Consider the following 54,860-nt stretch of genomic DNA (forward strand, 5'->3'; position numbering starts at 1 on the left):
GACGATCAGGATGTTGGGTCGCTTGGATGTCACTGCTTCTGCCGTCCGCTGAGCTTCGTTTCGAGATAGTCCTCGACCAGTGCAATCGCGGTCGCGGCATCGGGAACACCGTCCTTCAGCGCGCGCCTGATATAGAGCCCGTCGATCAGCGCCGCGGTCGCTTCGCCGACCCGGTCGGCCTCGCTTCTCGGCAGGATGCCGGCCAGCCCGCTGAGCAGATTGGAATGCAGCCGGCGCGCATAGACCTTGAGCAGCCGGCGGAGTGCTGCCGATTTCTGCGCCTCGACATAGAAGGCGAGCCAGGCGGCGATCGTTTCGGGCTGGAACTGGATGTCGGAGAAGTTGACCGCGACCACCGCCGAGACGCGCTGGCGCGCCGTGCCGGCCGCGCGAAGTGCACGGCGCGTATCGGCGGTGAGCTCGCTCAGGATGTGCCGCATCGTCGCCAACAGCAATTCGTCCTTGGCGCCGAAATAATGGTGGGCAAGCGCCGAGGACACGCCGGCGCGGCCGGCGATTTCCGACATCGTCACATCAAGCGAACCGCGCTCGCCGATCGCCGAGATCGTTGCGTCGATGAGCGCCCTGCGGCGCAACGGCTCCATTCCGAGTTTCGGCATTCCTGCTCCGGCCTGTTGCGACAAGATTATTTTTTATTGACGCATCAATCAACAAAAATCCGGCCTGATTTGCTGGCAAAAGCCAGGCACTATGACCAGATGATCAAGATCAAGCGATTGTGCGGTTCTGGCCCCTTCACGAGGCCGGCGAAACGGTTCATGCTTGAACAATGCGGATGCGCGCGCAGTATCGCGTAGCCCGGGTCCACAGGATGGAGATCGCCATGACAGCATGCATCGTCGGTTGGGCGCATTCGCGCTTCGGCAAGCTCGAAGGCGAGACGCTGGAGGGCCTGATCACCAAGGTGGCAGTCGAGGCGCTCGATCATGCCGGCATCGGTCCGGATGACGTCGACGAGATCGTGCTCGGCCACTTCAACGCCGGGTTTTCCGGCCAGGATTTCACCGCGAGCCTGGTCCTCCAGGCCGACGACCGGCTGCGCTTCAAGCCGGCGACCCGCGTCGAGAACGCCTGCGCCACCGGCTCGGCGGCGGTCAGGCAAGGCATCCGCGCCATCGACGCCAATGCCGCCCGTATCGTGCTGGTGGTCGGCGCCGAGCAGATGACGACGACGCCCGGTCCCGAGATCGGCAAGAACCTGCTCAAGGCCTCGTATCTGCCGGAGGACGGTGACACGCCGGCAGGCTTCGCTGGCGTCTTCGGCAAGATCGCCCAAGCCTATTTCCAGCGCTACGGCGACCAGTCGGATGCGCTGGCGATGATTGCCGCCAAGAACCACAAGAACGGCGTCGACAATCCCTACGCGCAGATGCGCAAGGATTTCGGCTACGAGTTCTGCAGGCAGGAAAGCGAAAAAAACCCCTTCGTCGCCGGTCCGCTGAAGCGCACAGACTGCTCGCTGGTGTCGGACGGTGCCGCCGCGCTTGTCCTTGCCGACACGGCCACGGCGCTGAAGATGCGTCGCGCCGTCGCCTTCCGCGCCAATGAGCATGTGCAGGATTTCCTGCCGATGTCGAAGCGCGACATTCTCGCCTTCGAAGGCTGCGAGCGGGCCTGGAACCAGGCGCTGAAGCAGGCGGGCGTGACGCTCGGCGACCTGTCCTTCGTCGAGACGCATGACTGTTTCACCATCGCCGAACTGATCGAGTATGAGGCGATGGGCTTGGCCAAGCCGGGCGAGGGCGCCAAGCTGGCCCTGGATGGCGAGACGGCGAAAGATGGAAGGCTGCCGGTCAATCCGTCTGGCGGGCTGAAGGCCAAGGGCCACCCGATCGGTGCCACCGGCGTATCCATGCATGTGCTGAGCGCGATGCAACTCATCGGCGAGGCGGGCGGCATCCAGGTGCCGGGAGCAAAGCTCGGCGGCATCTTCAATATGGGTGGTGCCGCGGTCGCCAACTACGTTTCCATTCTCGACCGGATCAGATAAACCCGCCCGCATTTGCGGGAGGTGACATGACAAATCCGGTTCTGGTCGAAGTTTTGCGCGGCGCTCTCGTCGAGAGCGCGCATCGCGGCGCTGTTGCCGTCTTCGACGCCGACGGCAAGCCCGTCTGGGAGATCGGCGACACGGCACAGCCGGTGTTCCCGCGTTCGGCGGTCAAGGCGATCCAGGCGTTGCCGCTGGTCGAGAGCGGCGCTGCCGATGCCTACGGCTTCGGTGACCGGGAGCTGGCGCTGGCCTGCGCCTCCCATTCCGGCGAGCCGCCGCATGTCGAGTTGGCGCGCGCCATGCTGGCGAAAGCCGGCCTCGACGAGACGGCACTCGAATGCGGCGCGCATTGGCCGTCGAGCCACGGGGCGACGCTGGCGCTCGCCCGCGCCGGCCGTGCGCCGAACACCTTGCACAATAATTGTTCCGGCAAGCACTCAGGCTTCCTATGCACCTGCGTTCACAGCGGCATCGCCCATCGTGGTTACGTCAAGGCTGGCCATGCTTCGCAGGAGATGGTCCGCGAAGCGATGCAGGCGGTGACCGGTGCTGCCCATGACGCCGATCACCGCGGCACCGACGGCTGCTCGATTCCGACCTATGCCGTGCCGCTGCGCAGCTTTGCCCTTGGCTTTGCCCGCATGGCGACAGGTGCCGGCTTCGAACCGGTGCGCGCCCGGGCGGCGAAGCGGCTGCTTTCCGCCTGCATGGCCGAGCCGTTTTTCGTCGCCGGCACGGGCAGGTCCGATGTAGCGATGATGGAGGCCGCGCCGGGCCGGATTTTCGTCAAGGGAGGCGCCGAAGGTGTTTTTTGCGCCGCCCTTCCGGAGCTCGGCCTTGGCATTGCGCTGAAATGCGACGATGGCGCCGGCCGCGCCGCTGAAGTGATGGTCGCGGCCGTGCTGGCAAAGCTGCTGCACGCCGACCAGGCGCTCGCTGCGAAATTGATCGAACAGGCAAATCCGCCCATCGAAAGCCGGATCGGTGCCAAAGTCGGCGCGCTCCGGCCGACGGCCACCTTCAACTGACGTGGTTGCGCTCGACGGTCAAATGCGCGTAGCCGGCATTGCCTGATGCGGCGAGGTCGCCGGTCACCGGCTCGGCCCAGCGTTGGCCGACGATCGCGCCGTTCTGGACTCCGTCGATGACATTGTCGGAGATGATTGCCGTCCCGGCACCTTCGACCACGGTCACGACGATGCCGGTCCCCGCCTTGCGGATGACGTTTCCCGTGGCGACCACATTGCGCATGAACGGTCCCCAGCCGATCTGCATGCCGTAGAGCGGTGCATTCTCGACGACATTGCCGGAAACTGTGGTGTCTGCCTCGACGCTGATGCCGACGCCGAAGCCGGGCGCGTCCGCAGGGTAGGGGCCGCTGGTCGCCAGATTGCGGACGATGTTGCCGGAGCACACGCCCATGCGGCCGCCTTCGTTGAAGTTGACGATCGAAATACCATTGGCGGCGCCATCGACGATGTTGTTGCCGATGATCGCCCCTTCGAAGGAGAATTCGGAATACACGGCCGTCTCGCCCGAACGCGAGCAGGTGTTGCCGGTGATCTGCAAATTGCTGGAACTGTTGGCGCGGATCGCCGAAAACGCGCAGTCCGAAACAATATTACCGGAGATGATGACATTGCCGCGGAACGCATTGATGCCATTGCCGTTCTGGCCGGTTCCGCCGCTGCGCGCCTGGATGCGCTCGATCCGGTTGCCGCTGACGATGGTGCCGTCTTCCGCCGCCTGCCAGCGGTGCACGAGAATGCCGCCATTGGCGCAGTCGGAGACGCTATTGCCTGATATTTCCAGGCCATCGGCCTCGACCGAATAGATGCCGGCATCGGCCGCACCGGATATCTCCGAGCGCTCAATGCGGCCCGAGGCGTGTTCGAGCGCTAGGCCGTGCTTGCCGCTGCCGGTAAGCTGGCAATTGTCGACGACCAGATGGGCGATGCGGCGCAGATCGAGCAGGCCTTGCGCGTAGTCGCCCATCCAGCGGTTGCTGCCGTCGAACACCAGCCCGCTGAGTTCGATATGCTCGGCCTGTTCGGCCATGATGAGATGGCCATTGCCGCCATAGACGATCCGCGATGCGCCCGGTACGCCGGACAGGCGCACCCGGCCGGGCAGCGACAGGTTGGAAACGATATAGATCCCCGGCGACAGGAACACCGGCATGTCGCGGTCGTGCGCGTCGCGCAGCAGCTTGGTGAAAGCCTTGCTCTGGTCGTCTAGCGCGCCGGGCCGGACGCCGAGCTCGGTCGCGTTGATCGCGCCACGCATCGCGGCTTTCTCGATGCCGGGAAGGTTTTTCGCCGCTGCCTTGCCGAGCGAAAGCCCCATGACGGCAAAGCCGGCGGTCTGCGCAAGCAGCGTTCGTCTGTTCAACATCGGCACAGATCCCTTGCGTTCAACGGCCACGCCGCAGGATTCGTGCCAGACTAGCCCGGTCGAACTCGTGGTGAAAATCTGAAGCTTGCCAGCCAGGACGGAATATTGCTTTCGGCCTTTCTGTGGGCGATCAAACGAAGCCCCTTTTGATCTCTATTCGATCCTCGTTGGCTCGGCGAACACCGCATTTACCCCGTTGAAGGCAAGTTGCACGAATGTCTGGTCGATCTCCGCGGGGGACAGCTTCGTATCCCTCTCAAGCCACCAGTGCATCACTTCAAAGAACGCGCCAACGATGAAGCGTGTGGCGATCTCAAGTCTGACTCCGCCTTCATCACCTTGGATATTCGCCAACTCATGGCGAACCTGCCTGCTTATCCAGCCGCGGATCTCTTCTGGCATTTCGCGCTTTTTCCCGCCCATCAGCGCACGGTGCATCTCCCGCGTGGCAAGAGCATGCTCGAACACCGGACCGCTGAAGGAAAAGCCCTTGGCATTTCTCTGCGAATGGCGTTCGGCACCACGTGCCTGCAAGCCCTTCATATGCTCGTCGATCGTTGCTTTCCTCAAGTAGTCCTTATCGGGATAGTGCGTGTAGAAAGTCGAGCGGCCGACATCGGCTTCCCTGCAGATGTCCTCGACCGTGATCGCCGTATATCCCTTCTCGGCGGTCAATCTGAAAAGCGCCTGCTGCAGTCGGCTGCGGGTCCTGGCGACCCGACGGTCGATCGGTCCGGCTGGCATCGGCAACATCCTTTTCCGGCCAAAGGACACCAAATCGTCCAGTATTGGGCGCGTCGGTGCGATGTGGCCAGTAAAACTGATACTGGACACACTGTCCAGTATCATATGCTCTTGCGGAAGGCCCGGCGCGATGCCCGGCTGGCCGGAGATAAAGCAATGCACCAACGTCTTTTCGGAACAATAGTTGGAGGGCATGCGCTAGTCGCGCTCGTCAAAGTGGCCGTGGTGCTCGCGGCATTTTTCTCGTTGGGACAGGCAAATGCGGTCTTTTCCTTGGGAGTTCCCGTCCTCCTGCTTCATGCTGGTGCACTCGTCGTAGTCGCGAGCTTATTGATATGGCAAAGCGCTCACGGGCGGCTGTCCGCCAAGGACCGCAGACCGGCCGCCGGCGAGGAGAAGGCGCCGCATGTCGGCATCACGCTTCATTCCGCCGCCCTGTACGATATGCTGGCGTGGCTTCTGACCTTCGGTCGCGAACGTGCTTTTCGCGAAAGGATATTAAGCTTTGCGGAGCTGAAACCGGGAGAAGTGGTCCTGGATGTCGGGTGCGGCACCGGCACCACCGCGCTCCTCGTCAGACAGAAGGTGGGGCCGGAGGGGCGTGTGGACGGCGTCGACGCCTCCGCCGAAATGGTTGCGCGCGCAACGGCAAAGGCCCGGCGGGCAGGGTTACAAGTCGGGTTCTCGACCGCCACCGCTCAGGAACTGCCTTTCAAGGATGGGGAATTTGATGTCGTCCTCAGCACGCTGATGTTCCACCATCTTCCAAAGAAGGGCCGCGAGGATTTTGGCAGAGAAGCCTTCCGCGTCCTGAAGCCGGGCGGTCGCGTGCTTATCGTCGATTTTGCAAAACCGCCGCGCCGGAAGAGCACGTTTCGGCTCCACCGGCATGGTTACGTCGATTTGGACAAAATCGCAGCGGATCTCGGCCGGCTCGGCTTCAATATCGCTGAGCGAGGCGACGTCGGAACCAAGGGGCTCCGCTATCTAATTGCGCAGCCGGACCTTAGCCTTACGGCGCTCTAAGCGCGATAGCGCGTTGAGGCATTCGCATGGTCAGCTTTACACCCCAAGCAGCTGTTACTGAGCTTCATCAGCAATGGCTTGTGGAGTCGCCATTGCAAGCCTAAGTTCGTCGGATGAGCAGGGCCTTCACCCGCGAGGAAGACAGCGAAAACGCCATCGCCGGCATCGGCGAGCGGCCGATCAGCCATCACCGCAATCTGGTCACGGAACGCGGCATGGCGCTGATCGATGCCGAGGTGGCCGCTCTGCGCGACGAACTGGGCAGAGCCGAGAAGAGGGCCGACCGCGAGCGCATTGCGCTGGTCTCGCGCGATCTCCGCTATTGGACGGCGCGGCGTGAAAGCGCCGAGCTTTCGGTGCCCGAACCGGGCAGCGACCTGGTTCGTTTCGGCATGGGTGTCACCCTGGAAAGCGACGACGGCAAGAAGGTGCACTGGAAAATCGTCGGCGAGGACGAAGCCAATCCGGGCAAAGGGACAATTTCCCATATGTCGCCGATGGCGATGGCGCTGTTCGGCAAGAAGGTCGGCGAAGTTGCCGTGGTCAACGGCAAGGAATGGGAGATCGTCAAGCTCTCCGACAGTTAGTCTTCGAGCTTGACGACATGATCGCGGAAGAACGCCGCGGCACCAGCCTCGTCGATTTCGCCGGCGGCGACGCCCATGACGAATTCGTAAAGCATGCCGTCATTGGCCGACAGGGCATAACCGTTCACAATCAGAAATGCGCCGGCCACGACAATGGCCGTGCGTTTGTTGCCGTCCACAAAGGCATGATTTCTGGCAATGCCGAAGACATAGGTGGCTGCGAGTTCCTCAACCGACGGGTCTCCGCAGTTGGCCTTGTTTTCGGCGCGAGCGAGCGCCGATTCGAGGGCATTTTCATCCCTCAAGCCTTGTGCTCCGCCGTGTCGGCGCAACTGCTCCGCGTGCATGGCTTCGACTGCACGCCGCGTCAGAAACTCCCAGCTCATTCGGCGAGCTTCTGAAGCGCGACCTTGTATTTGTCCATCACCTCGCGGGCAGCTTTCATTTGCCGCTCGAAGCTGTCGTCCACCGGCTTCAGCGCAAGACCGTCACCTGTTTCAACGATTTGAAGCTGGTCGCCGGCCTTCAGGTTCAGACGATCGAGAAGCTCCCTCGGCAGGATCACGCCTTCGGAATTGCCGATCTTGCGAATGGTCGTGTTCATGGTGAGGCATCCTGTTGCAACGCTGATTATAACTCAGCGTGTTTCTTGTTACAACAGACATTATAACAAAGCGTCAGCCGGCCTGCAGCAGCCGGTCCATCAGCCGCTCCGCCGCTTCCGGGATAACCGTGCCGGGCGGGAAGATTTCAGTGGCGCCTGCCTGCCGGACTGCGTTGTAATCCTGCGGCGGGATGACGCCGCCGGCGACGATCAGCATGTCGTCGCGGCCCAACTTCTTCAGTGCAAGCTTGAGTTCGGGAATGAGCGTCAAATGGCCTGCTGCCAGCGACGAGGCGCCGACGATGTGCACGTCATGCTCGACGGCCAGCCTGGCGATCTCGTCCGGCGTCTGGAACATCGGCCCGACGGTGACGTCGAAGCCTAGGTCGGCAAAGGCGGTGGCGATCACTTTCTGGCCGCGATCATGGCCGTCTTGCCCCATCTTGGCGACCAGAATGCGCGGCTTGCCGCCGGACTTTTCCTCGAACGCGACGATCTTGTCCTGCAGCCGGTCGACCACCGGATTGTCGCCGAGCGCGTTGCGATAGACGCCGGAGATCGTCTGCACCGAGGCGACATGGCGGCCGAAAACCTTTTCCAGCGCCAGCGAAATCTCGCCGACCGTGGCGTTGGCGCGTGCGGCCCGGATGGCGAATTCCAGCAGGTTTGCGTTACTCCCGGCAGCACGGGTAAGCGCATCGAGCGCGCTCTCGACGGCGGCGACGTCACGCGTGCCTTTCAGCCGCTGCAGCTTCGACAATTGCCGTGCCCTGACTTCGGCATTGTCGATCTTCAGCACGTCGACTTCGATGTCCGTGCCGGGACGGTGAGCATTGACACCGACCACGATCTGTTCGCCTGAGTCGATGCGCGCCTGGGTGCGCGCGGCAGCCTCTTCGATGCGCAGCTTGGGTAGGCCCTTTTCGATCGCCGCGGCCATGCCGCCGAGGCTCTCGACCTCCTCGATATGCGCAAGCGCACGCGCCGCCAGATCATGTGTCAGCCGTTCGACATAGGCGGAGCCGCCCCACGGGTCGATGATGCGCGTCGTGCCGGACTCCTTCTGCAGGATGAGCTGTGTGTTGCGGGCGATGCGGGCCGAATGGTCGGTCGGCAGCGCCATTGCCTCGTCGAAGGAATTGGTGTGCAGCGACTGCGTATGCCCTTGAGTGGCGGCCATCGCCTCGATCATGGTGCGGATGATGTTGTTGTAGGGATCCTGCGCCGTCAGCGACCAGCCCGAAGTCTGGCAATGGGTGCGCAGCGACAGCGAGCGCTCGTCCTTCGGCGAAAAGTTCTTCAGCATCAGGCTGGCCCATAAAAGGCGCGCTGCTCTCAGCTTCGCGACTTCCATGAAGAAATTCATGCCGATCGCCCAGAAGAAGGAAAGGCGCGGCGCGAAACGGTCGATGTCGAGGCCGGCCGCGATGCCGGCGCGCGCATATTCGATGCCGTCTGCAATCGTGTAGGCGAGCTCGAGATCCGCCGTCGCACCTGCCTCTTGCATGTGGTAGCCGGAGATCGAGATCGAATTGAACTTCGGCATGTGCTTCGACGTGTAGGAAAAAATGTCCGACACGATCCGCATCGAAGGTTTTGGCGGATAGATATAGGTGTTGCGCACCATGAACTCTTTCAGGATGTCGTTCTGAATGGTCCCGGTGAGATCCTTCTGCGCAACGCCCTGTTCCTCCGCCGCGACGATATAGAGCGCCATGATCGGCAGCACCGCGCCGTTCATCGTCATCGATACCGTCATCTCGTTAAGCGGGATGCCGTCGAACAGCTGGCGCATGTCGAAAATGGAATCGATTGCGACGCCGGCCATGCCGACATCACCGGCGACGCGCGGATGGTCGCTGTCGTAGCCGCGATGCGTGGCGAGATCGAAGGCGACCGACAGGCCCTTCTGGCCGGCGGCAAGGTTGCGACGGTAGAAGGCGTTGGACTCTTCGGCAGTCGAGAAGCCGGCATATTGCCGGATCGTCCAGGGTTGCTGGACATACATCGTCGGATAGGGGCCGCGCACGAAAGGCGGCAGGCCTGGATAGGTATCGAGATGTGGCAAGCCCTTGAGATCGCCCTGGTTGTAGAGATGCTTGACGGCAATGCCTTCCGGCGTCATCCGCTGGCCTTTGACCTCGACCGGCACCCGCCGTGGCGGCGACCAGGCGATCTGGCTGAAATCCGGGATCATGGTACGGCTCCGATCGACTGATCTATGCGGATCGGAAATAGCGGCTCGCACACCGCAACGCCTTCGGTGAAGGCAGGCCGCCGCTCCGCCGCCAGCGTCTCGACCGGACGCTCGGTCTTCGACGGGTGCAGCGTCGTGCCGACGATCGCCCGTTCGCCCGCCTGGTAGACTGTGTTGCGGCGGGCGGAAGCTGCCTGGACGCGCCTCTGGATGTGGCCTTGCTCAAGGCTGGTCAGCACGCCGCCTTCCGCCTCGATCTGCTGGAACTCCTGCCAGGCCGCCGCGCAGAGCTCCGCAGTCAGCGCTTCGACGGCGCCCGAACCGCAAACCGGATCGGCGACGTGGTCGATGTGGCTTTCATTGGCCATGATTAGTTGCGCGTTGCGGGCAACGCGGCGGGCAAAACCCGCGGGTAGGCCGTGCGCGATGGTGTGCGGCAGGATGGCGATCGAATCCGCGCCGCCGGCGGCAGCCGCAAAAGCGGCGATGGTGGTGCGCAGGACGTTGGTTTCCGGTTCGGCCGTCGTCATCATCCGGAAGGAGGTTTCGGCATGGATGCTGGCGGTGGAGGGCGGTATCGAGCAGGCCTCCTGGACACGCGCCCACAGTCTGCGCAACGCCCTGACCTTGGCCGTCGACACGAACTGGTCCTGGTCGACGCTCAGCGCAAAACCGATATGCGGCGCCGCGTAGACGAGCGGCTGGCGCGCCTTCTCGAACAGCCTCAAATAGGAGACGGCCGAGGCGAGCATGGTGCCAAGCTCCTGCGCCTCGGTGGCGCCGGCATTGTGGAATACCCGCCCGTCGGCCTCCAGCAGCACGCCGGGCACACCCATCGAAAAGAAATGCGCCAGCGATTGCGGCATCGAAGCCTGTAAAGCCTCGATCGACATGCGCAGCCTGCCGGTCCCGGCAAAGATCGCCGCCGGATCGATGCCGAAGGAGAGGTTGAGCTTTGCCGGGTCGGAGCGGCGCTTGGTCAAAAACGCCACCAGCCAGTCGGCCACGGCACGGCTCCAGGGATGGGCGTCGATGCGGATCTGGATGCGGTTGAGCGGTACGCCGTCGAGCACGCCCTCCAGCGCCTCCGCCGTCCTCGGCAAGCCATAGCCGAAGGCGTTCGGCGCACCCTCGAAGACAAGGGACAGTCCGGTGGCACCCTGCGCGACGTCTTCCAGCGCCTGCGCATTGGCGCGGCCTATGTCCGGATCGTCGATGCGCTGGCTGACGATCCACGGTGATCCCGGCTTGGCGCGCACGACAGGCTCCGCCGTGACCGAACGCTCGTAGAGCGGCTCGATGCGGATGGCGTCGTCCGTATGCGAGACGAGCTTTTCCTCGAAGGACCCGCCGGCCAGCGCCTTCTCCGCCAGCGCCAGCCATCGTTGCCGGTCGACGTTCGGAAGTTCGGCATCCTGGGTCAAGGCACCGGCGCCCATCGGTTCTCCTCGTTCTAGCGGCCGCAGCGGCCGACTATGTCAGTCTACGGTCCCCGGCCCGATATCACAATGCAGCACACATGCCGTGCAACGCGCCTTCCGTGATTGTGACCGTCAACCGATTGCCAAACATGGGCAGGTTCCGCAAGCTCCAAAAGCCATTTTCGACAACGCCCATTGTCGCTGCGCAATGGCCTCACTATACCTGCGGCGGGGCTCCTTTTTCTTCAAGGGATCAGGGCATTCAACCCTATAGGTTTGCGGAGACCGGACACATGGCCGACGATACCAGTATCTTCATAGGGGCCAGCCGCAAGCCGGACGACAGCTATCAGCGGCCCGAACAGCTTTTGCTGCAATATGGCAATCGTCATGGCCTTGTCACCGGCGCGACCGGCACCGGCAAGACGGTGACCCTGCAGATATTGGCCGAGGGTTTCTCCAATGCCGGCGTGCCGGTATTCTGCGCCGACATCAAGGGCGACCTGTCGGGTATCGCCATGATGGGCACAGCGCAGGATTTCCTGGTCAAGCGAGCCGAGCAGGTCAAGCTCGATCCCTATGAATTCCAGGAATTCCCGGTCATCTTCTGGGATCTGTTCGGCGAGCAGGGCCACCCGATCCGCGCCACCATCTCGGAGATGGGCCCACTGCTTCTGTCGCGGTTGATGAACCTTTCCGAGGCGCAGGAAGGCATCATGAACATCGCCTTCCGCATCGCCGACGAGGAAGGCCTTCTGCTGCTCGATTTGAAGGACCTGCAGTCACTGCTTGCCAATATCGCCGACCGCGCCGAAGAGATCGGCGCCCGCTACGGCAATGTGACGAAACCTTCGGTCGGCGCGATCCAGCGCACGCTGCTGGTCCTGGAGCAGCAGGGCGCTGCCAATTTCTTCGGCGAGCCGGCATTGCGGATATCCGACATCATGCGCACCACGCGCGATGGACGCGGCGCCATCAGCGTGCTCGCCGCCGACAAGCTGATGATGAATCCGCGGCTCTATGCGACGTTCCTTCTGTGGCTGATGTCGGAACTGTTCGAGGAACTGCCGGAAGTCGGCGACCCGGACAAGCCGAAGCTTGTCTTTTTCTTCGACGAGGCACACCTTCTGTTCGACGACGCGCCGAAGGTGCTGATCGACCGCGTCGAACAGGTGGTCCGGCTGATCCGTTCGAAGGGCGTCGGCGTCTATTTCGTCACGCAAAATCCGCTGGATATCCCTGAAACGGTGCTGGCCCAGCTCGGCAACCGGGTGCAGCACGCACTTCGTGCCTATACGCCGCGCGAACAGAAGGCCGTCAAGACGGCGGCCGAGACGTTCAGGCCCAATCCCGATTTCGACTGCGCAATCGTGATCACGCAGCTCGGCACCGGCGAGGCGCTTGTCTCGACGCTGGAAGCCAAGGGCGTGCCGTCCATGGTGCAGCGGACGCTGATCCGCCCGCCATCGTCGCGCCTTGGCCCGATCACGCCCGACGAGCGCCGCAAGCTGATCCCTGAGAGCCCGGTTGCCGGACAGTACGACCAGACCGTCGATCGCGAATCGGCTTTCGAGATCCTGCAGAAAAAGGCCAAGGACGCCCAGGAGGCACAGGCGCAGCAACAGGACGCAGGCCGCTCACGCTGGACCATTCCAGGCTTCGGCAATGACGATCTCCAGCCGACCGGCGGCCACCGCGCGCCGCGGCCCTCCAACCGTCAGACGGTGGCGGAGGCGGCGATCAAATCCATCGTGCGCTCGGTCGGTTCGTCAGTCGGACGGGCGATCGTCCGCGGGATTTTGGGGAGCCTGTCCAGGGGCAGGTGAGGGGCATCGGACCCGAAGGCGGGCATCGGTGTTGGCAATTCTGTCCTGGCATCAAGCGCCAGTAGCCAGATCTGGAGGACAGCGCACGGCGGCTATGCGCCAATAGCTGCCGTCGGACCGTCTGCAAAAGTGTAAACGCGTACCGGCAGTAGCTTAGCTCAGCGTCACCAACAGGCGCGCGGCAGCCTTCAAATCTTCCGTACTCGCGCCTTCTACGAAATGCTCCGCAACCGATTGCAAGAGCTCGCGAGCACCGTCGATCTCCCCTCGTTCAGCCATCAACGCTGCCATATCAATTGCGGTTCGCAGCTCCCATGCCCGCGCGCCCTGACTCCGGCTCAACTCCAGTGCCTGCATTAGGGATGCGCCGACCTCGTCGCGATTGCGTTCCGACAGTTGTTGGAGAAGAAGGCCTCCCTTCATCCGCAGCAACTCCGGAAGGTACAATTGGTCACCGTTCTTTTCGACTTGACCGACTGAATCACCGATCAGCGCGACTGCTTCGTCGACCTGACCGATCGCGGATAGTCCTCTAACCAGCGAGAGGTTGAGCTCGGTCGTGAGCAATTCGTAAGGTGCTGCGTGGAGCTTTTGGAGAGAACTCTGGAGGCCCCCGACCCCACCTGTCGCATCCCCGTGCCGGATTGCGACTTCGCTTTTGAATCCCCGACCGACCAGCAGGTAAGGGGCCATGGAATGGGACTCGGCGCGGGAAATCAGCATGTCGATGTGTGCCTCCGCGCTCTCCAGTTCCCCGGCCCACAGGAACACCGATATTCCCCAGATCAGGGCGATCGCCAGAGTCAGCGAGTGGTCCATGGCGGCGGCCTCTTCGACGGCCTGTCGAGCACGTTCCATGGCTTGGTCCGGATGGCCTTGCAGCCAAAGGGTCCTCGCCAGGATAGCCTTGGCCAGGATTTTGCCCTCGAAACCGAGATAGACCGTTGTGGTTCGCTGAGAGCTTGGCCCACGATCCAGCGCTGCCTCAAGCTCCGCGCGGGCTTCGGCCAGGTCACCACGAAGGTGAAGCGATATCCCCAGAATGGTATGCGCCAACGCAATCGCGACCGGATCCTCCAGGGTCGCGGCTATGGCTGAACAGCGTTTTGCAAACTGGAGGGCGGTCACGAAATTGCCTGTCCGCAGGTGGAACATGTTGAGCGGACCCAGCAGGCGCACTTGATCCAACGTATCACCGCGTTCTTCGGCAATCGCCAGGCTTTTCTCCAGGGCGACGCGCGCAGCATCACGCCCTCCCCGCATGAACATCAGGGACACACCCAAGGCTGCCTGGAGATGCATCTCGTCAAGTCCGCCAAGAGCGGCATCGTCGAGAGCGAATATCGCGCGTTCTGACCAGCGATGACACTCCGGCAACAAGGACATCGCCAGGAAAACAGGCGCGGCAGCAGTGGCAAGTCCGATGCCGATATCAGCGTTTCCGCCCTGGCCGAAGCACCATTCCAGAGCGGCCCGCACATTGTTGATGGCGGCGAAGTGAGGAGCCCGCTCCTCGCCGGTCGCCAGACCTGGCCACTCGATACCTGTTTGCTCAAGCCATCTTCGATAGTAGGCGGCGTGGCGCACCGCCAGATCGGCGGCCTCGGCGTCATCTATGCTGATATCGAGGACGTAGGCGCGCGTGGTATCCAGGAGCCGATAGCGCATCATCGCTCCGAGCGGGCGCGTCGCTATGATCGACTTGGCAACAAGACTATCCATGGCATTAAGAACGGTCGATCTGTCGAGGGCAGCGCTTGTGACGACTTCCAAGACCGCATCGAGCGTGAAATGACCAAGGAATACAGCGAGCCTGCGAAGCACTGCGCGCTCCAGGTCGGTAAGTAGCCCAAAGCTCCAATCCAGCGTGGCCTGCAGGGTCTTTTGACGCGGTGGCGCGGTCCGCGATCCCAGCCACAGCAAAGTCAGACGTTGATCGAGAAGCGCGGCGGTTTGTTGCAATCCATAAGACTCGACCCGCCGGGCCGCCAACTCGATTGCGAGCGCCACACCGTCAAGCTTTCGACAGATGCTTGCGACGATCAGGGCTTCCGCATCGCTGACATCCAAGCGCGCGCCACTTGCCACCGCGCGCTCCACGAACAGTTGAATGGCCGGGAACGTCTGGACAACCGCCGTCGTAAGCCTTGGGTCGTCCGGCGGACAGGCAAGGGCATCCAATCGGTAGATATGCTCGCCTTCGACCCGAAGCGCTTCGCGACTTGTTGCCAGAATGTGGACCTGCGACGCCGCGTCGATGATACTTGCGGCCAGAGGCGCCACCGCATCGACGAGATGCTCGCAGGTGTCGAGGATCAAAAGCATCCGCTTGTTGCGCAGGTAGGCGATCAGATTGGGCGTCGCGTCACTCGATTGAACCGACAGCCCAAGCATGGAGGCGACGGCTGTCGTCACCAGGTCGGGATCGCCGAGCATTCCCAGGTCGACGAACAGCACAGCGCCCGCGAAGGCGTCAATGAGGTGATGTCCGACCGCGATCGCGACGGTGGTTTTGCCGACGCCGCCCGCGCCAACGATTGTGACGAAGCGCGACGCATTCAGTCGAGCCGACAGCTGGAGAACGTCGTCGTCCCGACCAACCATTCGGCCCAAGCGGCTCGGAAGATTCGCGTGCGAAAAACTGGCGGCAGCTGCAGGCTCTTCATCGCGCGGACCGCCGATCTGCGAGACGGGCGCGATGAAGCAATAACCCCGCCCTGGTAGTGTCGCGATGTATCGTGCGCCGTCCTTTCCGTCACCCAGCGCCTTGCGGAGCCTGGTCATGTGAAACCGCAGGCTGCCTTCCTCGACTACGACATCGGGCCAAACCCGCGACATCAGATCCTTTTTGCCGACGATTTCATTCGGCGTGGAGATCAGGGCAATGAGAATGTCCAGTGCACGCGAGCCCAGCGCCAAATGAGCGCCGTCTTTTGTGACGAGCCTTTCGCTCGCAACCAGATGGAAAGGACCGAACGACAGTCCGTCCTTGGCCTGACCTGCCACTATCGTCATGGCGCTTCTCTCGGAGCCGCCCGCCACCAAGCCGATAGTCTAAGTCAAGTACAACACCTGCACCATAGGCGAACGGTGGCAGGACCCCGCTGCCCGGAGCCACCAGCGCTGACAGCCACTAACAGGGGCTCACAACACATAACGGGCGATTCTCGTCCTGCGGGCGTAAGTTTTCGGCAGCACCGAGCACCCCCCAGGAGAGACCCATGAATACGAACAAGACTCCCGAACTAATCGATCAGGACCGCCGCCTGGTTTTGAGCACGGCCGCAATGGGCATTGCCGCCGTAGGTACTGCCAGCCTGCTCCCATCGGTCGCCGCAGCCGCGGGCGATGCGATCCGGCCCTTCAAGGTCAGCTTTCCTCAGGAGGAAATCGACGAGCTTAGCCGACGCGTCGCCGCGACCCGCTGGCCGGACCAGGAGAATGTGGCCGACGACACCCAGGGCGTGCAGCTCGCCACAATGCAGAAGCTCGCGAAGTACTGGGCGACGGACTACGACTGGCGCAAGATGGAGGCCCGGCTCCATGCCCTGCCGCAGTTCATCACCGAGATCGAGGGGCTGGACATCCACTTCATCCATGTCCGCTCCAGGCATGAGAATGCCTTGCCGATCATCGTCACGCATGGCTGGCCTGGCTCGATCATAGAGCAGCTGAAGGTCATCGAGCCACTCACCAATCCAACTGCATACGGCGGGACTGAGGCGGATGCGTTCCACGTGGTGATCCCGTCCTTGCCAGGCTATGGGTTCTCCGGCAAGCCGACGGCACCTGGCTGGATCCCTGCCCGCATCGCCAAGGCGTGGGCTACGCTGATGCAGCGTCTCGGCTACACGAAATACGTCGCACAGGGCGGCGACTGGGGCAACGCCGTGTCGGAGACGATGGCGCTGCAAGAGCCTCCGGGCTTGCTTGGCATCCACACCAACATGGCTGCCACCGTGCCCGCCGACATCTCGAAGGCGCTTGCCGCCGGCGGCCCGGCGCCCGCCGGCCTCTCGCCCGACGAGAAGCGGGCCTACGACCAGCTCGACGACTTCTACAAGAACGGGCTGGGCTACGCGATCGAGATGAACAATCGCCCGCAGACGCTCTACGGCATCGTCGACTCGCCGGTTGGTCTCGCAGCCTGGATGCTCGACCACGACATCCGCAGCTACGAGCTGATCGCACGCGTCTTCGACGGGCAGGCGGAAGGGCTGACGAAGGACGATATCCTGGACAATGTCACGATGTACTGGCTGACCAACACGGCGATCTCCTCGGCGCGTCTTTACTGGGACAACGCGCACCACCCGACGGGAGGCTTCTTCGACCCCAGGGGCATCAAGATCCCGGTCGCTGTGAGCGCCTTCCCGGACGAGATCTACCAGGCGCCGCAGAGCTGGGCTGAAAAGGCGTATCCGAAGCTTATCCATTACAACCGGCTCCTCAAGGGCGGCCATTTCGCAGCCTGGGAGCAGCCCGCGGCCTTCACCGCCGAACTCCGGACGGCATTTCGTCCGCTGCGCCAGCAAATCTGACCCCCAGCAGGGTTCCGCTTGCAGTCACACCTGCTCGACTGCCCAAGGCAACCCGATTGAACCCGGGACAAAGGAGAACGTCATGTCAGCAATCGCACAATCTTCCGCATCGCACGAACCCATCACGAAGATGGCAGCCCCCGTCGAGGACCATGAAATCGTCGATTCAAGCTTTACGGCTATCATCAACGCGCCGATCGAGAAGATCGACATTCCCAACTGGTGCTTCGCGCTGTCGGAACATGAATATCAGGGGTGTTCGCCCGCCCACATAGCGGCGGGTTTCACGACGGCGCCGGATGGCAAGCGCATGTCGATCAATGTCGAGATCATCGGCGGCAGCCTGATGGTGCAACATTATGTCGAGACGCTCGGCCGCAAGGATCACCTCATCCTGGAGTCGGTTTCAGACCTCTTCACGCCTACGGGCCGCACCACGATCCGTGTGCATTGGGAGCTGAGCGTCAAGGTTATCGACAGTCGCCGATGTGAGTTTATCAACCACGTCCGGTCCTGGGCCACGAAGGAATTCATGGCTTTCTTCGAGCGCCAGGGCATCCGTTCGAGGTGCTTCGGTCACAGCGCCAGCCCATGTCGATCGCTCACAACAAGGGCGAGACGCCGCTTTTTGCGGCCAGCATCGAACGAGCCGCGCTCAGGAACTGAGCGGCAGCATCTGGCTTGTGATCTAGCCGCTCCATGGAGGAGGCACAATGACGAGGCACGCACATGACCGGGAGGTCACCGCACTTCTGGTGATCGATCCGTACAACGACTTCATTTCCGATGGGGGCAAGATATGGCCCCGCATCCGGGCTGTCGCAGAGGCGAACGGCTGCGTGCCTCACATGCTGCAAGTCCTGAATGCCGCGCGTCAAGCTAAGCTTCGCGTCTTCTATGCAATGCATCATCAATACCGTCCGGGCGACTATGAGACATGGACTTACGTCGCGCCCGTCCAGAGGAGAGCATGGAAGAGCAAGAGCTTTGAATACGGCACCTGGGGCGGCGAGATTCGGTCCGAGTTCGAGCCCAAGCCAGGCGAGACTGTCGCCACCGAACATTGGTGTTCCAGTGGGTTCGCCAATACGGATCTGGATCTGCAGCTGAAAAGGCACGGAATCCAGAAACTCATTGTCATCGGACTGATCGCACACACCTGCGTCGAAGCGACCGTTCGCTTCGCCGCCGAGCTCGGCTACGACGTAACGGTGGTGAGGGACGCGACGGCAGACTACTCGGATGAGGAGATGCACGCGGCTCTCGACGTCAACATGCCGAACTACGCCAGCGCGATTGTCACGACAGACGAAATCATCGACTCGATTTCTGCCGTCCAGACCTCGGCCGCCGAGGCGTAGTGATGATCGATCTCACACGCGAGGGAATGGCCAACTGTGCGCATCTCACTCTTCACACCGGCGGACCATTTCCGTGCGCTCGACGCGTCAAAATACGTCGAAGAGAACTTGGCTCTCGCCGACATCCAGCAGAGAGATCGAGAACAGGCTCGGTCATTACGTGGCAACGATCGGGCAGGACCAGGTCCCACCCAACTGGAAAGAAAACGACCATGTCAGACATCGCAACGGCCCGTCAGGGCGAAAAGACCTCCGACACCGCAAGCGCACGTCCCGTCGACCTGAAGTTCGAGGTTGTCATTATTCCGGTCGCAGACGTCGACCGCTCCAAGCAGTTCTACGAGGGCCTCGGCTGGCGGCTCGATGCCGACTTCGCGGTCGGCGACACGTTCCGGGTTGTGCAGTTCACGCCTCCGGGCTCGCCTGGCTCGATCCACTTCGGCAAGGGTGTCACCTCGGCCGCGCCGGGGTCGACACAGGGTCTCTATCTCATCGTGTCCGACATCGTGGCGGCGCGCGCCGAGCTCATAGCTCATGGTGCAGATGTGAGCGAAGTGTTCCACCGTGCCGGTCCGGGACAGCCTGCTGTCAATGGTCGGGACCCGGAGGGACGCAGCTACGTCTCCTTTGCAACGTTCAGCGATCCCGACGGGAACGGCTGGCTGCTCCAGGAGATCACCACCCGGTTTCCGGGCCGGATCGACTCGAAGGCGACGAGCTTCGCCTCCGAGGGCGACCTGGCCGCCGCAGTGCGGCGCGCGTCGGTCGCCCACGGAGAGCACGAGAAGCGGACCGGCGGCCAGCGAGACGAGAACTGGCCGGACTGGTACGCCGAATACATGGTGGCCGAGCAGTCTGGCGAGGAACTGCCGCAGTAGGACGAGCTTCCAGACGGCGGTACACTGCCGCCGTATTCGTCCGCGGCCTGCGGAGATCGTGGCGACCTGACGGCCTTTGTCGGAGGAAATCATGAGTACCGCAGCCATCCCCACTCAGCGCGAACCTGAACTTCTTGGCCAGACCGTCGTCGTCATCGGCGGTAGCGCCGGCATCGGTCTGGAGACCGCCCGGCGTGCCCGCGCCGAAGGCGCCCGCGTCATCCTCACCCGACGCAATCGCGACCGCCTCGATCAAGCAGCGCGCGAGATTAGCGCTGAGGGCACCGCCGCCTTCGACGCCAACGATGCGACCCAGCTGAAGTCGTTCTTTCAAGATCTGCCGGACTTGATCGACCATGTGATGGTTACTGCCGGCGCTCCCCATTATCGCTCACCCCTCGAAATTCCTCCCGAGGAGGCACGACACGATCTCACGGACGACCTATTGCTCGCGCTCAATGTGGCACGCAGCGCCGCTGGCAAGGTCGGGTCGGCCGGCTCACTGATATTCATGGGCGGCACGGGCGCACGCCGCCCAAAACCAGGCCTCGCGATCGTCTCGACGGTTACCGTCGCGTTCCCCGCGCTCATCGCCAATCTCGCGCTCGAGCTCGCGCCGATACGCGTCAACCTGATCGCCGCAGGCTTCGTCGACACGCCACTGTCGGCGTCGCTGCTCGGCGACAACCTCGACAAGCGGCGCGACGAACTGCGCGCGACGCTGCCAATCCGACGTGTCGTCGGACCGGCTGATGTCGCCGCGCTCGCCGTTCACATCATGAGCAACACGGCGCTGACGGGCGCGACATACGACGTCGACGGCGGCCAGCAGCTCGTCTCGTGACTACGCAGGAACAAAGCACATTGCCTCATCACAAAGAGACATCACCATGAACACGATCAGTGTTTGCGACAAAATCGATGAGCGCCGCCGTCGCCTGATCGGTGCAGCCGCAATGGGCATGACGCTTGCCGAACTCGGCATGACCGCGACAGCGAAGGCGGCGCCCAGCGGAGTCGACCAGACGACGGCGTCTGCGATGCACACGGCAAAGAACTCGTTCGGCGCACCCAGGCAGATCGATGCCGGTGTCCTTAATGTCGGCTATGCAGAGGCCGGCCCTGCCGACGGTCCGCCCGTTATCCTTCTCCATGGCTGGCCTTACGACATCCACACATATGTCGACGTTGCGCCCATTCTGGCGGTGAAAGGCCGCCGCGTGATCGTGCCCTACCTGCGCGGATACGGCACGACGCGGTTCCTGTCGGACGAGACGATGCGCAATGGTCAGCAGTCGGCCATCGCTGCCGACATCGTCGCGCTGATGGATGCGCTGGGTATCGAGAAGGCGACGATTGCCGGCTGCGACTGGGGCGCTCGGACGGCGAACATCATCGCCGCCCTGTGGCCGGAACGCTGCAAGGCGATGGTCTCGGTGAGCGGCTATCTCATCGGCAACCAGCAAGCCGGCAAACTGCCGCTGCCGCCGAAGGCCGAGCTGCAATGGTGGTACCAATATTACTTCGCTACCGATCGCGGCCGTGTCGGCTACGAGAAATATACGCGCGATTTCGCCAGGCTGATTTGGCAGCTCGCCTCGCCGCAATGGAATTTCGATGAGCCCACGTTCGAGCGGAGTGCTGCGGCCTTCGACAATCCGGATCACGTCGCGATCGTCATCCACAATTACCGCTGGCGGCTCGGCCTGGCAGAAGGCGAGGCGCAATATGATTCACTGGAGCAGCGGCTTGTTCAGGCACCCGTCATCTCGGTGCCCACGATGACGCTCGAGGGCGACGCCAATGGCGCGCCGCATCCGGACGCCAGCGCTTACGCCAAGATGTTTTCAGGCAGATATAGCCACCGGGTAGTCATGGGCGGCATTGGACACAACCTACCCCAGGAAGCGCCACAGGCCTTTGCCAACGCCGTTGTCGAGGTCGACGCGTGATCGAGTTCGCGGCGCCGCCCCTCCGGCAGGTACTACAACCACCAAAAGAGTGCCTATGAACCCGATCGCAAGGGTTGTTTATACGGCCAGGACCGCAACCACAGGTGGCCGCGAGAATGGCGCCTCGCGCAGCTCTGATGGCCTTCTGGACATCAGGCTTTCCATACCCGGATCGGCGCGCATCGGCACCAACCCGGAGCAACTTCTTGCAGCCGGCTGGTCGGCCAGCTTCGCAAGCGCGGTTGCGTCTGTGGCTCACGAACAAAAAATCACGCTGCCGGCCGGAGTGAGAATCGATGCCGAGGTTGATCTGAATCTCGGGGACGACGGCTACTCTCTCAGCACTCGGCTCAACGTCAGCCTGCCTGGCGTGGAGTACAATACCGCACGAGCCCTGATCGACGAGGCGCACGACATTTGTCCGTACTCGAAAGCGACGCGCGGCAACGTTCAAATTGCGATCAACCTGCTCTGAGTGGATTGCATCGATCGTTGAAGCAATTGGCATGGCCAGGGTTACATTTTGGATCATTCCTTCTCGGCAAGGTCTACAAAAACCTGCCACGACATCGCACCTGTCAGAGCGCATCCAGCACAAATACGGTCGGGATGACAGGAGGCGTATCCCTCCGGTCACCGTGATAATCCCTTCTGAGCGCGAAATGTCCGCTCTGGATCATGAGATGTCCACCGGCGGCGTCTGCATACAGTGCGGCAGAATCCGCTGCTCGACGTAAGCATCAAATCCAAGCGGGCGCCGGTACGGGCAAGCCGACGCTCGGCAAAACCAGCAGGAGCGAGGAAGATCCCTCCCGCGCTTTCGGCCAGCTCAGAAGATCGAGTTTGTGATCGATTTTATCGGGCCGAGCAGGATCGATCCTTCCGGCACGCCGGCGTCGATCGGAATGGCTTTGCGGTTTGCTGTCGCCACCATCGGCTGACCGATGTCGGCCGTCACCACGACCGGGGTCTTGTTCGGCACTCGGTCGTAGAGATCGATAATGTCCTGGTTCATCAGGCGCACACAGCCCGACGACACCGACTTGCCGATCGACCGCCATTCCGGCGAACCGTGCAAGCGGTAGAGCGTGTCCTGGTTGCCCTGGAAGAGATAAAGCGCCCGCGCGCCAAGCGGGTTCTTGAGCCCGCCGGGCATGCCGCCATTGTCGGCGCTGTACGGTCTTAGTTCGGGCTGGCGGGTGATCATTTCGTCCGGCGGCGTCCATTTCGGCCATTTCTGCTTCCATTGGACCACGGCATCGCCCGACCATTCGAAGCCGGCGCGGCCGAGGCCGACGCCGTAGCGGATCGCCTGGCCCCCCGGGCGCACCAGATAGAGGAAGTGATTGGTGGTGTCGACGACGATGGTGCCCGGCTGCTGCCCGGTCGGATCGTCCACGATCTGCCGCAGGAACTGCGGGTCGATCTTGTCGACCGGTATGGCCGGCAGCTCGAAGCCGCCATCCGACATCGGCCCATACATCGTCACATAGTCGCCGAGCGCCGGCTCGACATAGGTCGGCGGCGGTGGCTCGACCGGTTGTTGCGACAGCGTGGTGCAACTGGAGACCGCGACCGAGGCGGCGCCAAGCGCTGCTGCGTTGAGAAAACCGCGACGGCTCAGGCGCAGAGAGGACGATGGGGGTGTGAACATGATTGCCTTTTTTAAGTCTCAAATCGCAACAAAGCATGAATACGCCCGGTTGCGCGCGGTTGCCCGAGCAATGCCCGGCGCGATAGGCGGTTCCAATTCTGGCCGCAGGGTGGACAAACAAAGGCAAAGCTGTGACTGGATCGTCACTGTTGCACCGAGGCAACATGTCCGGCCGTCAAACCCCGGCGACCAGACCTTCAAGGGACGGCAGGATCAGGGCCGGTGGAAAATCCCGGTATTCCTCTGGCTGATTGGCGCGGTTGATCCACACCGTCCTGAAGCCGAATTTGGTGGCGCCGGCGACGTCCCAGCGGTTGGATGACTGGAAAGAGACAGCGCCCGGATAGAGGCGCCAGCCCGTGGTGACCATGTCGTAGACCGACGGATCGGTCTTGAAGCGCCTGACGCTGTCGACGGAAAAGACGTCGTCCAGGACCTGGTCGAGCGCGGCGGATTTGACGGCCGCTTCCAGCATCTCAGGCGAACCGTTGGACAGGATCGCCAGCCTTGCTCCCGATGCCTTGAGCGCCTTGAGCACGGCCGGCACCTCCGGATAGCAGTCCAGCCGCCAATAAGCCTCGAGCAGCTTCGCCCTCAGCCCGGCATCCGCGGATGGAACCTTGCGCAGGGCGAAGTCGAGGGCCTGCTCGGTGAGCTGCCAGAAATCGGCATAGGCCCCCATCAGCGTCCTGACCCAAGAATATTCCAGCTGCTTGGCGCGCCAGATATCGGACAGCAACTGGCCGTCTGGCCCAATCTGGTCGGCGTGACGGCGCACGGCCGCATGCACGTCGAACAGCGTGCCGTAGGCGTCGAAAACGTAAGCCGCATGGTGCATGCAACAGTTTTGAGGCCGCGTAAGGCAAGGCGCAAGCGCTGATTGCAGTCCGCCAGCCCGCTGGCCTCAACAAATCTCAGCCAAGCCGGTTGACGGCGGCCGCCAAAGCATCTTCCAATGCGCCGCAACAAGCATCGAACGGAACCTGGCAATGACACTGGCGACTGCGGCGCAATCCGCGACATGGACCTTCGTCGACGGCGACTGGTACGAGGGCAATGTTGCCATTCTAGGGCCGCGCAGCCACGCCATGTGGCTCGGCACCAGCGTGTTCGACGGCGCCCGTTGGTTCGAGGGCGTCGCCCCCGATCTCGATCGCCATGCAGCAAGGGTAAACGCCTCGGCGATCGCGCTCGGCCTGAAGCCGACGATGAGCACCGACAAGATCGTCGGGCTGACCTGGGACGGGCTGAAGAAGTTCGACGGCAAGACGGCAGTCTACATCAGGCCGATGTATTGGGCCGAGCATGGCGGCTATATGGGCGTGCCGGCCGACCCGGCCTCGACTCGTTTCTGCCTTTGCCTCTACGAATCGCAGATGATCTCGCCGGCGGGGTTTTCGGTGACGGTGTCGCCGTTCCGGCGCCCGACCATCGAAACCATGCCGACCAACGCCAAGGCCGGCTGCCTTTATCCCAACAACGGCCGGGCCATCCTAGAAGCCAAGATGCGCGGCTTCGACAATGCGCTCGTGCTCGACATGCTGGGCAATGTCGCCGAGACCGGCACCTCGAATATTTTCCTGGTCAAGGACGGCCATGTCCTGACGCCGGCGCCGAACGGCACCTTCCTGTCCGGCATTACCCGCGCGCGCACCATGGCCCTGCTAGGCGAATACGGTTTCACGACGACGGAAAAGACGCTGTCGATCCGCGACTTCCTGGAGGCGGACGAAATCTTCTCGACCGGAAACCACTCGAAAGTCGTGCCGGTCACCCGTATCGAGGATCGCAATCTGCAGCCCGGACCGGTGGCCAAGAAGGCGCGCGAACTCTATTGGGAATGGGCGCATTCGACTTCGCCCGGCTGACCCGCTAAAAAGCGGCCGGCGCTTCGTTTCCGGAGTTGTTCCAGACCAATCCAGTCCTATGTTAGTCCGGTATCGACACCGGATTTTTCCACGAGGGAGTACGACCGATGGCTTTTGAATTGCCCGCCTTGCCCTATGATTACGAGGCTTTGCAGCCTTATATGTCCAAGGAAACGCTGGAATATCATCACGACAAGCACCACAAGGCCTATGTCGACAACGGCAACAAGCTGGCCGCCGAGGCGGGCATGGGCGATTTGTCGGTCGAAGAGGCCGTCAAACAGTCCTTCGGCAAGAATGCGGGCCTCTTCAACAATGCCGCCCAGCACTACAATCACATTCATTTCTGGAAATGGATGAAGAAGGGTGGCGGTGGCAACAAGCTGCCGGGCGCATTGCAAAAGGCGGTCGACAGCGATCTTGGTGGCTACGACAAGTTCAAAGCCGACTTCATCGCCGCCGGCACCACCCAGTTCGGTTCGGGTTGGGCCTGGGTCTCGGTCAAGGACGGCAAGCTGGCTATCTCGAAGACGCCGAATGGCGAGAACCCGCTCGTCCATGGCGCGACGCCGATCCTTGGCGTCGATGTCTGGGAACATTCCTATTATATCGATTACCGCAACGCCCGGCCGAAATATCTCGAAGCCTTCGTCGACAGTCTCATCAATTGGGACTATGTGCTCGAGCTCTACGAAAAGGCCTGATCCGTTCCAGAAAAGCCCCGGCAGAACCGGGGCTTTTCTTTTTCAGCATCAGAACGACAGCTGCAAAATTTCACGCAAGCGTGAGGCGAAGCGTCGGAATTTTTAAGCCATCCTTGCCGTTTGTAATCGGGGTGGGACCGCATCCTGAATTTGCCTTCAACATGGAGCCAAGTGAATGAGAAAGCTTATCCTCGCCATCTCGATGCTCGCCTTCGCCGGTTCGGCGGCATTTGGAGACCCGGTAGCCGACCGGCAGGCCCTGATGAAGGAACGTGGCAAGATCGCCGCCGGCTTGTCGAAAGTGGTCAAGGGCGAGACGCCCTACGACGCCGCTTCGGTGCTGACGGCGTTGCAGGCACTGCAGGTCAATGCCGAGAAATTCCATGCCGGCGTCGACACGCTTTTCCCGGCGGGCAGCGACACCGGCGACACCACGGCGTCCCCAAAAATCTGGCAGGACATGGCCGGCTTCAAGACGGCTGAAGGCAAGTACCTCGCCGACGTCAAGGCGGCGGTCGCCGCAGCACCTGCGGATGCCGACGCGTTGAAGGCGCAGTTCAACACCATCGGCGGCGGCTGCGGCAACTGTCATCAAAACTACAGGGTGAAAAAAGGCTGATAGCGGGCAATGCGCTTGCTGGAGAAACTTGTCGGCGCCGCCCTCGTTCTGGGCGGCGCGGCCGCGATTGCCGGCTGGTTCCTGTCGGCTCCGGTCAGGCTCGATGCCGCAACGCTGGCTGAGCTTGGTCCTGGCGACGCCGCCAGGGGCAAGCGCATCTTCTACACCGGCGGCTGCACATCCTGTCATGCCAAGCCTGGCTCGCAAGGCGACGCCCGTCTTCAGCTGGCGGGCGGCCTTGAACTCAAGACGCCATTCGGCACCTTCGTGCCGCCGAACATATCGCAGGATACCAGGGACGGCATCGGCGCCTGGCCGGTCGAGGATCTTGCCAACGCCATGCTGAAGGGCGTGTCGCCGTCGGGCGAGCATCTCTATCCGGCATTTCCCTATACTTCCTACGCGCGCATGAAGCCGGCCGACATTGCCGATCTCTATGCATTCCTGAAGACGTTACCCGCGGTCGCCGGCAAGGCGCCCGCCAATTCGCTGGCATTTCCCTTCAATGTCCGACGCGGTCTTGGCTTGTGGAAGCTGCTCTATTTGAGTGACCAGCCGGTCGTTTCCTTTCCCGACGGCACACCGGATCCGGTGTTGACAGGCCGCTATCTGGTCGAAGGCCCCGGCCATTGCGGCGAATGCCACACGCCGCGGGATCTTACCGGCGGCACCAGGAAGAGCCAATGGCTGGCAGGCGCCGCCGCCGCCGAAGGCAGCGGCATCGTGCCGAACATCACGTCGGGCGAGGGCGGCATCGCGGACTGGTCCGAGGCCGACATCGCCAACTATCTCGAAACCGGCTTCACGCCGGATTTCGATACGGTCGGCGGCGCAATGGTCGACGTGCAGCGCAACATGGCCGTGCTGACCCCGGAGGACCGCTCGGCGATCGCCGCCTACCTGAAGGCCGTGCCGCCGCATCCCAACGGCTATCCGGCGCGCAAGAAGCCGTCGAGCTGACGGCTGTTGCGTCAGCGGTCGCCGAGGAAATCGAAGCCGGTTTCGAAGAAGTGATTGTAGTCGCAGGTCATTTCCTCGCCGGGCGCAATGTCGCGCAAGGCATAGGTCTCCTCCGGCTGCGAGACGTCGCAATTCGGGCTGTCGGCATGGTTCATGTAGCGCGCATCGTCGGCTTCGAAGACGATGTAATTCGGGTCGCGCCGGTCCGGATAGGCGTAGCGGTCGAGATAGGTTCTGACCGGCCCGGTTTCCCGCTCGTAGGCCGCTACCTCGATGCGCCGGTCGTATTTCGGGTCGAGCTTCCAGACCAGCGTGCCGCGGGCAATGTGGTTCTTGGCAAAGACGCCGATGCCCTGGATGGGCGATTTGTCGAGATAGACATCGACGAGCAACATGGCAGATCCCTGGGTGATTGTGTGTTGGCGAGGCTGTGAAAAGGCCGCGCACTGGGTAGCGCGCGGCCTTTGCAATTGCGAGCGGAAAATCAGCTGTGCCTGCCCATTATCCGAAGCCTCGTACGGCTCGTCGCCTATCGAGACCCTAGCGCTGTTGCAGCGCCAGCCGGATGCCTAAGGCGCAATAGATACCGCCGACAGCCTTGCCTTGCCATCTCAGCACCGTCGGGTTTCGGCGCAGGAATGCACCGAGGCCGCCCGCACCCACGGCGAAAACCACCGTGCTGACGAGGCCCAACAGAACAAAGATGACGCCCAATATCGCCAGTTGAAGCATCACCGATCCGTTTTCAGGCCGCACGAACTGCGGAAGAAATGCGAGGAAGAAAAGCGCGGTCTTGGGATTGAGAACCTCGGTCAAAACAGCCTGCCGAAATGCTTTGGCAGCGGGGATCGTAAGTGCGCCGGCGGCCGGATAGGCCGGCGTTTTCTCGATGATCGCGCGAATGCCGAGATAAATGAGGTAGGCTGCGCCGATGTACTTCACGATGCTGAAAAGCGCCGCCGACGTGGCAATGATCGCCGAAATGCCGACGATCGCCATGAAGGTGTGGACCACGTCGCCGGCCGCGATCCCCGCGCCGGTCGCGATACCCACCCTGGTTCCGGAACTGGTTGCCCGCGCCACCGTCAGAAGAGTGGCGGGACCCGGGATGAAGACAAAGCCAAGCACAACCGCGACATAAGCTATCAACGTGGCGAGATCGATCATTGGTGGGCTCCGCAACTCTCACCGCCAATGAAGCCACGTCGCGGAACGGAAGGCAATGACCGCTCATCCGCCGATGTTCACGCCGCAAGCTCGGCCTTGCCCGTCACCTTGAGCGCGAAGGCGTAGGTGAAGGCGATTTCCTCCAGTCTTGAAAACCGGCCGGAGGCGCCGGCATGGCCTGAATCCAGGTTGATCTTGAACAGCACCGGATTCCCACCTGTCTTGCGGTCGCGCAGCCGCGCCACCCATTTGGCCGGCTCCCAATAAGTGACGCGCGGGTCGGTCAGGCCGGCCAGCGCCAGGATCGGCGGATAGTCGAGTGCGGCGACATTGTCGTAGGGTGAGTAGGCGGCGATGGTCCGGTAATCCTCCGCTGACGCGATCGGATTGCCCCATTCCGGCCATTCCGGCGGCGTCAGCGGCAAGCTGGCGTCGAGCATGGTGGTGAGCACGTCGACGAAGGGAACCTCGGCGACGATGCCGCCGAAGCATTGCGGCGCCATGTTGGCGACCGCGCCCATCAGCATGCCGCCGGCCGAACCGCCTTGCGCAACGATGCGGTCATGCTGCGTATAGCGTTCGGCGACGAGGTGGTGGGCGGCAGCGACAAAATCGGTGAACGTGTTCATCTTGTTCGCCCGCTTGCCATCGTCGTACCAGCCATAGCCCTTGTCCTTGCCGCCGCGAACATGGGCTATCGCGTAGACAAAGCCGCGGTCGACCAGCGAAAACAGATTGGTGTTGAACGCCGCGGGTACGGCTATGCCGTAAGATCCGTAGCCGTAAAGCAGGCAAGGCGCCGATCCGTCGAGCGGCGTGTCGCGGTGGTGGAGGAGCGAGATCGGCACCAGTTCGCCGTCGGCGGCAGGCGCCATCAGCCGGCGCGTGACGTAGTGCTCCGGGTCGTGGCCGGACGGCACTTCCTGGGTCTTGAGCAGCACCCGCTCGCGGGTGCGCATGTTGTAATCGAAGACCTGCGCCGGGGTCGTCATCGACGAATAGGAAAAGCGCATGATCTCGGTGTCGTATTCGTAGGAGCCGGACAGGCCGAGCGAGAAGGCTTCCTCGTCGAAGGAGATCAGGTGCTCCTCGCCGCTCTTGCGATCGCGTACGACGATGCGCGGCAGACCTTCCTTGCGCTCGAGCCGGACCATGTGGTCCTTGAAGCCGATCACCGAAAGGATCAGCCGGCCCGCTTCGTGCGGCACTAGTTCCTGCCAATTGGCGCGCACCGGATCATGGGCCGGCGCCGTCATGATCTTGAAGTCCTTGGCGCCGTCGGCATTGGTGAGGATGAAGAAGATGTCGCCGCCTTCCTCGAGTTCGTACTGCAGGCCCGTCTGGCGCGCCGCAACCAGCTTCGGCTCTGCGAACGGATCGTTGGCGTTCATGATACGGTATTCCGAGGTCTCATGGTCGTTGATGCCGATCATGATCCACTCGTTGGAGCGCGTGCCGCCGACATCCATGAAGAAGCCGGGATCGGTCTCCTCGTAGATCAGCCGGTCGTTTTCAGGACCGTCGCCAAGCGCATGGAACAGCACTTTGGAAGGACGGTGGTTGGGGTCGAGGCGGGTGTAGAAAAAACCGTCATTGCCGGCATCCCACACACCGCCGCCGCCGGTGTCCGGGACCCTGTCCGCCAGATCGTTGCCGCCGGCCAGATCGCGGACGCGCAGCGTGTAGAATTCGGAACCCTTGTCGTCGAAGGCCCAGAGCAGCTTGCTGTGGTCGTCCGAATGATCGACGCCGCCCAGGCGGAAATAGGGCTTACCCTCGGCCTCGGCATCGCCGTCGAGCAATATCTGCTTGTCGCCGCCGTCACGCGCCGTGCGGAAATAACGCGGCTGCTGGCCGCCAAGCTTGAAGGAGGAGCCGTAGGCGTAAGGTCCGTCCTTCATCGGCACGGAAGAATCGTCTTCCTTGATGCGTCCCTTCATTTCCGCGAAAAGCTGCTTCTGCAGTTGGACCGTATTGGCCATCAGCGCCGCATGGTAAGCATTCTCGGCTTCGAGGTGGGCGCGGATTTGGCCGTCGAGCAGGGACGGATCCCTGAACATCTCTTGCCAATTGGCGGCCCTCAGCCAGGCATAGTCGTCCGTCCGCGTTATGCCGTGATGCGTGTCGAAGATCGGCCGCTTCTCCGGCTGCGGCGGCGTGGCGGTCGGAAACACTGGGGTTCTGGTCATTGCGTCTCGCTGTGGAAGCTACTTGAATGGCGAATGAACACGCCGAGCAGCGCGGGTTCAAGGGCTATGATCTATTGTCGTGGTGGCTCGAGAGGACGGGCTGGAGGAGCGGATAACGAATGTTTCTTCTCGGACTGCCGCGGTTCTCGCCGTCGCTGCGATGACCCTGCCAGTGCCGGTCAATCTCATGCAACTGCCTTCGCGGCTTGGCAAGTGGCCGATATGGCTGGGTCCACGGAAATACATTACCCCATTTCAATGACACAGCGCACCGCTCCAGCGACGGCTCGCGAGCAACAGTAACGCTTCGCAACCTATGATTTTACTGAATCCGCCGATCATCCAGGCTGTAATGCCGCCGGCAGGGTCAAGCATCGAACTCTATTTACCTGCTGCCGTTTGTGTAATGGCTGCTTGCCGCCGCGTCAGTCGATGCTGGTCTGACCAGAAAAAACGGCAAGGTTACACTTTGCACGAAAGAGTGAAGCTGAATGAGGAATATTTGACTTGTATCGCTGAATAGACCGCAAGAAGCGAATTGACTTACTTGGCGCTCAGGCTCATTAAGATGCCGCGACGCGAATCGCGGAGGCTTTTTCCTGCACAAGTTCGCGCGATGCCCTGCCTGCCAAAAATAGGGCGTAGACAGAAACAATTCTCGTTGGGACCTGAACGCCATGGATATTACCGAAACACCTTCCAGAAACAGTGACGCGCTGATCGAGCTCACCGCCGACGTGGTGGCTGCCTATGTCAGCAACAATCCCGTGCCGGTCGGCGAACTGCCGAACCTCATCGCCGATGTCCATGCCGCTCTCGGGCGCGTCGGCGGGGCCGCCGAGCAGCCGCCTGCCGACAAGCAGAAGCCGGCGGTAAATCCGAAGCGTTCGGTGCATGACGACTACATCGTCTGTCTCGAGGACGGCAAGAAGTTCAAGTCGCTCAAGCGTCACTTGATGACCCACTATGATCTGACGCCCGACCAGTATCGTGAAAAGTGGAACCTGGACCCGAGCTATCCGATGGTTGCGCCCAACTATGCGGCCGCCCGTTCGCAGCTCGCCAAGAAGATGGGTCTCGGCCGCAAGCGCAAGGGACGCTGACAAGCGCTCTTCCGGTTTGCTCAAACGGCGCCTGCGGGCGCCGTTTTCGCATTGTGGGGGGACCAAGCTCGGGCCGCCAGTTTTTCATACTGCCCGGCATTTGCCGTCCGGTCAGGCGGTCTGCTTCAGCGCTGCCTCGGCGTCACGCTTGATGCGCTTGACCATCGAGCGAAGACCATTGGCGCGCTGCGGCGACAGGTGCTCGTCAAGTCCGAGTGCCTTTAGCGTTGCCTCGGCGTCGGTCCTCTGGATTTCGCTGGCCGGCCGTCCCGAAAATAGCGCCAGCATGATGGCGACCAGGCCGCGCACGATATGGGCGTCGGAATCGCCCTTGAAGGTGATAACGGGGTCGGCACCCCCGCCTTGCTCGGTGGTCAGCCAGACCTGGCTGACGCAGCCCGGCACCTTGTTGGCTTGTATGCGTTGCTCGTCGGGAAACGGCGGCAGCGCTTCACCCAGTTCAATCACATAGCGATAGCGGTCTTCCCACTCGTCGAGCAGGGAAAAGTCGTCGCGGATGGTCTGGATCGTCGTCGTCATTCCCCCGGATATAGTCATCCGGCGCTGCCACGTCACGGAAAAAGAGGAGAAACGCCGCAGGCGCCGAGCGTGGGGAGCCTTGCGGTCTGGCGATGAATTCGGCCGAAACAGTCTCAGTTCTTCGCCGGCAAGTGCAGTTTCGCCGGCAGATCGACTTTCGCCGGCAAGACGATTTCCCCGGGCACGCTGCCGGTGGTCGTCACCGTATCGGGTTCAGCGGCCTTGTCGTCCAGCATGGCGGCCGCGATCTTGGCGGTCTCCTTTGCCCGGGCGGTGATGGTGTGCATTGCCGATTTGCCGGTCTCGCACACGTCCGGCTTGCGCTCGCAGATGCCGGCGATATCGCCGACGGCTTCGCGCGCCGCAAACAGCGCCTGGAGCGGCCCGACGCTTTCGCGGCCCGCATCATCGGCGCCGACACCCAGCGGCAGCGCCAGAAGCACCAGCGAAAACCAGAAAGCAGCTCTTATCAGAAAGCCCATCTGTCTGTCCTTTATGACGTCATGCATTCCGAACCGCACGACCCTTGTACCGCGATACTGACACAGACGCGCAAAGGACGGCTTGTCCCGAAAGCAACAGTTTTCCTTAAATTTTAGGTAGATTCGAAACGAAGCGTTTTGAAGTTCATTTGCCTCGAACGGCTCAGATTTTATTCAGCAAATGATAACCATCCAACTTATTGTTTTTCATGATCATTTTCTTAGTCGGCGACAGTTTGATGCCATCGGCCGCAGGTGCAGGCGCAGGCGGTGTGGATAACGCTCCGTTTACTATGGCGGCAATTGCCCCGGTTTTTCCCCGCCGGTATCCCGATATTTGCAGCCTGCCGGGGGACGATCGGCCCAGCCTTATCCATTCCTTAAACGCTGGATGCGAGTTTTGGATCGACAAAAGCCGCCTGCAAAGCAGGGCCGTTCACGACCGGGTGCGTTGAGTTGAGTGCGATCAAGGCCAGATACGCCGAGTTGCCGGGCGCGATAGCCGCCGGTTGCGAACGGATGGTTCATCCGTCCGTGCTCGGCCAGAGCGATCGTCGCCGCCACAGTCGGTTCATTGGCGTCATGCTGGCGGCTCCTTTCTTCAGCGCGGGTGCAGCGGTGACGCTGGTCACGTCGGGCATGGGCGCGGCCGTGACTGTGGCTGCCATCTTTGCGGCGTTCGGCCTTTGCTGGTTCGCCGCCCTGCTGGTGGCTGCATCGGGCAAGATGACCCTGGCCGGCCAACTCGCCTTGGTCGTCGGCAGCGTTGCCCTCGGTGCCCTTATCGCTGCCGCCGGCGGTGTGGCCTCGCCGGTTGCCTTGCTTGCGGTGGCGCTGCCGTTTGAAGCGTGGTGGATCGGCCAGTCGCGCCGTGCCGTGATCTGGGGCGCCATATCGGCCTTTGTCGCAGTCTTGCTGCAGCCTTTAGCCGGTTCCGTCTTGCCGCTCGACCAGACCGAAATCGCCGCATGGCACTGGCTGGTACCACTGGCCTGGGCACTCACGCTCATTCCGCGTATCGCTCCACTTCGCGGCGCCGCCAACGCACAGCTCGATCCGGCCGGCAGCCACCGGCTCGAAGACCTGATCGACGCCGTCATGCTGCGAATCGCTGCGCATGGTGAGGTTCTGGACGTCTCGGCTAAAGCACGCACTATGCTGAGGCTGCCGCCGGAGCTGCTTTTCGGCACCGGACTTTTCGATCGCATCCATCTGTCCGACCGCGTCCCGTATCTCAGTGCGCTGGCCGATATGCGCGATGGCGCCCTGTCGACCCGGCTCGACCTTCGCGTACGGCTGCCGCAGAGCAGCGGCGTGACGGCCGACAATTACCGATCGTTCTCGCTCGAGATGATGCGCGCGCCGGGGCAGGAGACTGTCTTCACGCTTCTTCTGCGCGAGAACGACGAACTGACCGGCCTGCGCCAGGAGCTTGCCGCTGCCAATGAGGCGGCTGCCTCCGCCGAGGTGGCGAAAGGACGCTTCCTTGCCGTCGTCAGCCATGAGTTGCGCACCCCGCTCAATGCCATCATCGGCTTTTCCGACATGTTGCTGCACGAGATGTTCGGCAGCTTCAAGGATCCGCGCCAGAAGGAATATGTCGGGCTGGTCAGGGATTCGGGCCAGCACCTGCTTGCCGTCGTCACCTCGATACTCGACGTATCGCGGATCGAATCGGGCGCTTACGCGACCGAACCGGAACCGTTCCGCTTCCGCGAAGCGGTCGAGATGTGCCAATCGATGATGCGCCTGCAAGCCGAGGCAAAGGCCATCGATCTGCAGGCCCAGATCGCGCCGGATGCAGGCGAAATAAATGCCGACCGTCGCGCCGTGCAGCAGATCCTGATCAATCTGGTCTCTAACGCGATCAAGTTCACGCCCGAAGGCGGCAATGTCGTCATCGGCGCCAAGCGCATCGGCTCGCGGCTGCATTTCTGGGTCCGGGACACCGGCATCGGCATCGCCGAGGAAGATTTCGCCAATCTCGGCAAGCCGTTCATGCAGATCCAGAACGACTATACCCGCCGTTTCGAAGGCACAGGCCTCGGGCTCTCGCTGGTGAAGGGGCTGGTGGCGCTGCACGAGGGCACAATGTCGATCGAAAGCATGCCGGGCGAGGGCACCACGGTGACGATCAGCCTTCCCGTGAGCGGCCCGACAGGCCGTTCGACGGAGAAAACCGGCGTGGTGCCGATGTCCGCAGCCAAAGCCAGAGCGGACGGTGGCAAAGGGGAGAGCAATGGGTCGCTCCGCAAAACAGCCTAAGGCGGTGAAGCGCCGCGGCAATGCCTTCGAGCACGGAGCGATGGCTCTGGGCAGCCTGATCTCGCGCAATCCTGTTGTGGTCGGCGGCTCCACCGCGTTCCTGGTGACGCTGTTCTACGTCTCGGCGAACGCGCTTTGGTACCAGCCCTTTCCGCATGCTGGCGCGTTTTTCGCCACCAGGAGCATCGAGCGCTTTCCCCGGGCGGACAGCGACGAGCCCGAAACCACCATCAATATCGTGCGTCCGGCCGCTGCGCCGATCAAGAGCGACCCGGTCGTCGAACAGGTCCAGGGCATATTGAAGGATCTCGATTTCTATTCCGGCACCGTCGACGGGATTCCCGGACCGAATACGCGCAAGGCCATCCAGGCCTATCAACAGAAGGTCGGATTGAATGCCTCCGGCGAGATCGACAGCGTCCTGCTGGATCAACTGGGCGCCACGCCAAAGACCGCGGCCGTGGTGCCGCATCCGGTGCCGCGGCCGGTCGAAACGGCCGCTGCTCCGGCCGCCATTCCGGTGTCCGCACCGGCAAATGCGACGGCGCCGGATCCCCGCATCGTCAAGATCCAGGCCGGACTGAAAGCGTTCGGCAATGACGACATGCAATTGGATGGCGTCGTCGGCGCGCGCACCAAGGCCGCGATCAAGGAATTCCAGGCGCTGTTCGGCCTGCCCGAGACCGGCGAGCCCGACGAGATCGTCTACGTCAAGATGCGCGAGATCGGCCTGACCAACTGAGGGCCGAAGCCCAGTCTCCCGGTCTATTTAAGCCATTGCTCCGGGTCACGCATTCCGTGGACTATCGCCACGGCTAACACGCCGTAGGGCATAGGCTCATAAATCACGATGTAGCGTCCCTCGACCAGAATGCGGGCAGTGGCGCTCAATTCCGGTCGAGCTGCGCCCATTTTGGCGTGCTCGCAAACCAATTCCAGCCTGTCGAAAATGCGTCCGATCAGCTTGTCAGCCGCTTTCTCGTTATCGGTGGCAATGTGGTGCCAAATATCTCGCAAATCCTGAGAAGCTCGGGGGGGTGAGCCGGTATTCAGCCGCGGGCTGCGCGTTCGGCTTTCAGAGCGCGTAAGAAAGCCGTGCGATCCACGTGCTGGCCCTCGCCGCTTGCCATCCCTTCGTCATACGCCCTTTTGAGACGTTCCAGTTCAAGAGTGCGGAATTCCTCGCGCTGCTCCCATAGACGTAGTGCTTCCCTGACAATTTCACTGTTGGAAGCATAGTCTCCGCTGTGCACGGCGTCTTGTAGACGGGCGGCCTGCTTGGGCGTAAGCGACACAGTAAGAGTGCGCATAGGCTGGGCTTTCATACCGGACGCTATAGCAGTTTTCACAGGACTAACAAGATTTGTTAGGTCTTGGGTAGATCGTCGCATTCCGGGGACTCGCTATGATAGCCAACCGTTGCTCGCGAATAAGTGACAATCTCGACGCCACAAAACCGAAATCGTGCAGGATCGCGCCATGCGGGTAACCACCGATCTGTGGGTGTCGGCGCTGTTGCGCCGGGTTTTCAGCGCCGGCGGCTTTGCCGCCGTGGTCAAGCGCGGCGCGACGGAAGCCGGCGCGGTTTTCGTGCTGGCGCGGGGCAGGCTGGGGGAGATAGCGCTGTTCGGGCCGGCGCCGCAGACGAGTTACGAATCAGCCAGGCCGGACGACCGTTTTTTCAGCCTGCTTGGCGAAGGCGACGATGCCGCCATCTTCGACGCGCGGCTGGAGCGCGAGAAGAGATTCGATCCGGATATCTGGGTGGTCGAGATCGAGGCGGGCGCCATTCCCGTCGAGGAGCTTATCTCGGTCAAGGCGTCGTAACGGCAAGCCTCAGATGCGACGCGCCTTTGGGCTGGCGGTCATATCGGCGCTGTTCGGCTTGCGCAGGTCGGCGTTTGCGGCGACGCGCCCGGGCTTGCGAACGATTTTCGACACGGTGTCGGCCTTCCAGCCGCGGAGCCTGTCCAACGCCGCGTCGCGGTGCAGCAGGCGGTAGCGGTCGAGGAAGATGCGGATCGCCTGCGGGTGCGGAAACTCGGTCGGATAGATGGCGGCCGTGATCAGGAACGCCTTGTCTTCGCTGAGGTCGAGCGCGCGCAAGGCGGCCAGCAGCGGTGTGTAATTGTGGCTCGCGGTGAGCGTCCGCGCCGTTGAAAAATCGACTTCGAGCGCATCGGCGAGCGCTGTCTGGAAGAATGCCGCATTGCCGGTCAGCGCGGTCTCGCGCAGCTTGACATAGGTTTGTGGCTCGACGAACGGACTGATGGAGGCGCCGCTCTCGGCGCGCATCATGGATCGCAACCGGCGGCGTACAGTTTCAGCGGCATCGGAAGCCTCTTGCCTGTTGATCTCGCCCGCAACCACTTCGGCGTTTTCGGACGCGGCTTTGGCGGTTGTTTCCGGCTGCTGTTGCGATCGCACCAGCGTCGGCCTTTCGAGCACTTTGATGAGATCCGCGATCGTTTGATTGAGATCCTTGCGGCGGGCAATGGCACGGGCATGCGGCAGGCCGTGACGTCCGATCAGCGCGATCAGGTCGACGTCGCTGAGGGCGCGCGAGCGGATGAGCAGCGGAGCGGCGATGTCGACCCGCTCCTGGCAAAGCCGCCGCACCAGCGCGGCGGGTGCATATTCGCATTCGGAAAGGGCTGCCGCGACGTAGCGGCGCGATTCGACCGAGACATTCTCGAAAAGCGGCAGCGTCAGGTCTTCGAGCTGCGCGATTTCGCGGCGCGAAGGGCGGGTGAGCGAGCAGAACGCCGATACCGCGGCGCGAAACAGCCTTTCGGCCTTTCCCGATTCAGCTCCTGCTGCGATTTGCCTAAAATCCGAAGCTGACACGAAGGATACGCCCGACACTCGACACGATCTGGACAGCGCTCTGCCGGGCTGTACCGGTTTCGCGTTTCCCAAGAACAAAGATCAATTTAGCGGCGATCCGTTAGCGCTCCGTTAACCTACTGCCTTCTTAATCGACTATGGAGGCGTTGCGTTGTGCTCCGGGGCAACCGAGAGGAATACGCGAACCATGGGCATGGTACTGTCTTTCGTGCCGCGAACGGCGGCAACCAATCGAGCACAACAAGCCGCGCCGGCGGCAGTGATCATCTTTCCCGGAGTGCGCTACGAGCAGCGGCCGCTGACGGGCGAAACGCGGCCGGCCGGCCCCGACAAGCCGGGACCTTCGGGAACATTGCCGGTACCGCATCACTGAGCATCGGAACCGGCGTAAAAATCCTGCAGTTCGCAGGAACTCTGTTCGAGAAACCGCGAGACGATCGGCTTCCAGCTGTCGTCGGGCACGAACGAACGGATGACGAATACGCCTTCTTCTATCGGCGCCTCGACGAAGATGGCCCCTTGCAGTTCCTCGGGAAGATCCTTGCGGACCTCGATCATCTGGGCCGGCGTCAGTACAACGGTGTCGAGCACGCCTGCGGGCGCGCTGTGGTCGTTGAACGAGTAGATGTTGTGGCCGCCGCGGTCGTAGACCGATATCGACCAGAACGGCACCTTTCCCGGCGCCTTGACCCGCACCATCCCCTCGGCAAGATCGAAGCGGCATGCCGCCGCGTAAAACAGCGGATCGACCGATTTCACCACCGGCGCGCCGCCGGCTTCCGCGTCGAGTCTGGTCATCTTGTAGAGATCCGAAGCCATGGCCAATCGCGACCAGGCGTCGCGTTCGGAAAACTCGGGGACGAGCAGCAGCACGATGATGTGCACGATGCCGGCGCCGAGCAGGCCGAGCAGCACGGCATGCAGCAGGCTACGCATTGCAGCCGACCTTCTGGATCTGCGGCAGCGTGACGTCCGAGAGACCGGTGCTGCTGGCGATCGGCGTGTCGTAGAACGTAAGCACCAAGTACATCTTGCCGGCGCCGCTGGTCAGCAGCCAGTTGCCGGGCGCAGGGCGGCTGCCGACGGAAATGACCACCGAATTGTCGGCCTGGCGCAGCACTTGATAGGACTGCAGCGCAGCCGGCCTCGGCTTGCCGGTCTCGACCACGCCAAGCGACTGGTCGGCGGCATAAAGCGTCCAGAACCGGGCGGTGGGAAAGCCGCCCGCAATCTTGTAGGCACATTGCCGCTTGAGCTGTTCGCCGCCGGAATCGCGCTCGGCTATGAAGGACAGTCCTTCCGCCTGTCCGAGCGCCAGCACGCCTTCGCGAGCCACGCGGGCCTTCGAATAGGGATCTGCCGTCGGCGTGCCGATATCGGGGAAGGCGGTCCATTGGCCGATCCTGATGGCGCCGACGCCATCCTGCAGCTTCAGTGCATACCAGACGCTGCCGCCACCGCCGACGACGGCGATGGCAAGCGAAAGCAGTGTCAGGAAGGCGTTCTTGAGCATGAGGAGGCAGGGAACCGAAGGCCGGGACTGAAAGATTGCCGCTCGGGGATATCGCGGCGCAGGGCCTTGTGGCAAGCGGCCCCGCGCAATTGGCCGTCACAGCGCCGACAGGGTCTCCGGCGCAGCGGGCGCGTCGAGCACGGGTGCCGCCTGGAACAGCCTGGTCAGTTCCTTCAGGGTCTGGGTGGTCCGGCTGGACAGCACCGGCGGACGCTCGGCGGCGGCATCGGCTGCTGCCTGTTCGGCGTTCTTCTTTTCCGCTTCCTCGGCCTTGGCGGCAATTTCGGCATCGACGAAGGGGTGATCGAGGCCGGGGATCGGTCTGAGGTCGATATTCTGGTGCGCATAGACCATCAGCCGCTGCCACACCATGGCCGGCAGCGTGCCGCCGGTCATCTTGTTGGTCGCGGTGAAGTCGTCATTGCCGAGCCAGACGGCGGCCGTGTAGTTGCCGGTAAAGCCGACAAACCAGGCATCGCGGTAGGACTGGGTCGTGCCGGTCTTGCCGGCGACGACGATGTTTGGAAGGGCTGCGCGCCGGGCAGTGCCGATCACCGGCACCGCCGCCAGCATGGTGTTCATGTATTTGAGCGCCAGCTCCGACAGCACCCGATGCGGCGGCGGCGCATCCTTGGCGAAGTCGTAGACCACCTCGCCGGTACGGGTGAAGAGTTGGCTGACGCCGTGCCGGGTTCCGGCAAGGCCGTTCTGGGCAAATACGCTGTAACCCGTCGCCTGGTCCATCACGGTCATGCCCGACGTGCCGAGCACCATGGTCTTGTGCGATTCCAGCGGCGACTCGATGCCCATCGCCTCGGCCATCGCCTTGATCGGCTTGATGCCGAGATAATCCTTGGCCAGCCGCACCGGCACGGTGTTGATCGATTTGGCAATCGCCGTGATCAGCGTGACCTTGCCGGCCGACCCGCCATTGTAATTGTGGGGCGACCAGCTGCCCCAGGAGATGGGTCCGCCGGAAACCACCGAATCCGGCGTGAAGCCATGCTCCATCGCCGTCGCATAGACATAGGGCTTGAACGAGGAGCCGGTCTGGCGAAGCGCTTTGGTGGCGCGATTGAACTGGCTGGCGCCGTAGTCGCGGCCGCCGACGATCGCCCTGACCGCGCCATTGGTCTCGATGACGACGATGGCGCCCTCGGTGACGTTGTATTCCTTGCCGAACTGGCGGAGGTGGAACTCCATCGATTCTTCGGCCGCCTTCTGGATGTTGGCATCGAAGGTGGTGTGAGCGACAAGCGAGTGCGGGCCGCCTTTGGCGGCGATCTTCTTGACCTCGTCGAAGGCCCAGTCGAGGTAATAGTCGGGGCTCTTCTGCTCGCCGCGGTCGACGATTTCGGCCGGGTGCAGCCTTGCCTGCAGCACCTGGCCTTCGGTCATGAAGCCGGAATCGACCAGATTGGACAGCACCACGTTGGCCCGCGCCCGGGCGGCGGGCAGGTTTATGTGCGGCGCATATTTGGTCGGCGCCTTGAACAGGCCGGCCAGCATCGCCGCCTCGGCTAGGTTAAGGTCCTTGACGCTCTTGCCGAAATAGAAATCGGCCGCCGCCTCGATGCCGAAGGTGCCGCCGCCCATATAGGCGCGGTCGAGGTAAAGCTGCAGGATTTCCTTCTTCGACAGATTGGCTTCGAGCCATAGCGACAGGAACGCTTCCTTGATCTTGCGCTCGAATGTCCGCTCATTGGTCAGGAACAGGTTCTTGGCCAGCTGCTGGGTGATGCTCGAGCCACCCTGGACGACGGAATTTGCCCGCACATTCTCGAATATGGCGCGCGACAGGCCGAGCACATCGATGCCGTAATGGTCGAAGAAACGGCGGTCTTCGGTCGCCAGCACCGCCTTGATGACATGGTCGGGCATCTCGTCGACCGGCACCGAATCGCGCTGGATGATGCCGCGCTGGCCGATCTCGTTGCCGTAGCGGTCGAGGAAGGTGACGGCGAAGTCGCCTTGCGTGCGCCAGTCGCCGGCGGTTATCTGGAAGGCCGGCAAGGCCAGCGCCAAAAGGACGACGATGCCGCCGGCACCGAGCGTAAAGCCTTCACTCAACAGTTCGATCAGGCCGCGGCGCCAGCCGCCGACGCGGAAACGCCGCGAGAAGATGGTCGCCGCCTCCCAGAACTGGCGCGCCCTGAAGCCGATTTCGTAGACCGAGGAATCAATCCACGCATCCACCGCCAGCAGCCTTGCGGCGATCGGACCTCTTCTCTTGCGTGGTTCCAAAGGACTGGCCATTCCAGGATCCGGCTGCGGCGGTGCCGCCAATTGAGAAACCGCATACCGGCAATTTCACGGCGGCGCGCCGCTATGACTATTCGTCCATTTTGGCGCTGCCTACAAGGGCGATGAAGATAAGGGCGATGAAGATAAGCGGGAGGTTTGTCGAGGGGAAGACGGCTCCCGCGAGACGTCAGCGCAGGATGTTGGCTGCCTTGCGCGAGTAGGTGGTGTCGTCGAGCTGGGCGAGCATGAACGCCGCTACGTCGGCCCGCGCCAGTGTCGGCAGCAACGACGCCGACCGGATGCCATTGCCGTGGCGAAATTCACCCGTTGCCGCCCCATTGCTCAGCTTGGGGGGCGCACGATGGTCCAGTCGAGACTGGATTGAACGATCAGGCTTTCCTTCACTTCGTGGTCCGCCACCTCATGGCGCAGCACCAATGGCGCGATGATGTTGCCGAACAGGAGGCCTAGTTGCCGCCGGCCGTCGCGAACGCCAAGGAATGAAAGATAGATGAGCCGTTCGGGGCCGGCCTGCTGCATCGCCGCGACGATGAAGCCGATGCCGGCAACGACGGCCGGATCGCGTTTCAGCGGCACGCCCACCCCAAGACAGCTGAAAACCGCATCATACCTAACAACGGCGCGTTCGACTGCCTGCCGATCGGCGACGTTTCCGACGATCACCTTCAGATTTTCGTGGCTGATGGCAAGCTTGCCCGGCATGCGGACGAAGGCGGTCACCGCATGGCCCTTCGCCAACGCCGCCGAGACAAGCAGTCGACCCGTCGCACCGGAAGCGCCGAAGATCAGCAGTTTCATCGTCCGCTCCTGGAAACCGTTAGCCCCGCTTACGCCCGGCGACGAAGGCGACAGGCGCCCCGGTCGGGCCGGGCAGCAACCGGCTGTCGGCATAGCCGCTCTGATCGACCAGGTCCTGGGCTGCGCCCTTTTCAAAGACCGTGCCGCCCCACATTGTGGTGCGGAAGCGGGCGAGGGCGTCTCCCAGTGCATCCGGTCCAGGATTGACCATTGCCAGCAGCAGCCAGCCGCGGGGCCGCAACGCGGCGTGGCTGCGCTTGACGATGGCCCTGACATCCGGCTCGGGGATGAAGGCGCTTGGTACGAAAACAAGGTCGAACGCGTCCGTGTCCGCGATATCCTGGCCCAGCCCGGTGCGCAGTTCGATGCGATGTTCGAGCCCGGCTGCCCTGACGTTGGCAGCGGCCTGCGCGATGGCTTCAGGCAGGGGATCGACACCGACCGCCTTCAGGCCGGGCCATTGTCGCAGCATCGACACCGACAGGGCGCCGACGCCGACGCCGATATCCAGGAAGGCTGCGCCCGATGCGGCGAGCCTCTCCGGCAAACCGGCCAGTTGTGGCGCGATCAGCCGCTTCAGCAACGCCGGGAAGCCAGATGAAACATCGCCGAAGGCCTGGCGTAAACAGGCTTCCAGGGCCTCGACGCTTTCGGAGGAGCGCGACAGCAGCTTGCCACCTGAAAGCAGGTCGACCCGGATGCTGGCCAGCACCGGCGTAAGTTCGATGACGCCAGCACTTGCCACGACGTCGGAGGCGCCGAGTTCGGCAAGCACGGCCCCTGTGCGCCGGGCCACACTGCCCTCGAGTGGCGTGCCGGAAATACGCGCCTCCATCGCCAAACCGAGCGCCACCAACGCATTGGCCGACGTCGCGTGCCGCGCCACCATCGTTCGCAAACCTTCGATATCCATCGATCGCTTCCCTGAATTGGATCAGGCCTATTCTCGCGCGGACGTCAAATTCAGGCGATTTGCAATTTCCGGGCATGCTTGTGCAAAACTGCACAGGTGCGCGGCGAGGAATTGATCTAGACTAGGTTCGTGACCAAGACCGGCGAACCGGACTGGAACGATTTGCGCTACTTTCTCGCTGCCGGCCGCGCGGGAACGTTGTCGGGAGCAGCGCGCGTGCTCGGCGTGCGTCACACGACCATCAGCCGGCGCCTTGCTGCTCTTGAGGCGGCACTCGGGGTTTCGCTTGTCGTGCGAACGCGGCAAGGCATCGAGATCACGCCGCTTGGCCAGACATTGCTGCCGCTCGGTGATGACCTTGAACGTACCATGCAAGCACTGACGGCGCTTGTGCGTTCGGGCAAGAATAGCGTTCGGCTGGCACTGCCGTCGGGCTTCAGCCCCCTTTTTGCCGAGCGTATGGCCGGGTTCCATAAGGCCCACCCAGATATCAACCTGGAACTGACGAGCGGCAGCAGGCCAGTGGACCTGCAGCACGGCGAGGCCGACCTTGCGGTCAGGATCGGCACCGTCGCCGCAGACGATTTGATCGCGCAGAAGCTTTGTGTTGCGGGCTGGTCGATCTATGCGTCCCAGCGATATCTCGACCGTCACCCAATGCCCATCGACCCTCGCCAGTTGGCCGGACACGAGATCATTGGATTTCACGCAAGCCTTGCCGGCGTCCCCGGCGCCAAATGGGTTGAGGCGCACGGCGCCGGTGCGACAATTGTCCTTCGCGTTGCCGAAATGACGGAAATGCTGGCGGCGGCTCTGAGCGGCGCCGGTCTGGCGGTAATGCCCTGCATGTTGGCCGAAGCTGAACCGCGGATGCTGCGCCTTGCCCCCGACATTCTCGGCAATCATCCGGTGTCGCTCGTCTATCGCCGCGAAATCGGGGCGGAGGCGCCGGTGCGCGCCGTCATCCGCTTCGTTGCTACCGTCATCAAGGACCGTGCCGCGCTGATCAGCGGCGAAACGCGATAAGCGTCTGGTGCCGCGCTTGCGTGGGTGCCGAGGATTGGCAGTCGTCACATGGGAGGCTTGTCCGCGATCTTTTTCGGGTCGCGGCCTACCATGCCGGCGTCGGCTTTCCTGTGCTTGTCGGCAAGCCTGCGAATGCGATCGAAGCGGCTTTCCTCGGCCACTTTGGTCTTCGCCGCTGCCTTTGGCTTCGGGACGAATGCGATCATGGATCGATCTCCTTGCCGATGGCGCGCCGGGGAAGAACCCCGGCGGCTGTCTTTTCAGGCTTGTTTCGGGCAGCGGCTGGTCAATAGCCCATGCCGCCGGTCGAAGCAGCGGCGTCCTTGGCCGAAACGTCGGTGATCATGGCTTCCGCAGTGATCAGGAGCGCCGCAATGGAGCCCGCGTCCTGCAGTGCCGTCCGCACCACCTTCGCGGGGTCGACGATGCCGGCCTTGATCATGTCGACATAGACCTCGTTCTGGGCATCGAAGCCCTGATTGTGGTCCTTGCCGTCGGCGAGCTTGCCGATGACGATCGAACCTTCGACGCCGGAATTCTCGGCGATCTGCCGGATTGGCGCTTCGAGCGCTCTCGACACGATCGAAATGCCCGCCGTCACATCGGCATTGGCTCCGGTCAGCCCGTTCAGCACAGCCTTGGCGCGCAGCAACGCGACGCCGCCGCCGGGAACGATGCCTTCTTCGACGGCCGCGCGCGTGGCGTTCAGCGCATCGTCGATGCGGTCCTTCTTTTCCTTGACCTCGGATTCGGTCGCGCCGCCGACGCGGATGACGGCAACGCCGCCCGCCAGCTTGGCGAGACGTTCCTGCAGCTTCTCCTTGTCATAGTCGGAAGTGGTTTCCTCGATCTGCGCCTTGATCTGCTGGACGCGCGCCTGGATGGTGGCTTTCTCGCCGGCGCCGTCGATGATCGTGGTGGTGTCCTTCTCGATCAGCACGCGCTTGGCGCGGCCGAGCATGTCTATGGTGATGTTCTCCAGCTTGATGCCGAGATCCTCGGAAATCATCTGTCCGGCGGTGAGCACGGCGATGTCTTCCAGCATCGCCTTGCGGCGGTCACCGAAGCCAGGCGCCTTGACGGCCGCTACCTTGAGGCCGCCGCGCAGCTTGTTGACGACCAGCGTTGCCAACGCTTCGCCCTCGACGTCCTCGGAGATGATCAACAGCGGCCTGCCGCTTTGCACCACGGCTTCGAGGATCGGCAGCAGCGCCTGCAGATTTCCGAGCTTCTTTTCGTGGATGAGGACGTAAGGGTCTTCCAGCTCGGCGCGCATCTTCTCGGCATTGGTGACGAAATAGGGCGAGAGATAGCCGCGGTCGAACTGCATGCCTTCGACGACGTCTAGTTCGGTTTCGGCGGTCTTGGCCTCCTCGACGGTGATGACGCCGTCATTGCCGACCTTGTCCATCGCCTTGGCGATCATGGCGCCGACGCTGGTGTCGCCATTGGCGGCAATGGTGCCGACCTGCGCGATCTCGCCTGAGGACTTGACCTTCTTGGCGCGCGCCTGGATTTCCTGGACGACGGCGCTGACAGCAAGATCGATGCCGCGCTTGAGATCCATCGGGTTCATGCCCGCGGCAACGAATTTGGCACCTTCGCGCAGGATGGAAGCGGCAAGCACCGTGGCGGTGGTGGTGCCGTCGCCGGCGAGGTCGTTGGTTTTCGAGGCCACTTCGCGCACCATCTGTGCACCCATGTTTTCGAACTTGTCGGAAAGCTCGATTTCCTTTGCCACCGCCACCCCGTCCTTGGTGATGCGCGGCGCGCCGTAGGCCTTGTCGATGATGACGTTGCGGCCCTTGGGGCCGAGCGTCACCTTGACGGCGTTGTTGAGGATTTCGACGCCGCGCAGCATGCGGTCACGCGCGTCGGTGGAGAATTTGATTTCCTTGGCAGACATGATCTTTTCCAGTTCGGTTGTCGTGGCAAGACGCTTGCAGCGCCTGAATCAAAGCTCGGAGCGTCCTTTGCGCGCGCGGGAGGGCGCGCGGCCTTCCAATCAGGCGGCCTTCTTGGCAGCCACGGTCTTGTCGATGATGCCCATCTCGCTTTTTTCGATGATGCCCATGATGTCGGCCTCCTTCATGATCAGAAGGTCCTCGCCGTCTATCTTGACCTCGGTGCCGGACCATTTGCCGAACAGAATGAGGTCGCCGGCCTTGACGTCGAGCGGGATCAGCGCGCCGCTTTCGTCCCGCGCGCCCGACCCGACAGCGATCACTTCGCCTTCCTGCGGTTTTTCCTTGGCATTGTCGGGGATGATGATGCCGCCCTTGGATTTGGTGTCGCTTTCGGCGCGCCGAATGACGACGCGATCGTGGAGTGGCCGGAATTTCATGGGGACTCTTTCTGGGGCCGGCTTAGGCGGCCGCCCCCTCTCTATAGGCGCCTTGGCACTCGATTGATAGGAGTGCCAAAAAAATATTCATAAGGCATATAAAATATTGAACGTATTATCTTGCCTGGTCATGCCCTGGTGTTCGGGTCTTGCGGAATATTAATGAAATTGAAGTTCTGTCTTTGAACACCTATTTTACGATGAAGTTCACATTCATGACTTTCGCTTCAAGGGAGATTTTACCGATGGCCGAAGGCAATCAGAACATCATGGAAAAAGCTCAGGCTCGCTTCATGGAAAATCAGAAGAAGACGGCGGAGCGGAACAAAGCAACTGCCGAATATCTCTCGGAGGCCAAGGCGAGGAGCATCAAAACGGCAAGGCTGAGGGAATTGCGACTGGCCAAGGAAGAGGCGGACCGCGCGGCGGAAGCTCTGAATCCGGTCGCACCAAAGAAGAAGCGGGCGTCGCGGACAGTCAAGAAGGCCGTATCTGCATCGACGGAGGCCAAATCATGAGCCTGACATTTCCCAACCCCAGCCGCAGTTACGACGAGGCAAGCAAACGCATTCGCTTCGTTGGCCATGACGGCATGTTCCAGATTTCCTTCTCTGTCGCAACCGATGCCATTTCCAAGATGCAGCCGGGAACGGCGGCTTCAGAAGCTACCTATCTGGCGGCCTTCGACACGGCTTCCAGCTCAATTCATGACGTCGCCAGGAATGCCTATGCCCGTACCCGCAGGAGCATCTACGTGCTGACTGCAGCCGATTTTCGCTAGATCCTTCGAGATCGCTCACAGGACGGTTGCTCAGGACTTGCGATCCGCCTTGGCTCGCCGCTTGACGTCGCGACTGTTCAGCCGGTCGACCATCGCGTCTGCATCGCGCGTATTCATGCCGACCATGAGCTGATGCTTGAGCTCGACCGGCTGGCCGGTGAAGACGTCGAAGACGGTCCCGCTGTGGGGATGCTCCATGCGCAGTGCGTAGCGGTTTGCCATCCTGGCGTCCTTTGGTTTCCGCCCGATCGATGAATGTCGCTCGATCAGGCCTGGGCGATCTCGGTCAGGCCTGGGCGATTAAGAATACTGCCGCTAGGACAAGCTCCGTCCACAAAACGACGGACAGTTTCAAGGCCAGGCTACCGTGCGCCGAGAGCATCTCCCGAGTGCGGCTGACCAAGCTCTTGATGGTCATCGACATAGTCGGCGCCGCAATCGCGACCGGCGGCGCCTTGACCCCAAGCTTTCCGCAGCAGCGATGGCTCGCGCAGAAACCGACCTCGAATGTTTGAAAACCAGACATCTTCATAGCACCGTTCTTTCAAACTCCATGCATGCCAAATGAATTCGCGGGTTGGCATCACCCTAAAGGGCGTCCGTGATGCGAAACGTCGCGGGTTGCAGGAGCAGGGCTTATTGCCGAGATCATGAAGGTTCATAATCCGCATGAGACGCGCTGATTCGCGCTTTGCCGGGATGCCTTCATGCAACGCAGCTACGCAGCCGGGAGGTCGAGGCGACGGGCGAAGGGAAAGACGATGACCACGCCGGCCGTCGAATTGCAGAGGGCCATATTCGAGGCAGTGAACGGCGATCCCCACCTGTCGGCGGCACTGGGCGATGCAAGATTATTCGACCATGCGCCGGAAAATGTTGCGTTCCCCCACATGACCTTCGGCCGCACCAGCGTCTACGATTGGGCAACGGGGATGGAGAACGACGCAGAACAGTTGCTGACGTTGCATGTCTGGTCGAAATCAGAGGCCAGCAAGGAAACCAATGACATCATGGACCTTGTTAGCACCCGCCTGCGCGATACGGCTCTCTCGCTCGGCGAACATCGCCGCGCCTACCTCAAGCTCGAATTCGCCGAAGCCCGCTACGACGAGGACCTTTCGGCCCATCACGGGCTGCTGCGCTTCCGCGCCGTGATCAAGGACGAGGGCTGACCACCGGGCACTTTTTGCAAATCGGGCAATTTTGTTCTTGCTTTGTGCCGGCAGCTATGCTACTAATTTCCCTATAGTGCTGATGGCGCCAGCGACCCGCTGCAGAGGCGGGTTTTTTTGTTTCAGGTTCGGTTCGCCTGAACTGCTATCGGTTGCCTTGGGCCGGATGCTTCGTCCCCCCAAATGGTCCTGCCCGCCAGATGACGCCGGTTGTCGGCGAAGGATTGGAGGGCTAGGTTAAACATTGGCGATTTCGCGGAGCCGGGCGGCGAAATGGCAATCCGGTAATCTCGCGCTTCAGGGGTGTGGCGGGCATGCATTCGAGCGTTCACCGTTCATATCACGTTCAGCACCGGCGCGTTAGAACGCTGACCATGAACATCCTTCGCCCCCACTTCCGGACCGCGGCACTGGCGCTGTCAGCCGCCGGTCTGCTTGCGTCGCAAGCGATGGCGATCCCCGTTGTCGTGCCCGAGCAGCCGCAGCCGGTCGTCCTCGCCGCCTCCGACTGCTACGCGATCGGCCAGCAGGTGGCCGAGCAGAATGGCGGCACCCTGGCCAAGGCCTCGCAGTCGACACGCGGCGGCCAGCCGGTCTGCATCATCGTCGTGCTCGTTCCGGGCAAGGAAGGGCAGCGTCCGCGTCGCTCGGAGATCGTCGTTCCGCTGAACTGAACCGTGCCGTTTCCCAGTCTGCCGGAATCGGCCTATATCTGACCAGCTTCAACAGGCCTCCCGCATGCGCGTACTCGTCGTCGAAGATGACAAGGATCTCAACCGGCAGATCGGCGATGCACTGGTCGATGCCGGCTATGTCGTCGACCGCGCTTTCGACGGCGAGGAAGGGCTTTTTCTCGGCGACACCGAGCCCTACGATGCCGTGGTGCTCGATATCGGCCTGCCGCAGATGGACGGCATCAGCGTGGTCGAACGCTGGCGGCGCGGCGGCCGCAAGATGCCGGTGCTGATCCTGACGGCACGCGACCGCTGGAGCGACAAGGTTGCCGGCATCGACGCCGGCGCCGACGACTACGTCACCAAACCCTTCCACATCGAGGAAATCCTGGCCAGGGTGCGGGCCTTGATCCGGCGTGCTGCCGGGCACGCTTCGTCCGAACTGACCTGCGGGCCGCTCCGCCTCGACACCAAGGCCTCCAAGGCCGACGTCGACGGCGTGCCGCTGAAGCTGACCTCGCACGAATTCCGCTTGCTTGCCTATTTGATGCACCACATGGGCGAGGTGGTGTCCCGGACCGAGCTGGTCGAGCATCTCTACGACCAGGATTTCGACCGCGATTCCAACACGATCGAGGTCTTTGTCGGACGGCTTCGCAAGAAGATGGGCATCGACACGATCGAAACTGTTCGCGGCATGGGCTACCGCATGCGTAAGCCGGAGGCGTAACGCGGAACCGCTGCCTACAAAACCCGCCGTCTCGAACACGCCGTCGCTGCGGTCATGGCCGCGTTCGGTGGCGTTTCGCGTCATCGCCTTTTCCACGGTCTGGGCGATCCTCACTCTGGTCGTCATCTTCACCTTGATCACCACGCTCTATCGCCAGGCCAGCGAGCGCGGTTTCGACAGCCTGCTTTCGGCGCATCTGTTCAACCTGATCGGCTCGGTCGGCGTTTCCGAAAGCGGCCAATTGACCGGCGCCCCCGACCTTGGTGATTTGAGGTTCTCGGAACCGAATTCCGGCTGGTACTGGTCGGTCGAGCCTGCCTCGGAAGGCGTGCACGGCGATCTCCATTCGTCGTCGATGACCAAGGCGATCCCGTCGCCAAGCGTTGCCGAGGTGCCCTTCAATGCCAGCTTCCAGCGCAGCTATTCAGCGGACGGCATCGAAGGCGAGCAGTTGGAGGTGTTCGAGAGCGAGTTCGTGCTCGATGCGAAAAATCGCGCCGCGCGCTTCCGCGTCATGGGCAACCAGACCGAGCTCGAGCAGGAAATCGCCACCTTCCAGCGGCGCCTTTTGACCTATCTGTCGCTGTTCGGCGTCGGCATGATCGCCATCAATGCGATTGCCATCCTGCTCGGCCTGCAGCCGCTGCGCCGGGTCAGGAATGCGCTTGCCATGGTGCGCGAAGGAACCGCGCAGCGCCTAGACGGCCGTTTCCCGGCCGAGATCGAGCCGCTCGCCAACGAGACCAATGCGCTGATCGAGAACAACAGGCGTATCGTCGAGCGGTCGCGCACGCAGGTCGGCAACCTGGCTCACTCGCTGAAGACGCCGCTTGCCGTGCTGCTCAACGAGGGACGGGCGCTGGGTGGCGCCAAGGGCCAGCTGATCGCCGAGCAGGCCGCTTCCATGCAAAAGCAAGTGGACCATTATCTGCAACGTGCCCGCGTCGCCGCGCAGCGCGACAGCGTCGTCTACCGTACGCCGGTGGCGCCGCTGGTCCAGCGCATGGTTCGGGTGCTGCAGAAGCTCAACCCGCAGACGGCGCTGTCGCTCTCACTGCCGGCCACCGACATCGTCTTTGCCGGCGAACGCGAGGACCTGGAGGAGCTGCTCGGCAATCTGCTCGACAATGCGATGAAATGGGCAAGGAGCGCGGTCGCCGTTTCGGTCAAGCCAATCTCCAGCAAGGGTGGCGCTGGCACGGAAGGCGCAGCCAACCTGTTCGAGATCAGCATCGAGGATGACGGCCCCGGCATTCCCGACGACAAGGCGCGCGAGGTGTTGCAGCGCGGCCGGCGTCTCGACGAGACAAAACCGGGCAGCGGGCTCGGACTTGCCATTGTCGCCGACCTTGTCAACGAGTATGGAGGCTCTCTGGCGCTGGAACGATCCGTCATGGGTGGATTGAAGGCGATGGTTCGATTGCGGAGCCTTCAGTAATGCTTTTCCAGATTGCTTTTCCAGGTGGCCGGCTGCGGCCAAATTTCCGACAAACATCGACATTATGGCCGCGCCAGCTGCTGACAGCGCGGCGGTCCAGCTCAAGAAAGCCGGTATTGGCATGAAGATTCGCGTCGCGCTCGTTTCCGCCCTGCTCGCCGTCTCCGGCTGCACGACGCTCGGCAAGGGCCCGGCCGTTACGGTGACGCCGGCCGCGACGCCCCCCAGCGGCGCCAAGGTGGCGACGACGATCATCTCCGCCATGGGCGGCGGCCTCGTCGGCGGCTCTATCGGCGCCGGCCTGAGCGAGACCGAGAAGCGCAGCGCGCTCGAGGCGGAATACAAGGCGCTTGAATACACGGCGAGCGGCCAGAAAGTGGCTTGGAAGAGCGACAGTTCGGCCCATCGCGGCGAAGTGGTCGCCGCCCAGCCCTATCGCGTCGGCTCGCAGGACTGCCGGCAATACACCCATACGGTGTTTACCGGCACCGCCGGCGCCACCGCGCGCGGAACCGCCTGCCGCAATGCCGACGGCAGCTGGACGCCGCTGACGTAGCTGGCCGGTCGTCGATCCGCCGATTCCGGTCCGGCACCAAAGCGCGTCGCGTTCGACCGGCCTCATGCGACGCGCTTTAGGTTCTTGTTTTGATGCATGGTCGTTGTCGCAAAACCGCTGCACACTTTTGCGCGACATGCATTATCGATCGGAGCGGCCCCGCCAAAGCGTCGCAGCACGCTTGTGTTGGCAGGGCAAGGGTCTCGTTCTATTGGAAGAGCCATGCTGTTCTGGGTCATAGCCGCAATCCTGACGCTGGGCGCAAGCCTGGCGGTGCTGCTGCCGTTGGCCGGCGGATCGAAGAACGCGTCCGCTGCTGGCGATCACGACCTTGAAGTCTATCGCGACCAGCTGGCCGAGCTTGACCGCGATATGGCGCGTGGCCTGATCCAGCCAATGGAGGCCGAAGAGGCACGCGCCGAAATCGCCCGCCGCATCCTTCGCCTGAGCAATGCCGGCCACGCCGACGACACGGCGACGCCGCCGTCGCGGTCGACAAGGCTGGTGGCGACGGCGGCCGTGCTGCTGGTTCCGCTGGTCAGCTGGGGCCTCTATGGCCAGCTCGGCTCACCCGACCTGCCGTCGCAGCCGCTCAGCGAACGCCTGGCCAAGAACCCCGCCGACAGCTCGGTCGACGAGCTGATAGCCCGCGCCGAGGCGCACCTGGCGGCCAACCCATCCGATGGCCGCGGCTGGGACGTGCTGGCGCCGGTCTATCTGCGCATGCAGCGATACGCCGATGCGGTGACCGCCTATCGCAACGCCATCCGCCTCGACGGCGACAGCGCAGCCCGCCAGGCGGGTCTTGGCGAGGCGATCGCCAATGCGGCCGGCGGCATTGTCTCCGCCGAAGCGCAGGCGGCTTTCGAGGCGGCGTTGAAGCTCGATCCGGCCAATCCGAAGGCCTCGTTCTATCTCGCCATGGGCATGGCACAGGAAGGCCGCATAGCTGAAGCCACGGCGGCCTGGCAAAAGATGCTTGCCGCCTTGCCGCAGGGCTCGCCGTGGCGCGGCGCCGTCGAGCAGGCGCTGGCCGAATCCGCCGCCCGCAGCGTCGCTTCGGAGGCGCCCGCGAAAGGGCCGACCGCCGAGGATATCGATGCTGCCTCCTCGATGTCGCCGCAGGACCGGCAAGCCATGATCAGCACCATGGTTGCCGGCCTCGACGAAAGGCTTCGGCAAAATCCGCGCGACGAGGAAGGGTGGATGCAGCTCGTTCGTTCCTATGCCGTGCTGGGCAAGACAGATCAGGCGCGTGATGCGCTCAATCGCGGTATCGCCGTCTTTGGCGCGGACAGCGACCAGGCCAGGAAATTCACCGCCTTTGCCGCCTCGCTTGGCGTGACGGCGACGGAGTAGACGATGACGCGCAAGCAGAAACGACTGTCGGTGATCGCAGCGGGGCTGGGGTTTCTCGGTGTTGCCACGGGGCTGACCTTCTATGCGCTTGGCCAGAAGGCCTCCTATTTCTACATGCCGGCCGATCTGGCCACCGCCAGCCTTCAGCCGCGCCAGCGCATCAGGCTCGGCGGTCTCGTCGAAAAAGGCACGGTCGAGCGTAGCCAAGGCGCCACCGTCGCCTTTTCGGTGACCGACAACCAGAAGGACGTCAAGGTCACCTATACCGGCATTCTTCCCGACCTCTTCCGGGAAGGACAGGGCGTGATCACCGAAGGCTCGTTTGGCCCTGACGGAATCTTTGTCGCCGACAGCGTGCTGGCCAAGCATGACGAGACCTATATGCCCAAGGAAGTGGCCGACGGCCTCAAGGCCAAGGGCGTATGGCAGGAGAGCAAGAGTGACTAGCGGGTGCGGTGACAATGGTTGAAACCGGACATTTCGCCCTGATCCTGGCGTTTGCGCTGGCCCTGGTGCAGACGATGGTGCCGCTGTTCGGTGCGCGCACCGGCAACCACAAGATGATGGCCGTCGGCGCACCGGCCGCGCTGACCGGCTTTGCCTTGACGGCGCTGTCTTTCGTGGCGCTGACAACCGCCTACGCCGGCTCCGACTTCTCGGTTGAGAGCGTCTGGGAGAACTCGCATTCGCTGCAGCCGCTGATCTACAAGATCACCGGAACCTGGGGCAATCACGAAGGTTCGATGCTGCTCTGGGTGCTGATCCTGACCTTCTTCGGCGCGCTCGTCGCCGTCTTCGGCGGCAATCTTCCGGCGACGCTCCGGGCCAATGTGCTTGCCGTGCAGGGAGCGATCGGCGCCACTTTCTTCCTGTTCATCCTGACGACGTCGAACCCGTTCGTCAGGCTCAATCCGGCGCCTATCGAGGGCCGCGATCTCAACCCGATCCTGCAGGACCTCGGCCTCGCCATCCATCCGCCGCTGCTTTATCTCGGCTATGTCGGTTTCTCGATCTGCTTTTCCTTCTCTGTCGCTGCCCTCATCGAGGGCCGCATTGACGCTTCGTGGGCGCGCTGGGTAAGGCCGTGGACATTGGTTGCCTGGATGTTCCTCACCGGCGGCATCGCCATGGGCTCCTACTGGGCTTATTACGAGCTCGGCTGGGGCGGCTTCTGGTTCTGGGATCCGGTCGAGAACGCATCCTTCATGCCGTGGCTGGCGGGCACGGCGCTGCTGCATTCGGCGATCGTCATGGAAAAGCGCTCGGCGCTGAAGATCTGGACGCTGCTTCTGGCGATCCTGACCTTCTCACTGTCGCTGCTCGGCACCTTCCTGGTGCGTTCCGGCGT

Annotated in this window: 60 protein-coding genes and 1 pseudogene (2 of these 61 cut by a window edge); 32 read left to right on the plus strand and 29 right to left on the minus strand. The window is 62.6% G+C overall.

What is annotated here, in order from left to right; translation table 11 throughout:
- Both betC and betI read right to left on the minus strand, forming a co-directional pair.
- On the minus strand, positions 1-33 hold the 5' portion of the coding sequence (betC, locus tag NKI24_RS02405) for a choline-sulfatase (protein ID WP_352449082.1). It extends 1,497 nt beyond the left edge of the window; the window shows 33 of its 1,530 coding nt (coding positions 1-33); it begins with the start codon at positions 31-33; its stop codon lies off the left edge, out of view.
- On the minus strand, positions 30-620 hold the full coding sequence (gene betI, locus NKI24_RS02410; protein WP_352743156.1) for a transcriptional regulator BetI: 591 nt from the start codon (positions 618-620) through the stop codon (positions 30-32). The genes betC and betI overlap by 4 nt, the downstream gene beginning before the upstream one ends.
- Positions 621-844: 224 nt before the next feature.
- Here betI and NKI24_RS02415 point away from each other — a divergent pair, with 224 nt between their 5' ends.
- The gene (locus NKI24_RS02415) at positions 845-2,011 is read left to right on the plus strand and encodes an acetyl-CoA acetyltransferase (protein ID WP_352743158.1); all 1,167 of its coding nucleotides are present in this window, start codon (positions 845-847) and stop codon (positions 2,009-2,011) included.
- A 26-nt stretch (positions 2,012-2,037) separates the two neighbouring features.
- Complete coding sequence (locus NKI24_RS02420) at positions 2,038-3,042, plus strand: asparaginase (protein ID WP_352743160.1); 1,005 nt, start codon at positions 2,038-2,040, stop codon at positions 3,040-3,042.
- On the opposite strand, the gene NKI24_RS02425 is transcribed toward NKI24_RS02420, so the two are convergent.
- A complete protein-coding gene (locus NKI24_RS02425; protein ID WP_352743162.1) occupies positions 3,035-4,408 on the minus strand; it encodes a TIGR03808 family TAT-translocated repetitive protein in 1,374 nt (457 codons plus the stop codon). The genes NKI24_RS02420 and NKI24_RS02425 overlap by 8 nt on opposite strands.
- A 153-nt stretch (positions 4,409-4,561) precedes the next feature.
- Entirely contained in the window at positions 4,562-5,347 is a 786-nt protein-coding gene (locus tag NKI24_RS02430) for a TetR/AcrR family transcriptional regulator (RefSeq protein ID WP_352743164.1), read from the minus strand.
- A 21-nt stretch (positions 5,348-5,368) separates the two neighbouring features.
- Between NKI24_RS02430 and NKI24_RS02435 the strand changes: the two genes are divergently transcribed.
- Positions 5,369-6,178, plus strand: coding sequence for a class I SAM-dependent methyltransferase (locus NKI24_RS02435; protein WP_352618552.1), 810 nt, complete (start codon positions 5,369-5,371; stop codon positions 6,176-6,178).
- Between the two features lie 113 nt (positions 6,179-6,291).
- On the plus strand, positions 6,292-6,765 hold the full coding sequence (locus tag NKI24_RS02440) for a GreA/GreB family elongation factor (RefSeq protein ID WP_352507466.1): 474 nt from the start codon (positions 6,292-6,294) through the stop codon (positions 6,763-6,765).
- On the opposite strand, the gene NKI24_RS02445 is transcribed toward NKI24_RS02440, so the two are convergent.
- The 4 genes from NKI24_RS02445 to NKI24_RS02460 all read right to left on the minus strand — a co-directional run bounded on the left by NKI24_RS02445 (position 6,762) and on the right by NKI24_RS02460 (position 11,005).
- Positions 6,762-7,151 (minus strand): type II toxin-antitoxin system death-on-curing family toxin, encoded by a 390-nt coding sequence (locus NKI24_RS02445; RefSeq protein WP_352743167.1) that lies wholly within the window; start codon positions 7,149-7,151, stop codon positions 6,762-6,764. The two genes, NKI24_RS02440 and NKI24_RS02445, sit on opposite strands and share 4 nt — an antisense overlap.
- Positions 7,148-7,369, minus strand: coding sequence for an AbrB/MazE/SpoVT family DNA-binding domain-containing protein (locus NKI24_RS02450; RefSeq protein WP_095496758.1), 222 nt, complete (start codon positions 7,367-7,369; stop codon positions 7,148-7,150). Before NKI24_RS02450 ends, NKI24_RS02445 begins: the two co-directional genes overlap by 4 nt.
- A gap of 73 nt (positions 7,370-7,442) precedes the next feature.
- Positions 7,443-9,566: a methylmalonyl-CoA mutase gene (gene scpA, locus NKI24_RS02455; protein WP_352743169.1), complete on the minus strand. Its 2,124-nt coding sequence runs from the start codon at positions 9,564-9,566 to the stop codon at positions 7,443-7,445.
- Positions 9,563-11,005 carry a methylmalonyl-CoA mutase subunit beta gene (locus tag NKI24_RS02460; protein WP_352743171.1) on the minus strand — a complete coding sequence of 481 codons (1,443 nt, stop codon included), beginning with the start codon at positions 11,003-11,005 and terminating at the stop codon, positions 9,563-9,565. Before NKI24_RS02460 ends, scpA begins: the two co-directional genes overlap by 4 nt.
- Before the next feature lie 275 nt (positions 11,006-11,280).
- Between NKI24_RS02460 and NKI24_RS02465 the strand changes: the two genes are divergently transcribed.
- A complete protein-coding gene (locus tag NKI24_RS02465) occupies positions 11,281-12,813 on the plus strand; it encodes a helicase HerA-like C-terminal domain-containing protein (protein WP_352743173.1) in 1,533 nt (510 codons plus the stop codon).
- A gap of 153 nt (positions 12,814-12,966) precedes the next feature.
- Here NKI24_RS02465 and NKI24_RS02470 read toward each other — a convergent pair whose 3' ends face one another.
- On the minus strand, positions 12,967-15,828 hold the full coding sequence (locus tag NKI24_RS02470) for an ATP-binding protein (protein ID WP_352743175.1): 2,862 nt from the start codon (positions 15,826-15,828) through the stop codon (positions 12,967-12,969).
- 206 nt (positions 15,829-16,034) lie between these two features.
- Between NKI24_RS02470 and NKI24_RS02475 the strand changes: the two genes are divergently transcribed.
- From NKI24_RS02475 to NKI24_RS02505, 7 genes and pseudogenes are all read left to right on the plus strand, one after another.
- Positions 16,035-17,354: an epoxide hydrolase family protein gene (locus tag NKI24_RS02475; RefSeq protein ID WP_352743177.1), complete on the plus strand. Its 1,320-nt coding sequence runs from the start codon at positions 16,035-16,037 to the stop codon at positions 17,352-17,354.
- A gap of 130 nt (positions 17,355-17,484) precedes the next feature.
- A pseudogene (locus tag NKI24_RS02480) lies at positions 17,485-18,020 on the plus strand (hypothetical protein).
- 47 nt (positions 18,021-18,067) lie between these two features.
- Complete coding sequence (locus NKI24_RS02485) at positions 18,068-18,715, plus strand: cysteine hydrolase family protein (protein WP_352743179.1); 648 nt, start codon at positions 18,068-18,070, stop codon at positions 18,713-18,715.
- Between the two features lie 221 nt (positions 18,716-18,936).
- Positions 18,937-19,593 carry a VOC family protein gene (locus NKI24_RS02490; RefSeq protein ID WP_502901427.1) on the plus strand — a complete coding sequence of 219 codons (657 nt, stop codon included), beginning with the start codon at positions 18,937-18,939 and terminating at the stop codon, positions 19,591-19,593.
- A gap of 91 nt (positions 19,594-19,684) precedes the next feature.
- Positions 19,685-20,437, plus strand: a complete 753-nt coding sequence (locus NKI24_RS02495; RefSeq protein WP_352743183.1) for an SDR family oxidoreductase — start codon at positions 19,685-19,687, stop codon at positions 20,435-20,437.
- A 46-nt stretch (positions 20,438-20,483) separates the two neighbouring features.
- On the plus strand, positions 20,484-21,545 hold the full coding sequence (locus tag NKI24_RS02500) for an alpha/beta fold hydrolase (protein WP_352743185.1): 1,062 nt from the start codon (positions 20,484-20,486) through the stop codon (positions 21,543-21,545).
- A gap of 55 nt (positions 21,546-21,600) precedes the next feature.
- Complete coding sequence (locus NKI24_RS02505; RefSeq protein ID WP_352743187.1) at positions 21,601-22,020, plus strand: Ohr family peroxiredoxin; 420 nt, start codon at positions 21,601-21,603, stop codon at positions 22,018-22,020.
- 354 nt (positions 22,021-22,374) lie between these two features.
- Here the strand turns inward: NKI24_RS02505 and NKI24_RS02510 are convergent, their stop codons facing one another.
- Positions 22,375-23,199, minus strand: a complete 825-nt coding sequence (locus NKI24_RS02510) for a L,D-transpeptidase (RefSeq protein WP_352743189.1) — start codon at positions 23,197-23,199, stop codon at positions 22,375-22,377.
- Positions 23,200-23,374: 175 nt separating this feature from the next.
- Complete coding sequence (locus NKI24_RS02515) at positions 23,375-24,037, minus strand: haloacid dehalogenase type II (protein WP_352743191.1); 663 nt, start codon at positions 24,035-24,037, stop codon at positions 23,375-23,377.
- A gap of 151 nt (positions 24,038-24,188) precedes the next feature.
- On the opposite strand from NKI24_RS02515, the gene NKI24_RS02520 reads away from it, so the two are divergent.
- The 4 genes from NKI24_RS02520 to NKI24_RS02535 all read left to right on the plus strand — a co-directional run bounded on the left by NKI24_RS02520 (position 24,189) and on the right by NKI24_RS02535 (position 27,350).
- Positions 24,189-25,067, plus strand: coding sequence for a branched-chain amino acid aminotransferase (locus tag NKI24_RS02520; RefSeq protein ID WP_352743192.1), 879 nt, complete (start codon positions 24,189-24,191; stop codon positions 25,065-25,067).
- Positions 25,068-25,174: 107 nt separating this feature from the next.
- Entirely contained in the window at positions 25,175-25,771 is a 597-nt protein-coding gene (locus NKI24_RS02525; RefSeq protein WP_023677850.1) for a superoxide dismutase, read from the plus strand.
- 175 nt (positions 25,772-25,946) lie between these two features.
- On the plus strand, positions 25,947-26,390 hold the full coding sequence (locus NKI24_RS02530; RefSeq protein ID WP_352636408.1) for a c-type cytochrome: 444 nt from the start codon (positions 25,947-25,949) through the stop codon (positions 26,388-26,390).
- A gap of 9 nt (positions 26,391-26,399) precedes the next feature.
- Positions 26,400-27,350 carry a cytochrome c gene (locus NKI24_RS02535; protein WP_352743194.1) on the plus strand — a complete coding sequence of 317 codons (951 nt, stop codon included), beginning with the start codon at positions 26,400-26,402 and terminating at the stop codon, positions 27,348-27,350.
- Positions 27,351-27,361: 11 nt separating this feature from the next.
- Here NKI24_RS02535 and NKI24_RS02540 read toward each other — a convergent pair whose 3' ends face one another.
- The 3 genes from NKI24_RS02540 to NKI24_RS02550 form a co-directional block, all read right to left on the minus strand.
- Entirely contained in the window at positions 27,362-27,745 is a 384-nt protein-coding gene (locus NKI24_RS02540; RefSeq protein ID WP_352449057.1) for an SET domain-containing protein, read from the minus strand.
- A gap of 145 nt (positions 27,746-27,890) precedes the next feature.
- Entirely contained in the window at positions 27,891-28,517 is a 627-nt protein-coding gene (locus tag NKI24_RS02545) for a LysE family translocator (RefSeq protein ID WP_352743197.1), read from the minus strand.
- Between the two features lie 77 nt (positions 28,518-28,594).
- A complete protein-coding gene (locus tag NKI24_RS02550; RefSeq protein WP_352743199.1) occupies positions 28,595-30,706 on the minus strand; it encodes a S9 family peptidase in 2,112 nt (703 codons plus the stop codon).
- Positions 30,707-31,383: 677 nt separating this feature from the next.
- Between NKI24_RS02550 and NKI24_RS02555 the strand changes: the two genes are divergently transcribed.
- Complete coding sequence (locus NKI24_RS02555; RefSeq protein ID WP_352454312.1) at positions 31,384-31,809, plus strand: Ros/MucR family transcriptional regulator; 426 nt, start codon at positions 31,384-31,386, stop codon at positions 31,807-31,809.
- Between the two features lie 111 nt (positions 31,810-31,920).
- Here the strand turns inward: NKI24_RS02555 and NKI24_RS02560 are convergent, their stop codons facing one another.
- Together NKI24_RS02560 and NKI24_RS02565 are read right to left on the minus strand one after the other, a co-directional pair.
- Positions 31,921-32,349, minus strand: a complete 429-nt coding sequence (locus NKI24_RS02560; RefSeq protein ID WP_352743200.1) for a SufE family protein — start codon at positions 32,347-32,349, stop codon at positions 31,921-31,923.
- Positions 32,350-32,462: 113 nt separating this feature from the next.
- On the minus strand, positions 32,463-32,831 hold the full coding sequence (locus tag NKI24_RS02565) for a DUF5330 domain-containing protein (RefSeq protein ID WP_352470996.1): 369 nt from the start codon (positions 32,829-32,831) through the stop codon (positions 32,463-32,465).
- A 519-nt stretch (positions 32,832-33,350) separates the two neighbouring features.
- Between NKI24_RS02565 and NKI24_RS02570 the strand changes: the two genes are divergently transcribed.
- The gene (locus tag NKI24_RS02570; RefSeq protein WP_352743481.1) at positions 33,351-35,096 is read left to right on the plus strand and encodes an ATP-binding protein; all 1,746 of its coding nucleotides are present in this window, start codon (positions 33,351-33,353) and stop codon (positions 35,094-35,096) included.
- Positions 35,071-35,838, plus strand: coding sequence for a peptidoglycan-binding domain-containing protein (locus NKI24_RS02575; protein ID WP_352620758.1), 768 nt, complete (start codon positions 35,071-35,073; stop codon positions 35,836-35,838). Before NKI24_RS02570 ends, NKI24_RS02575 begins: the two co-directional genes overlap by 26 nt.
- Before the next feature lie 23 nt (positions 35,839-35,861).
- Here the strand turns inward: NKI24_RS02575 and NKI24_RS02580 are convergent, their stop codons facing one another.
- Positions 35,862-36,149 (minus strand): type II toxin-antitoxin system RelE/ParE family toxin, encoded by a 288-nt coding sequence (locus tag NKI24_RS02580; protein ID WP_352743483.1) that lies wholly within the window; start codon positions 36,147-36,149, stop codon positions 35,862-35,864.
- Positions 36,146-36,406: a type II toxin-antitoxin system ParD family antitoxin gene (locus NKI24_RS02585; RefSeq protein ID WP_352743202.1), complete on the minus strand. Its 261-nt coding sequence runs from the start codon at positions 36,404-36,406 to the stop codon at positions 36,146-36,148. The genes NKI24_RS02580 and NKI24_RS02585 overlap by 4 nt, the downstream gene beginning before the upstream one ends.
- A gap of 169 nt (positions 36,407-36,575) precedes the next feature.
- Here NKI24_RS02585 and NKI24_RS02590 point away from each other — a divergent pair, with 169 nt between their 5' ends.
- Positions 36,576-36,923, plus strand: a complete 348-nt coding sequence (locus tag NKI24_RS02590; RefSeq protein WP_352743204.1) for a DUF1491 family protein — start codon at positions 36,576-36,578, stop codon at positions 36,921-36,923.
- A 9-nt stretch (positions 36,924-36,932) separates the two neighbouring features.
- On the opposite strand, the gene NKI24_RS02595 is transcribed toward NKI24_RS02590, so the two are convergent.
- Entirely contained in the window at positions 36,933-37,943 is a 1,011-nt protein-coding gene (locus NKI24_RS02595) for a DUF2336 domain-containing protein (protein WP_352743206.1), read from the minus strand.
- Between the two features lie 187 nt (positions 37,944-38,130).
- On the opposite strand from NKI24_RS02595, the gene NKI24_RS02600 reads away from it, so the two are divergent.
- Positions 38,131-38,316 carry a hypothetical protein gene (locus tag NKI24_RS02600; protein WP_023677835.1) on the plus strand — a complete coding sequence of 62 codons (186 nt, stop codon included), beginning with the start codon at positions 38,131-38,133 and terminating at the stop codon, positions 38,314-38,316.
- On the opposite strand, the gene NKI24_RS02605 is transcribed toward NKI24_RS02600, so the two are convergent.
- The 5 genes from NKI24_RS02605 to NKI24_RS02625 form a co-directional block, all read right to left on the minus strand.
- Entirely contained in the window at positions 38,310-38,879 is a 570-nt protein-coding gene (locus NKI24_RS02605; protein WP_352743208.1) for a DUF1254 domain-containing protein, read from the minus strand. The two genes, NKI24_RS02600 and NKI24_RS02605, sit on opposite strands and share 7 nt — an antisense overlap.
- Positions 38,872-39,456, minus strand: coding sequence for a DUF1214 domain-containing protein (locus NKI24_RS02610; protein WP_352449049.1), 585 nt, complete (start codon positions 39,454-39,456; stop codon positions 38,872-38,874). Before NKI24_RS02610 ends, NKI24_RS02605 begins: the two co-directional genes overlap by 8 nt.
- A 96-nt stretch (positions 39,457-39,552) precedes the next feature.
- Positions 39,553-41,712, minus strand: a complete 2,160-nt coding sequence (locus tag NKI24_RS02615) for a transglycosylase domain-containing protein (protein WP_352743210.1) — start codon at positions 41,710-41,712, stop codon at positions 39,553-39,555.
- A gap of 330 nt (positions 41,713-42,042) precedes the next feature.
- A complete protein-coding gene (locus tag NKI24_RS02620) occupies positions 42,043-42,519 on the minus strand; it encodes an NAD(P)-dependent oxidoreductase (RefSeq protein WP_352743212.1) in 477 nt (158 codons plus the stop codon).
- Between the two features lie 19 nt (positions 42,520-42,538).
- Entirely contained in the window at positions 42,539-43,432 is an 894-nt protein-coding gene (locus NKI24_RS02625; protein ID WP_352743214.1) for a class I SAM-dependent methyltransferase, read from the minus strand.
- Positions 43,433-43,561: 129 nt separating this feature from the next.
- Between NKI24_RS02625 and NKI24_RS02630 the strand changes: the two genes are divergently transcribed.
- Entirely contained in the window at positions 43,562-44,458 is an 897-nt protein-coding gene (locus tag NKI24_RS02630) for a LysR family transcriptional regulator (protein ID WP_352743216.1), read from the plus strand.
- A gap of 44 nt (positions 44,459-44,502) precedes the next feature.
- Here the strand turns inward: NKI24_RS02630 and NKI24_RS02635 are convergent, their stop codons facing one another.
- From NKI24_RS02635 to NKI24_RS02645, 3 genes are all read right to left on the minus strand, one after another.
- Positions 44,503-44,664 (minus strand): hypothetical protein, encoded by a 162-nt coding sequence (locus tag NKI24_RS02635; RefSeq protein ID WP_352743218.1) that lies wholly within the window; start codon positions 44,662-44,664, stop codon positions 44,503-44,505.
- 80 nt (positions 44,665-44,744) lie between these two features.
- Positions 44,745-46,364: a chaperonin GroEL gene (groL, locus tag NKI24_RS02640; RefSeq protein ID WP_352743220.1), complete on the minus strand. Its 1,620-nt coding sequence runs from the start codon at positions 46,362-46,364 to the stop codon at positions 44,745-44,747.
- Between the two features lie 99 nt (positions 46,365-46,463).
- Positions 46,464-46,802: a co-chaperone GroES gene (locus tag NKI24_RS02645; protein WP_352454324.1), complete on the minus strand. Its 339-nt coding sequence runs from the start codon at positions 46,800-46,802 to the stop codon at positions 46,464-46,466.
- Positions 46,803-47,047: 245 nt separating this feature from the next.
- Between NKI24_RS02645 and NKI24_RS02650 the strand changes: the two genes are divergently transcribed.
- On the plus strand, positions 47,048-47,320 hold the full coding sequence (locus NKI24_RS02650; RefSeq protein WP_352454325.1) for a hypothetical protein: 273 nt from the start codon (positions 47,048-47,050) through the stop codon (positions 47,318-47,320).
- Positions 47,317-47,583, plus strand: coding sequence for a DUF1488 family protein (locus tag NKI24_RS02655; protein ID WP_352454326.1), 267 nt, complete (start codon positions 47,317-47,319; stop codon positions 47,581-47,583). Before NKI24_RS02650 ends, NKI24_RS02655 begins: the two co-directional genes overlap by 4 nt.
- 30 nt (positions 47,584-47,613) lie before the next feature.
- Here the strand turns inward: NKI24_RS02655 and NKI24_RS02660 are convergent, their stop codons facing one another.
- Both NKI24_RS02660 and NKI24_RS02665 read right to left on the minus strand, forming a co-directional pair.
- A complete protein-coding gene (locus NKI24_RS02660) occupies positions 47,614-47,805 on the minus strand; it encodes a hypothetical protein (RefSeq protein ID WP_352454327.1) in 192 nt (63 codons plus the stop codon).
- Positions 47,806-47,869: 64 nt separating this feature from the next.
- Positions 47,870-48,115 (minus strand): hypothetical protein, encoded by a 246-nt coding sequence (locus NKI24_RS02665; protein WP_352743224.1) that lies wholly within the window; start codon positions 48,113-48,115, stop codon positions 47,870-47,872.
- Between the two features lie 229 nt (positions 48,116-48,344).
- Here NKI24_RS02665 and NKI24_RS02670 point away from each other — a divergent pair, with 229 nt between their 5' ends.
- The 8 genes from NKI24_RS02670 to NKI24_RS02705 all read left to right on the plus strand — a co-directional run.
- Positions 48,345-48,755 carry a DUF3168 domain-containing protein gene (locus NKI24_RS02670; RefSeq protein ID WP_352743226.1) on the plus strand — a complete coding sequence of 137 codons (411 nt, stop codon included), beginning with the start codon at positions 48,345-48,347 and terminating at the stop codon, positions 48,753-48,755.
- A gap of 374 nt (positions 48,756-49,129) precedes the next feature.
- Complete coding sequence (locus NKI24_RS02675) at positions 49,130-49,429, plus strand: hypothetical protein (RefSeq protein ID WP_352454329.1); 300 nt, start codon at positions 49,130-49,132, stop codon at positions 49,427-49,429.
- A gap of 64 nt (positions 49,430-49,493) precedes the next feature.
- Positions 49,494-50,159, plus strand: coding sequence for a response regulator transcription factor (locus NKI24_RS02680; RefSeq protein WP_352743228.1), 666 nt, complete (start codon positions 49,494-49,496; stop codon positions 50,157-50,159).
- A 10-nt stretch (positions 50,160-50,169) separates the two neighbouring features.
- Entirely contained in the window at positions 50,170-51,597 is a 1,428-nt protein-coding gene (locus tag NKI24_RS02685; protein WP_352454424.1) for an ATP-binding protein, read from the plus strand.
- Between the two features lie 121 nt (positions 51,598-51,718).
- Positions 51,719-52,153, plus strand: a complete 435-nt coding sequence (locus NKI24_RS02690) for an RT0821/Lpp0805 family surface protein (RefSeq protein WP_023677823.1) — start codon at positions 51,719-51,721, stop codon at positions 52,151-52,153.
- 222 nt (positions 52,154-52,375) lie between these two features.
- On the plus strand, positions 52,376-53,512 hold the full coding sequence (gene ccmI / locus NKI24_RS02695) for a c-type cytochrome biogenesis protein CcmI (protein ID WP_352449041.1): 1,137 nt from the start codon (positions 52,376-52,378) through the stop codon (positions 53,510-53,512).
- A gap of 3 nt (positions 53,513-53,515) precedes the next feature.
- A complete protein-coding gene (gene ccmE, locus NKI24_RS02700) occupies positions 53,516-53,959 on the plus strand; it encodes a cytochrome c maturation protein CcmE (RefSeq protein ID WP_352743230.1) in 444 nt (147 codons plus the stop codon).
- 14 nt (positions 53,960-53,973) lie between these two features.
- Positions 53,974-54,860, plus strand: the 5' portion of a protein-coding gene (locus NKI24_RS02705; RefSeq protein ID WP_352449040.1) for a heme lyase CcmF/NrfE family subunit. 1,102 nt of this gene lie beyond the right edge of the window; the window shows 887 of its 1,989 coding nt (coding positions 1-887); it begins with the start codon at positions 53,974-53,976; the stop codon falls past the right edge of the window.

Origin of the sequence: Mesorhizobium sp. M0701, from assembly GCF_040320365.1 — a bacterium.
Lineage (GTDB): Bacteria > Pseudomonadota > Alphaproteobacteria > Rhizobiales > Rhizobiaceae > Mesorhizobium.

Coding starts and splice junctions, on each gene's coding strand:
- NKI24_RS02625 (WP_352743214.1), bottom strand. CDS start 43,432: ATGGATATCGAAGGTTTGCGAACGATGGTGGCGCGGCACGCGACGTCG.
- NKI24_RS02575 (WP_352620758.1), top strand. CDS start 35,071: ATGGGTCGCTCCGCAAAACAGCCTAAGGCGGTGAAGCGCCGCGGCAAT.
- NKI24_RS02590 (WP_352743204.1), top strand. CDS start 36,576: ATGCGGGTAACCACCGATCTGTGGGTGTCGGCGCTGTTGCGCCGGGTT.
- NKI24_RS02545 (WP_352743197.1), bottom strand. CDS start 28,517: ATGATCGATCTCGCCACGTTGATAGCTTATGTCGCGGTTGTGCTTGGC.
- NKI24_RS02465 (WP_352743173.1), top strand. CDS start 11,281: ATGGCCGACGATACCAGTATCTTCATAGGGGCCAGCCGCAAGCCGGAC.
- NKI24_RS02485 (WP_352743179.1), top strand. CDS start 18,068: ATGACGAGGCACGCACATGACCGGGAGGTCACCGCACTTCTGGTGATC.
- NKI24_RS02610 (WP_352449049.1), bottom strand. CDS start 39,456: ATGCTCAAGAACGCCTTCCTGACACTGCTTTCGCTTGCCATCGCCGTC.
- NKI24_RS02530 (WP_352636408.1), top strand. CDS start 25,947: ATGAGAAAGCTTATCCTCGCCATCTCGATGCTCGCCTTCGCCGGTTCG.
- NKI24_RS02680 (WP_352743228.1), top strand. CDS start 49,494: ATGCGCGTACTCGTCGTCGAAGATGACAAGGATCTCAACCGGCAGATC.
- NKI24_RS02440 (WP_352507466.1), top strand. CDS start 6,292: ATGAGCAGGGCCTTCACCCGCGAGGAAGACAGCGAAAACGCCATCGCC.
- NKI24_RS02585 (WP_352743202.1), bottom strand. CDS start 36,406: ATGCGCACTCTTACTGTGTCGCTTACGCCCAAGCAGGCCGCCCGTCTA.
- NKI24_RS02615 (WP_352743210.1), bottom strand. CDS start 41,712: ATGGCCAGTCCTTTGGAACCACGCAAGAGAAGAGGTCCGATCGCCGCA.
- NKI24_RS02415 (WP_352743158.1), top strand. CDS start 845: ATGACAGCATGCATCGTCGGTTGGGCGCATTCGCGCTTCGGCAAGCTC.
- NKI24_RS02690 (WP_023677823.1), top strand. CDS start 51,719: ATGAAGATTCGCGTCGCGCTCGTTTCCGCCCTGCTCGCCGTCTCCGGC.
- NKI24_RS02450 (WP_095496758.1), bottom strand. CDS start 7,369: ATGAACACGACCATTCGCAAGATCGGCAATTCCGAAGGCGTGATCCTG.
- NKI24_RS02425 (WP_352743162.1), bottom strand. CDS start 4,408: ATGTTGAACAGACGAACGCTGCTTGCGCAGACCGCCGGCTTTGCCGTC.
- NKI24_RS02570 (WP_352743481.1), top strand. CDS start 33,351: ATGGTTCATCCGTCCGTGCTCGGCCAGAGCGATCGTCGCCGCCACAGT.
- NKI24_RS02560 (WP_352743200.1), bottom strand. CDS start 32,349: ATGACGACGACGATCCAGACCATCCGCGACGACTTTTCCCTGCTCGAC.
- NKI24_RS02650 (WP_352454325.1), top strand. CDS start 47,048: ATGGCCGAAGGCAATCAGAACATCATGGAAAAAGCTCAGGCTCGCTTC.
- NKI24_RS02445 (WP_352743167.1), bottom strand. CDS start 7,151: ATGAGCTGGGAGTTTCTGACGCGGCGTGCAGTCGAAGCCATGCACGCG.
- ccmI (WP_352449041.1), top strand. CDS start 52,376: ATGCTGTTCTGGGTCATAGCCGCAATCCTGACGCTGGGCGCAAGCCTG.
- NKI24_RS02605 (WP_352743208.1), bottom strand. CDS start 38,879: ATGCGTAGCCTGCTGCATGCCGTGCTGCTCGGCCTGCTCGGCGCCGGC.
- NKI24_RS02495 (WP_352743183.1), top strand. CDS start 19,685: ATGAGTACCGCAGCCATCCCCACTCAGCGCGAACCTGAACTTCTTGGC.
- NKI24_RS02600 (WP_023677835.1), top strand. CDS start 38,131: ATGGGCATGGTACTGTCTTTCGTGCCGCGAACGGCGGCAACCAATCGA.
- NKI24_RS02645 (WP_352454324.1), bottom strand. CDS start 46,802: ATGAAATTCCGGCCACTCCACGATCGCGTCGTCATTCGGCGCGCCGAA.
- NKI24_RS02515 (WP_352743191.1), bottom strand. CDS start 24,037: ATGCACCATGCGGCTTACGTTTTCGACGCCTACGGCACGCTGTTCGAC.
- NKI24_RS02535 (WP_352743194.1), top strand. CDS start 26,400: ATGCGCTTGCTGGAGAAACTTGTCGGCGCCGCCCTCGTTCTGGGCGGC.
- NKI24_RS02505 (WP_352743187.1), top strand. CDS start 21,601: ATGAACCCGATCGCAAGGGTTGTTTATACGGCCAGGACCGCAACCACA.
- NKI24_RS02565 (WP_352470996.1), bottom strand. CDS start 32,831: ATGGGCTTTCTGATAAGAGCTGCTTTCTGGTTTTCGCTGGTGCTTCTG.
- NKI24_RS02460 (WP_352743171.1), bottom strand. CDS start 11,005: ATGGGCGCCGGTGCCTTGACCCAGGATGCCGAACTTCCGAACGTCGAC.
- NKI24_RS02430 (WP_352743164.1), bottom strand. CDS start 5,347: ATGCCCTCCAACTATTGTTCCGAAAAGACGTTGGTGCATTGCTTTATC.
- NKI24_RS02420 (WP_352743160.1), top strand. CDS start 2,038: ATGACAAATCCGGTTCTGGTCGAAGTTTTGCGCGGCGCTCTCGTCGAG.
- scpA (WP_352743169.1), bottom strand. CDS start 9,566: ATGATCCCGGATTTCAGCCAGATCGCCTGGTCGCCGCCACGGCGGGTG.
- NKI24_RS02555 (WP_352454312.1), top strand. CDS start 31,384: ATGGATATTACCGAAACACCTTCCAGAAACAGTGACGCGCTGATCGAG.
- NKI24_RS02620 (WP_352743212.1), bottom strand. CDS start 42,519: ATGAAACTGCTGATCTTCGGCGCTTCCGGTGCGACGGGTCGACTGCTT.
- ccmE (WP_352743230.1), top strand. CDS start 53,516: ATGACGCGCAAGCAGAAACGACTGTCGGTGATCGCAGCGGGGCTGGGG.
- NKI24_RS02665 (WP_352743224.1), bottom strand. CDS start 48,115: ATGAAGATGTCTGGTTTTCAAACATTCGAGGTCGGTTTCTGCGCGAGC.
- NKI24_RS02525 (WP_023677850.1), top strand. CDS start 25,175: ATGGCTTTTGAATTGCCCGCCTTGCCCTATGATTACGAGGCTTTGCAG.
- NKI24_RS02675 (WP_352454329.1), top strand. CDS start 49,130: ATGAACATCCTTCGCCCCCACTTCCGGACCGCGGCACTGGCGCTGTCA.
- NKI24_RS02635 (WP_352743218.1), bottom strand. CDS start 44,664: ATGATCGCATTCGTCCCGAAGCCAAAGGCAGCGGCGAAGACCAAAGTG.
- groL (WP_352743220.1), bottom strand. CDS start 46,364: ATGTCTGCCAAGGAAATCAAATTCTCCACCGACGCGCGTGACCGCATG.
- NKI24_RS02500 (WP_352743185.1), top strand. CDS start 20,484: ATGAACACGATCAGTGTTTGCGACAAAATCGATGAGCGCCGCCGTCGC.
- NKI24_RS02550 (WP_352743199.1), bottom strand. CDS start 30,706: ATGACCAGAACCCCAGTGTTTCCGACCGCCACGCCGCCGCAGCCGGAG.
- NKI24_RS02520 (WP_352743192.1), top strand. CDS start 24,189: ATGACACTGGCGACTGCGGCGCAATCCGCGACATGGACCTTCGTCGAC.
- NKI24_RS02660 (WP_352454327.1), bottom strand. CDS start 47,805: ATGGCAAACCGCTACGCACTGCGCATGGAGCATCCCCACAGCGGGACC.
- betI (WP_352743156.1), bottom strand. CDS start 620: ATGCCGAAACTCGGAATGGAGCCGTTGCGCCGCAGGGCGCTCATCGAC.
- NKI24_RS02540 (WP_352449057.1), bottom strand. CDS start 27,745: ATGTTGCTCGTCGATGTCTATCTCGACAAATCGCCCATCCAGGGCATC.
- NKI24_RS02670 (WP_352743226.1), top strand. CDS start 48,345: ATGACCACGCCGGCCGTCGAATTGCAGAGGGCCATATTCGAGGCAGTG.
- NKI24_RS02655 (WP_352454326.1), top strand. CDS start 47,317: ATGAGCCTGACATTTCCCAACCCCAGCCGCAGTTACGACGAGGCAAGC.
- NKI24_RS02475 (WP_352743177.1), top strand. CDS start 16,035: ATGAATACGAACAAGACTCCCGAACTAATCGATCAGGACCGCCGCCTG.
- NKI24_RS02470 (WP_352743175.1), bottom strand. CDS start 15,828: ATGACGATAGTGGCAGGTCAGGCCAAGGACGGACTGTCGTTCGGTCCT.
- NKI24_RS02510 (WP_352743189.1), bottom strand. CDS start 23,199: ATGTTCACACCCCCATCGTCCTCTCTGCGCCTGAGCCGTCGCGGTTTT.